The 56003-nt window shown below is 55.3% G+C and carries 57 protein-coding genes and 2 tRNA genes (2 of these 59 only partly in view); 25 read left to right on the top strand and 34 right to left on the bottom strand.

Translation table 11 applies throughout. The features are described from left to right. The 9 genes from agaW to ACQG0T_RS20260 form a co-directional block, all read left to right on the top strand. Nucleotides 1-621, top strand: the 3' portion of a protein-coding gene (agaW, locus tag ACQG0T_RS20220) for a PTS N-acetylgalactosamine transporter subunit IIC (RefSeq protein ID WP_003861730.1). The gene continues 159 nt to the left of window position 1, outside the view; only the last 621 of its 780 coding nucleotides appear in the window; the start codon falls outside the window, past its left edge; its stop codon occupies nucleotides 619-621. Next, nucleotides 611-1489: a PTS N-acetylgalactosamine transporter subunit IID gene (agaE, locus tag ACQG0T_RS20225; RefSeq protein ID WP_252052023.1), complete on the top strand. Its 879-nt coding sequence runs from the start codon at nucleotides 611-613 to the stop codon at nucleotides 1487-1489. Before agaW ends, agaE begins: the two co-directional genes overlap by 11 nt. A 17-nt stretch (nucleotides 1490-1506) precedes the next feature. Continuing rightward, nucleotides 1507-1941 (top strand): PTS galactosamine/N-acetylgalactosamine transporter subunit IIA, encoded by a 435-nt coding sequence (gene agaF, locus ACQG0T_RS20230; RefSeq protein ID WP_032104425.1) that lies wholly within the window; start codon nucleotides 1507-1509, stop codon nucleotides 1939-1941. Then, nucleotides 1938-3071, top strand: coding sequence for an N-acetylglucosamine-6-phosphate deacetylase (gene nagA / locus ACQG0T_RS20235; RefSeq protein ID WP_426723864.1), 1134 nt, complete (start codon nucleotides 1938-1940; stop codon nucleotides 3069-3071). The genes agaF and nagA overlap by 4 nt, the downstream gene beginning before the upstream one ends. Nucleotides 3072-3317: 246 nt before the next feature. Then, the gene (locus ACQG0T_RS20240) at nucleotides 3318-4463 is read left to right on the top strand and encodes an SIS domain-containing protein (RefSeq protein WP_015571960.1); all 1146 of its coding nucleotides are present in this window, start codon (nucleotides 3318-3320) and stop codon (nucleotides 4461-4463) included. Between the two features lie 12 nt (nucleotides 4464-4475). Then, nucleotides 4476-5348 (top strand): tagatose-bisphosphate aldolase subunit KbaY, encoded by an 873-nt coding sequence (kbaY, locus tag ACQG0T_RS20245; RefSeq protein ID WP_032104419.1) that lies wholly within the window; start codon nucleotides 4476-4478, stop codon nucleotides 5346-5348. Between the two features lie 117 nt (nucleotides 5349-5465). After that, entirely contained in the window at nucleotides 5466-7037 is a 1572-nt protein-coding gene (gene malX, locus ACQG0T_RS20250; RefSeq protein WP_017382443.1) for a maltose/glucose-specific PTS transporter subunit IIBC, read from the top strand. Between the two features lie 12 nt (nucleotides 7038-7049). Then, entirely contained in the window at nucleotides 7050-8222 is a 1173-nt protein-coding gene (locus tag ACQG0T_RS20255; RefSeq protein WP_271040468.1) for a MalY/PatB family protein, read from the top strand. 16 nt (nucleotides 8223-8238) lie between these two features. Continuing rightward, nucleotides 8239-10128, top strand: a complete 1890-nt coding sequence (locus ACQG0T_RS20260) for an enterotoxin (RefSeq protein WP_252052019.1) — start codon at nucleotides 8239-8241, stop codon at nucleotides 10126-10128. A 67-nt stretch (nucleotides 10129-10195) separates the two neighbouring features. Here the strand turns inward: ACQG0T_RS20260 and rsmI are convergent, their stop codons facing one another. After that, nucleotides 10196-11059 (bottom strand): 16S rRNA (cytidine(1402)-2'-O)-methyltransferase, encoded by an 864-nt coding sequence (rsmI, locus tag ACQG0T_RS20265; RefSeq protein WP_000809144.1) that lies wholly within the window; start codon nucleotides 11057-11059, stop codon nucleotides 10196-10198. Nucleotides 11060-11120: 61 nt separating this feature from the next. Here rsmI and ACQG0T_RS20270 point away from each other — a divergent pair, with 61 nt between their 5' ends. From ACQG0T_RS20270 to dolP, 4 genes are read left to right on the top strand one after another with little or no spacing between them, the layout of a single operon-like run. Continuing rightward, nucleotides 11121-13244: a penicillin-binding protein activator gene (locus ACQG0T_RS20270; protein ID WP_426723865.1), complete on the top strand. Its 2124-nt coding sequence runs from the start codon at nucleotides 11121-11123 to the stop codon at nucleotides 13242-13244. Further along, complete coding sequence (locus ACQG0T_RS20275; protein ID WP_426723866.1) at nucleotides 13202-13597, top strand: YraN family protein; 396 nt, start codon at nucleotides 13202-13204, stop codon at nucleotides 13595-13597. The genes ACQG0T_RS20270 and ACQG0T_RS20275 overlap by 43 nt, the downstream gene beginning before the upstream one ends. A 21-nt stretch (nucleotides 13598-13618) precedes the next feature. After that, nucleotides 13619-14209: a DnaA initiator-associating protein DiaA gene (gene diaA / locus ACQG0T_RS20280; protein ID WP_003861754.1), complete on the top strand. Its 591-nt coding sequence runs from the start codon at nucleotides 13619-13621 to the stop codon at nucleotides 14207-14209. A 9-nt stretch (nucleotides 14210-14218) separates the two neighbouring features. Then, on the top strand, nucleotides 14219-14794 hold the full coding sequence (dolP, locus tag ACQG0T_RS20285; protein ID WP_006812102.1) for a division/outer membrane stress-associated lipid-binding lipoprotein: 576 nt from the start codon (nucleotides 14219-14221) through the stop codon (nucleotides 14792-14794). Nucleotides 14795-14843: 49 nt separating this feature from the next. Here dolP and ACQG0T_RS20290 read toward each other — a convergent pair whose 3' ends face one another. Both ACQG0T_RS20290 and ACQG0T_RS20295 read right to left on the bottom strand, forming a co-directional pair. Next, complete coding sequence (locus ACQG0T_RS20290; RefSeq protein WP_023295492.1) at nucleotides 14844-15881, bottom strand: permease; 1038 nt, start codon at nucleotides 15879-15881, stop codon at nucleotides 14844-14846. Between the two features lie 40 nt (nucleotides 15882-15921). Continuing rightward, nucleotides 15922-16566, bottom strand: a complete 645-nt coding sequence (locus tag ACQG0T_RS20295; RefSeq protein ID WP_271040469.1) for an NAD(P)H-binding protein — start codon at nucleotides 16564-16566, stop codon at nucleotides 15922-15924. 128 nt (nucleotides 16567-16694) lie between these two features. Here ACQG0T_RS20295 and ACQG0T_RS20300 point away from each other — a divergent pair, with 128 nt between their 5' ends. After that, nucleotides 16695-17213: a type 1 glutamine amidotransferase domain-containing protein gene (locus ACQG0T_RS20300; RefSeq protein ID WP_015571965.1), complete on the top strand. Its 519-nt coding sequence runs from the start codon at nucleotides 16695-16697 to the stop codon at nucleotides 17211-17213. Here the strand turns inward: ACQG0T_RS20300 and ACQG0T_RS20305 are convergent. Then, nucleotides 17193-17627: a YhbP family protein gene (locus ACQG0T_RS20305; RefSeq protein WP_015571966.1), complete on the bottom strand. Its 435-nt coding sequence runs from the start codon at nucleotides 17625-17627 to the stop codon at nucleotides 17193-17195. The genes ACQG0T_RS20300 and ACQG0T_RS20305 overlap by 21 nt on opposite strands. Nucleotides 17628-17641: 14 nt before the next feature. Between ACQG0T_RS20305 and ACQG0T_RS20310 the strand changes: the two genes are divergently transcribed. After that, nucleotides 17642-17971, top strand: coding sequence for a GIY-YIG nuclease family protein (locus ACQG0T_RS20310; protein ID WP_003861768.1), 330 nt, complete (start codon nucleotides 17642-17644; stop codon nucleotides 17969-17971). On the opposite strand, the gene ACQG0T_RS20315 is transcribed toward ACQG0T_RS20310, so the two are convergent. Both ACQG0T_RS20315 and ubiT read right to left on the bottom strand, forming a co-directional pair. Continuing rightward, complete coding sequence (locus ACQG0T_RS20315; protein WP_058685896.1) at nucleotides 17958-18461, bottom strand: GNAT family N-acetyltransferase; 504 nt, start codon at nucleotides 18459-18461, stop codon at nucleotides 17958-17960. The genes ACQG0T_RS20310 and ACQG0T_RS20315 overlap by 14 nt on opposite strands. Then, nucleotides 18455-18979, bottom strand: a complete 525-nt coding sequence (gene ubiT, locus ACQG0T_RS20320; protein ID WP_003861771.1) for a ubiquinone anaerobic biosynthesis accessory factor UbiT — start codon at nucleotides 18977-18979, stop codon at nucleotides 18455-18457. Before ubiT ends, ACQG0T_RS20315 begins: the two co-directional genes overlap by 7 nt. Before the next feature lie 221 nt (nucleotides 18980-19200). Between ubiT and ubiU the strand changes: the two genes are divergently transcribed. From ubiU to ACQG0T_RS20335, 3 genes are all read left to right on the top strand, one after another. Then, nucleotides 19201-20196 (top strand): ubiquinone anaerobic biosynthesis protein UbiU, encoded by a 996-nt coding sequence (ubiU, locus tag ACQG0T_RS20325; RefSeq protein WP_003861773.1) that lies wholly within the window; start codon nucleotides 19201-19203, stop codon nucleotides 20194-20196. A gap of 7 nt (nucleotides 20197-20203) precedes the next feature. Further along, nucleotides 20204-21082 (top strand): U32 family peptidase, encoded by an 879-nt coding sequence (locus tag ACQG0T_RS20330; RefSeq protein WP_023295495.1) that lies wholly within the window; start codon nucleotides 20204-20206, stop codon nucleotides 21080-21082. 78 nt (nucleotides 21083-21160) lie between these two features. Then, the gene (locus tag ACQG0T_RS20335) at nucleotides 21161-22168 is read left to right on the top strand and encodes a luciferase-like monooxygenase (RefSeq protein WP_006812112.1); all 1008 of its coding nucleotides are present in this window, start codon (nucleotides 21161-21163) and stop codon (nucleotides 22166-22168) included. An 80-nt stretch (nucleotides 22169-22248) separates the two neighbouring features. On the opposite strand, the gene ACQG0T_RS20340 is transcribed toward ACQG0T_RS20335, so the two are convergent. From ACQG0T_RS20340 to ACQG0T_RS20400, 13 genes are all read right to left on the bottom strand, one after another. Next, nucleotides 22249-23406, bottom strand: a complete 1158-nt coding sequence (locus tag ACQG0T_RS20340) for a DDE-type integrase/transposase/recombinase (RefSeq protein WP_271040396.1) — start codon at nucleotides 23404-23406, stop codon at nucleotides 22249-22251. Nucleotides 23407-23555: 149 nt separating this feature from the next. Next, nucleotides 23556-24800 (bottom strand): tryptophan permease, encoded by a 1245-nt coding sequence (gene mtr, locus ACQG0T_RS20345; protein WP_271040470.1) that lies wholly within the window; start codon nucleotides 24798-24800, stop codon nucleotides 23556-23558. Nucleotides 24801-24942: 142 nt separating this feature from the next. Beyond that, a complete protein-coding gene (locus ACQG0T_RS20350; RefSeq protein WP_003861780.1) occupies nucleotides 24943-26838 on the bottom strand; it encodes a DEAD/DEAH family ATP-dependent RNA helicase in 1896 nt (631 codons plus the stop codon). Next, nucleotides 26831-26911: a protein YrbN gene (yrbN, locus tag ACQG0T_RS20355; protein ID WP_097397692.1), complete on the bottom strand. Its 81-nt coding sequence runs from the start codon at nucleotides 26909-26911 to the stop codon at nucleotides 26831-26833. Before yrbN ends, ACQG0T_RS20350 begins: the two co-directional genes overlap by 8 nt. A 107-nt stretch (nucleotides 26912-27018) precedes the next feature. Next, nucleotides 27019-27903 (bottom strand): lipoprotein NlpI, encoded by an 885-nt coding sequence (gene nlpI, locus ACQG0T_RS20360; protein WP_017693920.1) that lies wholly within the window; start codon nucleotides 27901-27903, stop codon nucleotides 27019-27021. 109 nt (nucleotides 27904-28012) lie between these two features. Continuing rightward, nucleotides 28013-30151 carry a polyribonucleotide nucleotidyltransferase gene (gene pnp, locus ACQG0T_RS20365; RefSeq protein WP_017693919.1) on the bottom strand — a complete coding sequence of 713 codons (2139 nt, stop codon included), beginning with the start codon at nucleotides 30149-30151 and terminating at the stop codon, nucleotides 28013-28015. Between the two features lie 242 nt (nucleotides 30152-30393). Next, nucleotides 30394-30663: a 30S ribosomal protein S15 gene (gene rpsO / locus ACQG0T_RS20370; protein WP_003861789.1), complete on the bottom strand. Its 270-nt coding sequence runs from the start codon at nucleotides 30661-30663 to the stop codon at nucleotides 30394-30396. A 154-nt stretch (nucleotides 30664-30817) separates the two neighbouring features. After that, the gene (gene truB, locus ACQG0T_RS20375) at nucleotides 30818-31768 is read right to left on the bottom strand and encodes a tRNA pseudouridine(55) synthase TruB (protein ID WP_047726737.1); all 951 of its coding nucleotides are present in this window, start codon (nucleotides 31766-31768) and stop codon (nucleotides 30818-30820) included. Continuing rightward, entirely contained in the window at nucleotides 31768-32172 is a 405-nt protein-coding gene (gene rbfA, locus ACQG0T_RS20380; RefSeq protein WP_003861793.1) for a 30S ribosome-binding factor RbfA, read from the bottom strand. The genes truB and rbfA overlap by 1 nt, the downstream gene beginning before the upstream one ends. 106 nt (nucleotides 32173-32278) lie before the next feature. Next, nucleotides 32279-34966: a translation initiation factor IF-2 gene (gene infB, locus ACQG0T_RS20385; RefSeq protein WP_032649657.1), complete on the bottom strand. Its 2688-nt coding sequence runs from the start codon at nucleotides 34964-34966 to the stop codon at nucleotides 32279-32281. 24 nt (nucleotides 34967-34990) lie between these two features. Then, a complete protein-coding gene (gene nusA / locus ACQG0T_RS20390) occupies nucleotides 34991-36493 on the bottom strand; it encodes a transcription termination factor NusA (protein WP_003861798.1) in 1503 nt (500 codons plus the stop codon). A gap of 28 nt (nucleotides 36494-36521) precedes the next feature. Next, entirely contained in the window at nucleotides 36522-36974 is a 453-nt protein-coding gene (gene rimP, locus ACQG0T_RS20395; protein WP_014833432.1) for a ribosome maturation factor RimP, read from the bottom strand. Nucleotides 36975-37181: 207 nt separating this feature from the next. Further along, nucleotides 37182-37258, bottom strand: a tRNA-Met gene (locus ACQG0T_RS20400). Nucleotides 37259-37544: 286 nt separating this feature from the next. Here ACQG0T_RS20400 and argG point away from each other — a divergent pair. Continuing rightward, nucleotides 37545-38891: an argininosuccinate synthase gene (argG, locus tag ACQG0T_RS20405; protein WP_015571974.1), complete on the top strand. Its 1347-nt coding sequence runs from the start codon at nucleotides 37545-37547 to the stop codon at nucleotides 38889-38891. A gap of 187 nt (nucleotides 38892-39078) precedes the next feature. Here argG and ACQG0T_RS20410 read toward each other — a convergent pair. The 6 genes from ACQG0T_RS20410 to rlmE all read right to left on the bottom strand — a co-directional run bounded on the left by ACQG0T_RS20410 (nucleotide 39079) and on the right by rlmE (nucleotide 44670). Further along, nucleotides 39079-39165: transfer RNA gene (locus ACQG0T_RS20410), tRNA-Leu, on the bottom strand. A gap of 9 nt (nucleotides 39166-39174) precedes the next feature. After that, the gene (gene secG, locus ACQG0T_RS20415) at nucleotides 39175-39507 is read right to left on the bottom strand and encodes a preprotein translocase subunit SecG (protein ID WP_003861803.1); all 333 of its coding nucleotides are present in this window, start codon (nucleotides 39505-39507) and stop codon (nucleotides 39175-39177) included. A gap of 222 nt (nucleotides 39508-39729) precedes the next feature. Then, entirely contained in the window at nucleotides 39730-41067 is a 1338-nt protein-coding gene (gene glmM / locus ACQG0T_RS20420) for a phosphoglucosamine mutase (protein ID WP_017693917.1), read from the bottom strand. Beyond that, nucleotides 41060-41908: a dihydropteroate synthase gene (folP, locus tag ACQG0T_RS20425; protein WP_003861807.1), complete on the bottom strand. Its 849-nt coding sequence runs from the start codon at nucleotides 41906-41908 to the stop codon at nucleotides 41060-41062. The genes glmM and folP overlap by 8 nt, the downstream gene beginning before the upstream one ends. A 98-nt stretch (nucleotides 41909-42006) precedes the next feature. Further along, nucleotides 42007-43941 (bottom strand): ATP-dependent zinc metalloprotease FtsH, encoded by a 1935-nt coding sequence (ftsH, locus tag ACQG0T_RS20430; RefSeq protein WP_003861810.1) that lies wholly within the window; start codon nucleotides 43939-43941, stop codon nucleotides 42007-42009. A 102-nt stretch (nucleotides 43942-44043) separates the two neighbouring features. After that, nucleotides 44044-44670, bottom strand: coding sequence for a 23S rRNA (uridine(2552)-2'-O)-methyltransferase RlmE (gene rlmE / locus ACQG0T_RS20435; protein WP_003861812.1), 627 nt, complete (start codon nucleotides 44668-44670; stop codon nucleotides 44044-44046). Nucleotides 44671-44797: 127 nt separating this feature from the next. On the opposite strand from rlmE, the gene yhbY reads away from it, so the two are divergent. After that, entirely contained in the window at nucleotides 44798-45091 is a 294-nt protein-coding gene (yhbY, locus tag ACQG0T_RS20440; RefSeq protein ID WP_003861814.1) for a ribosome assembly RNA-binding protein YhbY, read from the top strand. A 151-nt stretch (nucleotides 45092-45242) separates the two neighbouring features. Here yhbY and greA read toward each other — a convergent pair whose 3' ends face one another. Beyond that, nucleotides 45243-45719: a transcription elongation factor GreA gene (gene greA, locus ACQG0T_RS20445; RefSeq protein WP_006812122.1), complete on the bottom strand. Its 477-nt coding sequence runs from the start codon at nucleotides 45717-45719 to the stop codon at nucleotides 45243-45245. A gap of 228 nt (nucleotides 45720-45947) precedes the next feature. Here greA and dacB point away from each other — a divergent pair, with 228 nt between their 5' ends. Genes dacB through pmrB form a run of 3 tightly spaced genes read left to right on the top strand, consistent with a single transcriptional unit; the run spans nucleotide 45948 to nucleotide 49086 of the window. Next, nucleotides 45948-47381 (top strand): serine-type D-Ala-D-Ala carboxypeptidase, encoded by a 1434-nt coding sequence (dacB, locus tag ACQG0T_RS20450; protein ID WP_015571976.1) that lies wholly within the window; start codon nucleotides 45948-45950, stop codon nucleotides 47379-47381. 2 nt (nucleotides 47382-47383) lie between these two features. Continuing rightward, the gene (pmrA, locus tag ACQG0T_RS20455) at nucleotides 47384-48046 is read left to right on the top strand and encodes a two-component system response regulator PmrA (RefSeq protein WP_015571977.1); all 663 of its coding nucleotides are present in this window, start codon (nucleotides 47384-47386) and stop codon (nucleotides 48044-48046) included. Continuing rightward, nucleotides 48043-49086, top strand: a complete 1044-nt coding sequence (gene pmrB, locus ACQG0T_RS20460) for a two-component system sensor histidine kinase PmrB (RefSeq protein WP_426723867.1) — start codon at nucleotides 48043-48045, stop codon at nucleotides 49084-49086. The genes pmrA and pmrB overlap by 4 nt, the downstream gene beginning before the upstream one ends. A 33-nt stretch (nucleotides 49087-49119) precedes the next feature. Here pmrB and cgtA read toward each other — a convergent pair whose 3' ends face one another. The 4 genes from cgtA to rplU form a co-directional block, all read right to left on the bottom strand. Beyond that, complete coding sequence (gene cgtA / locus ACQG0T_RS20465; protein WP_006812124.1) at nucleotides 49120-50295, bottom strand: Obg family GTPase CgtA; 1176 nt, start codon at nucleotides 50293-50295, stop codon at nucleotides 49120-49122. 15 nt (nucleotides 50296-50310) lie between these two features. Continuing rightward, a complete protein-coding gene (locus ACQG0T_RS20470) occupies nucleotides 50311-51276 on the bottom strand; it encodes a DMT family transporter (RefSeq protein WP_015571979.1) in 966 nt (321 codons plus the stop codon). A 95-nt stretch (nucleotides 51277-51371) separates the two neighbouring features. Continuing rightward, nucleotides 51372-51629, bottom strand: coding sequence for a 50S ribosomal protein L27 (rpmA, locus tag ACQG0T_RS20475; protein WP_003861831.1), 258 nt, complete (start codon nucleotides 51627-51629; stop codon nucleotides 51372-51374). Nucleotides 51630-51648: 19 nt separating this feature from the next. Further along, nucleotides 51649-51960, bottom strand: coding sequence for a 50S ribosomal protein L21 (gene rplU / locus ACQG0T_RS20480; RefSeq protein WP_003025032.1), 312 nt, complete (start codon nucleotides 51958-51960; stop codon nucleotides 51649-51651). 257 nt (nucleotides 51961-52217) lie between these two features. Here rplU and ispB point away from each other — a divergent pair, with 257 nt between their 5' ends. Both ispB and sfsB read left to right on the top strand, forming a co-directional pair. Further along, a complete protein-coding gene (gene ispB / locus ACQG0T_RS20485) occupies nucleotides 52218-53189 on the top strand; it encodes an octaprenyl diphosphate synthase (RefSeq protein ID WP_006812126.1) in 972 nt (323 codons plus the stop codon). Between the two features lie 229 nt (nucleotides 53190-53418). Continuing rightward, nucleotides 53419-53706: a DNA-binding transcriptional regulator SfsB gene (gene sfsB / locus ACQG0T_RS20490; RefSeq protein ID WP_020480545.1), complete on the top strand. Its 288-nt coding sequence runs from the start codon at nucleotides 53419-53421 to the stop codon at nucleotides 53704-53706. A gap of 63 nt (nucleotides 53707-53769) precedes the next feature. Here the strand turns inward: sfsB and murA are convergent, their stop codons facing one another. The 4 genes from murA to mlaC all read right to left on the bottom strand — a co-directional run. Then, entirely contained in the window at nucleotides 53770-55029 is a 1260-nt protein-coding gene (gene murA / locus ACQG0T_RS20495) for a UDP-N-acetylglucosamine 1-carboxyvinyltransferase (protein WP_006812128.1), read from the bottom strand. A 50-nt stretch (nucleotides 55030-55079) separates the two neighbouring features. Then, the gene (gene ibaG, locus ACQG0T_RS20500) at nucleotides 55080-55334 is read right to left on the bottom strand and encodes a BolA family iron metabolism protein IbaG (RefSeq protein ID WP_003861840.1); all 255 of its coding nucleotides are present in this window, start codon (nucleotides 55332-55334) and stop codon (nucleotides 55080-55082) included. Between the two features lie 126 nt (nucleotides 55335-55460). After that, nucleotides 55461-55754: a lipid asymmetry maintenance protein MlaB gene (gene mlaB, locus ACQG0T_RS20505; RefSeq protein WP_003861843.1), complete on the bottom strand. Its 294-nt coding sequence runs from the start codon at nucleotides 55752-55754 to the stop codon at nucleotides 55461-55463. Beyond that, a protein-coding gene (gene mlaC, locus ACQG0T_RS20510; protein WP_003861845.1) for a phospholipid-binding protein MlaC crosses the window boundary here: on the bottom strand, nucleotides 55754-56003 show its 3' portion. It continues 386 nt past the right edge of the window; the window shows 250 of its 636 coding nt (coding positions 387-636); its start codon lies off the right edge, out of view; it ends in the stop codon at nucleotides 55754-55756. The genes mlaB and mlaC overlap by 1 nt, the downstream gene beginning before the upstream one ends.

Raw genomic sequence — 56003 nt, forward strand, 5'->3', positions numbered from 1 at the left:
GGTACGTTAGAACTGGTCTGGATGGGACTCGCGCCGCTGGCGGGCGCGCAGCCGCCAAACGTGATTATCGGCACCATCGTTGGCACCACATTTGCCATTACTACAGGCGTGAAGCCGGATGTCGCCGTTGGGGTCGCCGTGCCGTTTGCCGTGGCGGTTCAGATGGGGATCACTTTCCTCTTCTCGGTGATGTCCGGCGTGATGTCCCGCTGCGATCGCATGGCGGCTAACGCAGACACCCGTGGTATTGAACGGGTCAACTATCTGGCACTGCTGGCGCTCGGCGTCTTCTACTTCCTGTGCGCGTTTCTGCCCATCTACTTCGGGGCTGAACATGCGAAAACCGCCATTGACGTGCTGCCGGAACGTCTGATCGACGGTCTCGGCGTCGCGGGCGGCATCATGCCAGCGATCGGCTTCGCCGTGCTGCTGAAGATCATGATGAAAAACGTTTACATCCCTTACTTCATTATCGGCTTTGTCGCCGCGGCCTGGCTGAAACTCCCGGTGCTGGCGATTGCCGCGGCTGCGCTGGCGATGGCGCTGATCGACCTGCTGCGCAAATCGCCTGAACCCACGGCGCCTGCGGCCCAGAAAGAGGAATTTGAAGATGGCATCTAATCACACCACCCTGCCGGGCGTGTCTGAAAGTGAAGAGACACTGCTGACCGGCGTGAATGAAAACGTCTACGAAGACCAGAGTATTGGCGCTGAGCTAACGAAAAAGGATATTAACCGTGTCGCCTGGCGTTCCATGCTGCTACAGGCCTCGTTTAACTACGAGCGTATGCAGGCCTCCGGCTGGCTGTATGGGCTACTGCCCGCGCTGAAAAAGATCCACACCAATAAGCGGGACCTGGCGCGCGCCATGAAAGGCCATATGGGCTTCTTCAACACCCACCCGTTCCTGGTGACCTTCGTCATCGGCATTATTCTGGCAATGGAGCGTTCCAAGCAGGATGTGAACAGCATCCAGAGCACTAAAATTGCCGTCGGCGCACCGCTCGGTGGCATTGGTGACGCCATGTTCTGGCTGACCCTGCTGCCCATCTGCGGGGGGATTGGCGCCAGCCTGGCGCTACAGGGATCCATTCTTGGCGCGGTGGTCTTTATCGTGCTGTTTAACGTGGTGCATCTCGGCCTGCGTTTTGGTCTGGCGCACTATGCCTATCGAATGGGTGTCGCCGCGATCCCGCTGATCAAGGCCAACACCAAAAAGGTTGGTCATGCTGCGTCCATTGTCGGGATGACAGTGATTGGTGCGCTGGTGGCAACCTATGTGCGCCTGAATACCACACTCGAGATTAAAGCCGGGGATGCGGTCGTCAAACTGCAAACCGATGTGATCGACAAACTGATGCCCGCCTTTCTGCCGCTGGTCTACACCCTGACCATGTTCTGGCTGGTACGCTGTGGCTGGAGCCCGCTGCGCCTGATTGGTATCACCGTGGTGCTGGGCGTTGTCGGTAAATTCTGTCACTTCCTGTAAAAAGCAAAGAGGTTGCGATGTTAGGCATTATTTTGACGGGTCACGGCGGTTTTGCCAGCGGGCTGGAACAGGCGATGAAGCAAATCCTCGGCGAACAGCCGCAGTTTATCGCCATCGATTTTCCGGAAAGCTCCACCACTGCGCGGCTGACCGGGCAGCTTGAGCAGGCAGTGAATGAACTGGATGCAGAGCACGATATTGTGTTTCTCACCGATCTTCTCGGCGGTACGCCGTTTCGTGTGGCCTCTACCCTCGCGATGCAGCGCCCCGGCAGCGAAGTGATCACTGGCACCAATCTCCAGCTTTTGCTGGAGATGGTTCTGGAGCGCGACGGATTAAGCAGTGAAGCCTTTCGTTTGCAGGCGCTGGAGTGCGGCCATCGCGGCCTGACCAGCCTTGTGGATGAACTTGCACGCTGTCGCGAGGAAGCGCCCGCCGAGGAAGGGATATGAGCCAGCTGCTGCGCGCGCGTCGTCTGCTTACCGGGCAGGGCTGGCTGGATGACCATCAGCTGCGTATGGATAGAGGCGTCATCACCGCCATCGAGCCGATTCCGGCAGGGGTTAATACCCGCGAGGCAGACCTGCTTTGCCCGGCATACATTGATATCCACGTCCATGGCGGCGCGGGTGTGGATGTAATGGATGATGCGCCCGACGTGCTGGACCGGTTAGCCATGCACAAGGCGCGTGAAGGCGTGGGGGCGTTTCTGCCTACCACCGTCACCGCTCCGCTGGAGGCGATCCATGGCGCGTTACGGCGCATTGCCCGACGCTGTCATGCCGGTGGCCCCGGCGCGCAGATCCTGGGCAGCTATCTGGAAGGCCCGTACTTTACGCCGCAGAACAAAGGGGCGCACCCGCCAGAACTGTTTCGCGAACTGGATCTCACGGAACTTGATGAGCTGATTGCGGTTTCGCAGAACACGCTGCGGGTGGTGGCGCTTGCTCCGGAAAAAGTGGACGCCCTGAAGGCGATCCATCACCTCAAGCAAAAAGGGATACGCGTCATGCTGGGCCACAGCGCCGCTACATACGCGCAAACCCTCGCCGCATTTGATGCAGGCGCAGCCGGGCTGGTGCACTGCTACAACGGCATGACGGGGTTACACCACCGGGAGCCGGGCATGGTTGGCGCCGGGCTTACGGACCCACGCGCGTGGCTGGAGCTTATTGCCGACGGGCATCACGTTCATCCTGGAGCCATGCGGCTGTGTTGTTGCTGCGCGAAGGATCGTACGGTGCTGATTACCGATGCCATGCAGGCAGCGGGTATGCCTGATGGACGCTATACGTTGTGTGGTGAAAATGTCGGAATGCAGGGCGGCGTTGTCCGCACGGCCTCAGGCGGGCTGGCGGGCAGCACGCTCGCGCTGGATGCCGCCGTGCGAAATATGGTGGAGCATGCGGGGGTCGCCCCAGAAAACGCTATCCATATGGCCTCGCTGCATCCTGCCCGTCTGCTCGGGATGGATCACCTGCTGGGAACGTTAGCGCCAGGCAAACGCGCCAATGTTCTTGCGCTGGATGCGGGTTTACATCTCCGGCAGATCTGGATCCAGGGTCAGGCTCTTTCCCTGTAGCCCCTTCACAGTGTGCCCTGTTGGCCTTACGGAAGACGATCGTAAGGCCTTTCTTTTCCTTTCCTTGATTTTCGCCTTTCCTTTCGCGATCACACTTTTCGTTTTATTTCTTTTTCGCCATTGAACTTTCGATTTCTTTTCTATAAATTTTCCTTAACTGCTAAAGTGAACAAGTGAAACGAAACGAAAGATAGCGACACATTTGCCAGCGTCTGATGTGGAATTCACACGACTAAGGACTGAGTTATGCCACAAACCACTATCGCCACCACCGGCACCTGGACCGAAAAAGAGATCCGCCAGCAGCCAGCCAGCTGGCTTCGCTCGCTCAACAATATTGATAATCTGCGCGCGTCGATCGACAGTTTTCTGACGCCACTGTTGCGCAAGCCCGATCTGCGGATCGTTCTGACCGGCGCGGGTACGTCTGCTTTTATCGGCGACATCATTGCGCCATGGCTTGCCAGCCACACGGGGAAAAACATCACCGCGATACCTACGACCGATCTGGTCACCAACCCGATGGATTATTTCAGCCCTTCGCACCCGCTGCTGCTGGTCTCTTTCGCCCGTTCTGGCAATAGCCCGGAGAGCGTCGCCGCCGTTGAGCTGGCGAATCAGTTTGTACCGGAGTGCTACCACCTGTCGATCACCTGTAATGAAGCAGGCAGCCTGTACCAGAATGCCGTCGACAGCGATAACGCCTGCGCTCTGCTCATGCCAGCCGAAACGCACGATCGCGGGTTCGCGATGACAAGCAGCATCACCACCATGATGGCGAGCTGCCTGGCGGTATTCGCACCGGAAACGATCAACAGCAAAACGTTCCGCGACGTGTCCGATCGCTGTCAGGCGATCCTCACATCGCTTGGCGATTTCAGTCCCGGCGTCTTTGGTAACGAACCGTGGAAACGCATTGTTTATCTGGGCAGCGGTGGATTACAGGGCGCCGCACGGGAGTCTGCGCTGAAGGTGCTGGAGCTGACCGCCGGCAAGCTGGCGGCATTCTACGATTCGCCAACGGGTTTCCGTCACGGGCCTAAGTCGCTGGTAGACAACGAAACGCTGGTCGTCGTGTTTGTCTCCAGCCATCCGTATACGCGTCAGTACGATCGGGATCTGCTCGCCGAGCTGCGACGCGATCGTCAGGCTATGCGCGTGGTAGCCATTGCAGCCGAAACGGATCCGGTCATTGAAGCTGGCCCGCATATCCTGCTGCCGCCTTCCCGTTCATTTAACGATATGGAGCAGGCGTTCTGCTTCCTGATGTACGCCCAGGTCTTCGCACTGACCCAGTCTCTGCACGTTGGCAATACGCCGGATACGCCATCCGCCAGCGGTACGGTTAACCGTGTGGTCCAGGGCGTCGTTATTCATCCGTGGCAGGCTTAAGAGGACAGGCTCATGAGTATTATTTCTACCAAATATCTTTTGCAGGACGCACAGGCGAAGGGCTATGCCGTTCCGGCCTTTAACATCCATAACGCCGAGACGATCCAGGCGATCCTCGAAGTCTGTAGCGAAATGCGATCGCCGGTGATCCTCGCGGGTACGCCGGGGACGTTTAAACATATTGCGCTGGAAGAGATCTACGCCTTGTGCAGCGCATATTCCCTTACTTATGACATGCCGCTGGCGCTACACCTCGATCACCACGAATCGCTGGACGACATTCGCCGCAAAGTCCATGCCGGCGTACGTAGCGCAATGATCGACGGTAGCCATTACCCCTTCGAACAAAACGTCAAGCTGGTGAAATCGGTCGTCGATTTCTGCCACCTCAACGACTGTAGCGTCGAGGCCGAACTGGGCCGACTGGGCGGAGTGGAAGATGACATGAGCGTCGACGCCGAAAGCGCGTTCCTGACCGACCCGCAGGAAGCAAAACGCTTTGTCGAAATGACAGGCGTGGACAGCCTCGCCGTTGCCATCGGTACCGCGCACGGTCTTTATACCAAACGCCCAAAAATCGACTTCCAGCGGCTGGCCGAGATCCGCGAGGTAGTGACAGTGCCGCTGGTGCTGCACGGTGCGAGTGATGTGCCGGATGAGGATGTGCGCCGCACCATTGAGCTGGGCGTCTGCAAAGTTAACGTCGCAACAGAGCTGAAAATCGCCTTCTCTGACGCAGTCAAAGCCTGGTTTGCCGAGAACCCACAGGGCAACGATCCGCGCTTCTACATGCGCGTCGGCATGGATGCCATGAAAGAGGTGGTCAGAAGCAAAATCACCGTTTGCGGCTCGGCGAACCGGCTGCTGCTTGCGGCTGAAGCCTGAACCCATCGCGCATAACGTTAGTACCTAAAAAAATAACTATAAGCCTCGCAAATATGAAGGCGCGTCCTTAAGCCGGACAGCGCCTTCCATTATCCTAAAAATCCGAGGAGTCCCTACATGACACAGGAAAAGTCGTTTAAATCGAAAGCGTGGGAGTTTTTCCAGAGCCTGGGAAAGACGTTTATGTTCCCGGTCTCACTGTTGGCCTTTATGGGGTTGTTGTTAGGTATCGGTAGTTCTGTCACCAGCCCTTCCACCATCAAAAGTTTTCCCTTTCTGGGCGGCGAGTTAACGCAGCTCACCTTTGGTTTTATCGCCATGGTCGGCGGCTTTGCTTTTACCTATCTGCCGCTGATGTTTGCCATGGCGATCCCGATGGGCCTTGCCAGACGTAATAAAGCGGTGGGCGCTTTTGCCGGATTCGTTGGCTACATGCTGATGAACATGAGCATCAACTACTACCTGACCGCCACCCACCAGCTTGCGGATGCCGCCACCATGAGACAGGTGGGACAATCCATTGTGCTTGGCATTCAAACGCTGGAGATGGGCGTGCTCGGCGGCATTGTGGTAGGGGTGATCACCTACTTCCTGCACGAACGTTTCCAGGACACGGTGCTGCACGACGCGTTTGCCTTCTTTAGCGGCATTCGTTTTGTGCCCATCATTACCGCCCTCACCCTGTCGCTGGTCGGCTTGTTTATCCCCCTGCTGTGGGAATATGTGGCAATGGGCATTGCTGGGATTGGTCATATCATCCAGAGCACCAGCGTCTTTGGGCCGTTCCTGTATGGCGTGGGCGTACTGCTGCTCAAACCTTTTGGCCTGCACCACATCCTGCTGGCGATGGTGCGCTTCACCCCGGCGGGCGGCATTGAGATGGTTAACGGCCAGGAAGTGGCCGGTGCGCTGAACATTTTCTACGCCGAGCTGAAAGCTGGCCTGCCCTTTAGCCCGCACGTTACGGCATTTTTATCGCAAGGGTTTATGCCGACATTTATCTTCGGCCTGCCTGCCGTGGCTTACGCTATCTACCGCACCGCGCGCCCGGAAAACCGTCCGGTGATTAAAGGGCTGCTGCTTTCAGGCGTGCTGGTTTCAGTTGTCACGGGTATTTCAGAGCCGATTGAGTTCCTGTTCCTGTTTATTGCCCCTGTGCTTTACGCGTTTCATATCGTTATGTCTGGCCTGGCGCTGATGGTGATGGCGCTGCTCGGCGTCACCATCGGCAACACCGACGGCGGCATTCTGGATCTGCTGATCTTCGGCGTCATGCAGGGGATGTCGACCAAATGGTATCTGCTGTTCCCGGTGGGTATTGCCTGGTTTGCTATCTACTTCTTCGTCTTCCGCTGGTACATCCTCAGGCACGATATTAAAACGCCGGGCCGTGAGGTTGACGCGCAGGGTGCGCTCCAGGCGGTGGAAGCCAATACCCGGGCACGTGGAAAATCGAAATACGATCATGGGCTTATTCTTCGCGCGCTTGGCGGTAAAGAGAATATTGAGTCGCTCGACAACTGCATTACCCGCTTACGTCTGGTGGTAAAAGATATGGGGCTTATCGACCAGCAGGCGCTGAAGGCCGCGGGCGCCTTGTCAGTAGTGGTGCTTGATGCCCACAGCGTTCAGGTGATCATCGGTCCGCAGGTGCAGAGCGTCAAATCCGGCATTGAAGCCTTAATTTAACAGGGGGTCGTTGTGTTTGATTTCGACAGAATCATTGAGCGTAAAAGCGATAAATGCCGTAAATGGGATCATACGTATGTTTGCTCGCGTTTCGGTGATGTCCCGGAGGGATTTATCCCGCTGTGGATAGCAGACATGGATTTCACCTCGCCACCCGCTGTGATTGAAGGCTTCCAGCGCATCGTGGAGCATGGCACCTTCGGTTACACCTGGTGCTTCGACGAATTCTACGATGCGGTCATCGCCTTCCAGCGTAGCCGTCATCAGGTTGAGGTGCATAAGTCATGGATCACCCTGACCTACGGCACCGTTTCCACGCTGCACTATACGGTTCAGGCGTTCTGCAAACCCGGCGACTGCGTGATGATGAACACCCCGGTGTATGACCCGTTTGCGATGGCGACACAGCGACAGGGAGTGCAAGTACTTGCTAACCCGCTAAGTGTGGAAAATAACCGTTATCAACTTGATTTTAATCGGGTGGAAGAGCAGCTACGAACACACCGCCCCACCCTGTGGTTCTTCTGCTCGCCGCATAACCCCTCGGGCCGAATCTGGCGCGCGGATGAGATACGTCAGGTGTCCGATCTCTGTAAGCGCTACGGCACGATTCTGGTGGTTGATGAGGTTCACGCCGAGCACATTCTGGACGGTACATTCGTCAGTTGTCTGACTTCGGGCTGTGCCGCCCAGGACAACCTGATTGTGCTGACCTCCCCCAATAAAGCCTTCAACCTTGGCGGGCTAAAAACATCCTACTCAATGATTCCAGACGATTCGCTGCGCCAGCGTTTCCGCCAGCAGCTGGAGAAGAACTCCATTACCTCGCCCAATATCTTCGGCGTGTGGGGAATTATTCTGGCTTATCAGCAAGGTCTGCCATGGCTCGACGCGCTGAATGGTTATCTGCGCGGCAATGCCCGCTACCTTGGGGATGCCATCCAGACCCATTTCCCTGCATGGAAGATGATGAACCCGGAGTCGTCGTATCTCGCCTGGATAGACGTCAGTGCGGACGATCGCAGTGCGACGGCGCTAACTCAACATTTCGCAAAACAGGCTGGCGTGGTCATTGAAGATGGCAGCCACTACGTACAAAACGGCGAAAACTACCTGCGTATTAACTTCGGCACCCAGCGCTACTGGCTGGAACAGTCCATCAACCGAATGCTGAAGCATTACTGATAAGGATCTTACCCCGATGAAAAAAATGCTCACTCTCTCGCTGCTGACTCTCTGTGTTTCTCATGGCGCGGCGGCAGCAAACTACGCGCTCAGTAACGACAATATTGCCCTTTCGTTTGATGATGCAAACGCAACGGTAGTGGTAACGGACAGCAAAGCTAACCATCCGATCACGCCCCAGGAGTTGTTCTTTCTGACGCTACCGGATGAAACAAAAATCCACACCGCTGATTTCAAAATCAAGCACGTCGAAAAGCAGGACAATGCGATAGTCATCGACTTTACGAATCCGGATTTTATCGTAACGGTGAAACTGAACCTGGTGAAGGGAAAATACGCCAGCATTGGCTACACCATCGCCGCCGTCGGGCAGCCGCGGGACGTAGCGAAAATTACCTTCTTCCCGACGAAGAAGCAGTCTCAGGCACCTTACGTTGACGGGGCGATTAACAGCTCGCCAATCGTGGCCGACTCGTTCTTCATCCTGCCAGACAAACCGATTGTGAATACTTACGCTTATGAAGCCACCACGAACCTCAACGTGGAGCTGAAAACGCCAATTCTGCCTGAGACACCGGTTAGTTTTACCACCTGGTTCGGCACTTTCCCGGAAACTAATCAGCTGCGCCGCAGCGTAAACCAGTTTATCGATGCCGTGCGTCCGCGGCCTTATAAGCCTTACCTGCACTACAACAGCTGGATGGACATCGGCTTCTTTACCCCTTACTCCGAGCAGGATGTCATTGGGCGGATGGACGAATGGAATAAAGAATTTATTGCCGGACGCGGGGTGGCGCTGGACGCGTTCCTGCTGGACGATGGCTGGGACGATCGCACCGGACGCTGGCTGTTTGGCCCGGCATTCAGCAACGGTTTTGGCAAAGTCAGGGAAAAAGCCGACAGCCTGCATAGCTCGGTTGGGCTGTGGCTTTCTCCGTGGGGCGGATACAACAAGCCGCGCGATATTCGCGTCTCGCATGCAAAAGAGTATGGTTTCGAAACCGTAGACGGCAAGCTGGCGCTGTCGGGGCCGAACTATTTTAAAAACTTTAACGATCAGATCATCAAGCTGATCAAAAACGAGCATATTACCTCGTTCAAGCTCGACGGAATGGGTAACGCCAATTCGCATATCAAGGGCAGCCCATTTGCATCGGATTTTGACGCGTCCATTGCCCTGCTGCACAACATGCGCAGCGCAAATCCGAACCTGTTTATCAACCTGACCACCGGCACCGACGCCAGCCCGTCCTGGCTGTTCTATGCTGATTCAATCTGGCGTCAGGGCGATGATATCAACCTATACGGCCCCGGCACGCCAGTGCAGCAGTGGATGACCTACCGCGATGCCGAAACCTGGCGATCCATCGTGCGTAAAGGTCCGCTGTTCCCGCTTAACTCACTGATGTACCACGGGATCGTCAGCGCAGAGAACGCTTACTATGGACTCGAGAAAGTGCAAACAGACAGCGATTTTGCCGATCAGGTCTGGAGCTACTTTGCAACCGGAACTCAGCTTCAGGAGCTGTACATTACGCCGTCCATGCTGAATAAGGCGAAGTGGGATACCCTGGCGCAGGCGGCGAAATGGTCGCGTGAGAATGCCAGCGTGCTGGTGGATACTCACTGGATTGGCGGTGACCCAACTTCGCTTGAGGTTTACGGCTGGGCCTCATGGAGTAAAGACAAAGCGATTTTTGGCTTACGAAACCCGTCGGATAAACCGCAACGTTACTTCCTGGATTTAACCAAAGATTTTGAGATCCCGGCAGGAGAGCGTTCCCAGTTTACCCTGAAAGCCGTGTACGGCAGTAATTCGACCGTACCAGAGGAGTATAAAAACGCTGTGGTGATTACGCTGCAACCGCTGGAAACGCTGGTGTTTGAGGCGATGCCGGAGAAATAGTGAGGCTTTGACACGGTGTAGGCCGGGTAAGGCGAAGCCGCCACCCGGCAAAACAGGCGGCAGGGTCTTACTCCCCCTGCTGCTCCAGCGCATATTTATACAGCGCATTTTTCTTCACGCCGTGGATCTCCGCCGCCAGCGCCGCCGCTTTTTTCAGAGGAAGTTCAGCCTGTAGCAGGGCCAGCGTACGCAGCGCATCGGCAGGCAGAGCGTCTTCCTGCGCTTTGTGGCCTTCGACAATCAGCACCATTTCGCCCTTGCGGCGGTTTTCGTCTTCTTTCACCCACGCCAGCAGTTCGCCGACCGGCGCACCGTGAATGGTTTCCCACGTTTTGGTCAGCTCGCGCGCCAGCACCACGTAGCGCCCTTCGCCCCAGACGGTCACCATATCCTCCAGGCTTTCCAGCAGACGGTGAGTGGATTCGTAGAAGATCAACGTACGCGGTTCGGCTTCCAGATCCTTTAATACATCGCGGCGACCTTTGGATTTAGCTGGCAGGAAACCTTCGTAGCAGAAACGATCGGACGGCAGACCCGCAGCGCTTAACGCCGCAATCGCCGCGCACGGCCCCGGCAGCGGCACAACGCGGATGCCAGCTTCCCGGCAGGTGCGTACCAGATGGTAGCCCGGATCGTTGATCAGCGGCGTTCCCGCATCGGAGACCAGCGCGATGTTCTGCCCTTCTTTAAGCTTCGCCACCAGCGTTTCGGCTTTTTGTTGCTCATTGTGATCGTGCAGGGCAAACAAACGGGCGTTGATGGCAAAGTGTTGTAGCAGTAAACCGGTATGACGGGTGTCTTCAGCCGCAATTAAATCAACAGCTTGCAATACGGTGAGCGCACGTTGGGTAATATCAGACAAATTCCCGATAGGAGTAGGTACAATATAAAGCTGGCCTTGAGAATTATCTGCCGTTTCGTGTTGTTTCATTGTTTCGTCCGTATTGCCGATTTAATATTGAGCATTGCGTAAAAAAATCACTGGATACAGTATGGTACCGTTAACGTTTCTTCGAAAAAAAGCCGCGCACAGCGTGCCCCTCCTGCTGGCAGCCCTGATCTTTACCGGCTGCGGCACCCAGGCACCTGACCAGAGCACTGCTCATATGCAGGGATCCGCTCAGGCTGATTCCGGCTTTTATCTGCAACAAATGTCGCAGAGTACAAATGATACCAGGATCAACTGGCAATTACTCGCCATTCGTGCACTGCTGAAAGAAGGGAAAACCCAGCAGGCCGCCGAGCTGTTCAGCCAGCTGCCGCAGGATCTTAACGACACTCAGCGCCATGAGCAGACGCTGCTGTCGGCAGAACTGAAGGTCGCGCAAAAAGATTACGACGGCGCGAAGAAGATCCTCGGCACCATCGATCTCAGCACGCTGCATAAAAACCAGCAGGCCCGTTTCTGGCAGGCCGGTATCACCGCTGAGCAGGGTCGCCCTTCCCTGACGCTACTCCGCGCGCTGATTGCCCAGGAGCCTCTGCTCGCGGGTGCGGACAAGCAAAAAAATATTGACGCAACCTGGCAGGCGCTCGCCTCCATGACCCAGGATCAGGCCAAGGCGCTGGTAATCAACGCCGATGAAAATGTCCTGCAAGGCTGGCTGGATCTGCAACAGATGTGGTTCAACAACCGAAGCGATCCGAACATGCTGAAAGCCGGCATTACCGACTGGCAAAAGCGTTACCCGCAAAACCCGGGAGCGAAAATGCTGCCAACGCAGCTGGTGAACGTGCAAAACTTTAAGCCCGCCTCCACCAGCAAAATCGCCCTGCTGCTGCCGTTAAACGGTCAGGCTGCGGTGTTTGGTCGCGCCATTCAGCAAGGTTTTGAAGCCGCGAAAAACGGCACCACCGCCGTCAACGGCGGCGCGGTTCCGGCGCAGGCTGCACAGGCGGCGAATGTGAATGACGTTGTCAGCCCGTCCGCCGCCGAAACCAGCGACCTGACCACCGCGCAAACCCCTGCGCAGGGCACCATGCAGAATCCGGTTACCGCCCCAACGACGCAGCCTGCCACCCCAGCGCCTGCGGCAACACAGGCCCCGGCTGAAACATCGGCGCCCGCGACGGCAGAACAACCTCAGCCGCAAACCGAGCAGCCGGAACAGCCGCAGGCTGTGGCCACCACCAGCGCTAATCCTGGTGCAGAGTTGAAAATCTACGACACCAGCGCCCAGCCGCTTGACCAGGTGCTGGCGCAGGTTCAGCAGGACGGGGCCAGCATCGTTGTCGGCCCGCTGTTGAAAAACAACGTGGAAGCGCTGATGAAGAGCAACACCACGCTGAACGTGCTGGCGCTTAACCAGCCTGAGCAGGTTCAGAACCGCGCCAATATCTGTTACTTCGCCCTCTCTCCGGAGGATGAAGCCCGCGATGCGGCCCGCCATATTCACGAGCAGGGCAAGCAGGCGCCGCTGCTGCTGATCCCACGCAGCACGCTGGGCGATCGCGTTGCCAACGCGTTTGCGCAAGAGTGGCAGACCCTTGGCGGTGGCGTGGTGTTGCAGCAGAAATTTGGCTCAGCTTCCGAACTGAGAGCGGGCGTGAACGGCGGGGCAGGTATTGCCCTCAACGGTAGCCCGGTATCCGCCAGCCTGCCGCAGCAGCAGAGCGTCACCATCGGCGGTCTGACGATCCCGGCACCACCTACCGACGCGCAAATCAGCGGCGGCGGTAAAGTGGATTCGGCGTACATCGTCGCTACGCCGGAAGAGATCGCCTTTATCAAACCGATGATCGCCATGCGTAACGGCAGCCAGAGCGGTGCAACGCTCTACGCCAGCTCACGCAGCGCACAGGGTACCGCAGGCCCGGATTTCCGTCTGGAAATGGAAGGACTGCAATACAGCGAGATCCCCATGCTGGCAGGCAGCAACCCGCAGTTGATGCAGCAGGCGCTGGGCGCGGTGCGCAATGACTATTCCCTGGCGCGTCTGTACGCGATGGGCGTCGATGCCTGGGCGCTGGCAAACCACTTCACCCAGATGCGTCAGGTACCGGGCTTCGAGCTTAACGGGAATACCGGCGATCTGACCGCCGATCAGGATTGTGTGATTAACAGGAAGTTATCATGGCTCCAATACCAGCAGGGGCAGATTGTCCCGGCCAGTTAAGCCGTAAACAGACCGGCGACGCGTGGGAGTTAAAGGCGCGTCGCTGGCTTGAAGGCAAAGGACTGCGCTTTGTCGCCGCCAACGTTCGCGGGCGCGGCGGCGAGATTGACCTGATCATGAAAGACGGTCAGACCATCGTGTTTGTTGAAGTTCGCTTCCGACAGTCGTCCCGTTTTGGCGGTGCTGCCGCCAGCGTGACGCTCGCCAAACAACAAAAATTATTACAGACTGCCCACTTGTGGCTTGCCCGCCATAATGGGAGTTTTGATACTGTGGATTGCCGTTTCGATGTGGTAGCCTTCACCGGAAATGCGATCGACTGGCTTAAAAACGCGTTTGGCGAAGACGCATAAATAAGATTTTAAAGGGATACCGTGCTCGAACGAATTAAAGTGTGCTTCACAGAAAGCATTCAAACGCAGATTGCCGCGGCGGAAGCCCTTCCGGACGCGATCTCGCGTGCAGCGATGACGCTGGTTCAGTCGCTGCTCAACGGCAACAAAATCCTCTGTTGTGGCAATGGCACGTCCGCTGCTAACGCACAGCATTTTGCTGCCAGCATGATCAATCGCTTCGAAACCGAGCGCCCGAGTTTACCTGCCATTGCACTAAACACCGATAACGTGGTCTTAACTGCGATTGCCAACGATCGTCTGCATGACGAAATCTACGCCAAGCAGGTGCGCGCCTTAGGCCATGCCGGAGACGTGCTGCTGGCGATCTCCACGCGCGGTAACAGCCGGGATATCGTTAAAGCGGTTGAAGCGGCAGTGACCCGGGATATGACGATTGTCGCCCTGACCGGTTACGACGGCGGAGAGCTGGCTGGCCTGCTGGGGCCGCAGGATGTGGAGATCCGCATTCCTTCGCACCGTAGCGCCCGCATCCAGGAGATGCATATGCTCACGGTGAACTGCTTATGCGATCTGATCGATAACACGCTTTTCCCTCACCAGGATGATTAAGGAGTTCTCATGAAGGTTTTATCGGCCCTTGCAGTCGTGATGTCTGCATTACTGCTTCAGGGATGCATCGCTGCCGCTGTAGTCGGCACCGCAGCGGTCGGCACCAAAGCAGCGACCGATCCGCGCACCGTTGGGACGCAGGTGGATGACGGTACGCTTGAGCTGCGCGTAAACAGTGCGCTGTCGAAAGACGAGCAGATCAAGAAGGAAGCACGCATCAACGTGACGGCTTATCAGGGCAAAGTGCTGCTGGCAGGCCAGGCGCCAAATCCTGAACTCGCCTCGCGCGCCAAACAGATTGCGATGGGTGTGGAAGGCACGGCGGAAGTGTTTAACGAGATCCGCCAGGGCCAGCCGATTGGTCTCGGCACCGCGTCATCTGATACCTGGATCACCACCAAAGTGCGTTCCCAGCTGCTGGGTACCGACCAGGTGAAATCCTCAAACGTGAAAGTGACCACGGAGAACGGCGAAGTGTTCCTGCTGGGTCTGGTGACGGAACGTGAAGGGAAAGCGGCGGCGGATATCGCCAGCCGGGTGAGCGGCGTGAAACACGTCACCACCGCCTTTACTTACATTAAGTAATTACCACCTGACTACAGGCCCGGTAAGCGCTAGCGCCACCGGGCTTTTTTCACACAAGCGCCATACTCCCCACAATAACTCCGCTCAACGCCACCAGCCCCGCAGTCAGCCACAGCGCTTTCGCCGGGAATGACTTACGCAGCATGATAAGCGACGGCAGGCTCACCGCCGGCAGCGTGATGAGCAGCGCCAGCGCCGGTGCGGTCCCCATACCAGCCATCATCATGGTCTGAATAATCGGGATCTCCGCCGCGGTTGGGATCACAAACAGGCACCCGGCCACCGCCATCGCAATCACCCACATCAGCGTGTTGTCGATAGCGCCATCCGCATGCGGGAACAGCCAGACGCGCGCCGCCCCCAGCACCAGTACGGCCAGGATATAGACCGGAATGGTGCTCCAGAAAAGCTGCCACAGCGCTTTGCCCCAGCGAGCAAAGAAACTGCCCTGCGGCTCGCTGACGTCCAGCTCAACGGAGGCAGGCCCGGCCTCGTTGTCTTTCACCAGGTGCTGCACCAGCGTAGCGACAAGCACCACCGTCAGCAGGCCAGCCGCCAGACGGATAAACGCGAAATGCCAGCCGAGAACGAAGCCCATAAATACCAGCGTTGCAGGGTTCAGCAGGGGGTTACCCATCCAGAAGGCAAGCGCGCCGCCCATCGACACGCGCTGTCGGCGCATACCCGCCGCCACCGGTGCGGCGCAGCAGGAGCACATCATGCCCGGCAGGGAGAAAATCGTCCCCAGCAGCGTACCCTGCAAGCGCGGCTGTCCCAGGGTTTTCACCAGCCAGTTACGCGGGATAAGTACCTGAATCAGCGAGCCCAGCAATACGCCCAATACCGCCGCTTTCCAGACGGCAAGAAAATAGACCATGGCGTAATCCCACGCCGCGCGTAGCGGGCTGGAATCGGCCTGCGCGAGAATCGATTTACCGATGCTGTGGGTGTCGGCGGCGGTGAAGGCTTTACCGTAGTACGGCTGCCATTTCACATACCAGAGGCCAATGATGACCACGAGAAAGAAGAGTGCGGGCTTCCACCACTGAACAGGTGTTGCCGCCTGAGATGAAGACTGACCAGTCATACCATTCCCCGGAAGGTGTTATTTAATAAGCCGGGGAAGTTTACGCCTCGCCCTGCGCGATTTCACGCAGTTTTGCCGAAGGGATAATATTAACCCCCTCCTGCGACGGAGTCAGCGCCTCTTTTAGCATCGCCAGCGCGACATCCCGCGCCTCGATGGACTTCCAGTTACCCGGCAGAATGCGAAACAGCGGAGCGAAAATAGACTCGTTAAAACGACGTTCGTCACGGTGCCCCATCAGCATGGAAGGCCGCGCGATGGTCAGGCGCTCCCATTTCTGCGCGATTAACGCCTCTTCCATTTTGCCCTTCACCTGGTTGTAAAAAAACGGCGAGCCTGCGTTCGCGCCGTGCGCGCTGACCACCAGGAAATGTTTTGCGCCCAGCTTTTTCGCCGTCAGGGCGGTATCCACCACCAGTGTGTAATCCGCATGGACAAAAGCTTCTTTACTGCCCGCTTCCCGTCGGGTGGTGCCAAGGCAGCAAAAGGCGATATCAATGGGATCCTGCACCTGCGCCAGCGCGTTGGTGAGCTGTGGATCGTGCGGGTTATAGACGCCGGTGATATCCAACAGCGGGCGACGCGTCGGGGCGGCGATATAATTGATATGCCGATCCTGGATCAGCAGCCGCAGCAGATGTCCACCCACCAGCCCGGTTGCGCCGGTAATCAGTACCTGACTCATCTTATCCCCTTTACAGAATTGTCCGTTTGCGTTCTGGGCCTGCTCTACCACACTTAAAAGTCTGTTACCGGTAAGTATTTACCACAAACGGGAAAAAAACAGTCTGAAGCGAAAACAACGGAGGAAGCATGGGTAAAAAAATCGCAGTCTTGATTACCGACGAGTTTGAAGATTCAGAATTTACGTCGCCAGCAGAGGCATTCCGCAAGGCGGGCCACGAGGTGGTCACCATCGAGAAAGAAGCGGGTAAAACCGTGAAGGGCCATAAGGGCGAAGCCAGCGTGACCATTGACGAATCCATTGATAACGTCAGCCCGTCGGATTTCGACGCCCTGCTGTTACCGGGCGGTCATTCACCGGATTCCCTGCGCGGAGACGAGCGTTTCGTCACCTTTACCCGTGACTTCGTCGGCACCGGTAAACCGGTATTTGCCATTTGCCACGGTCCGCAGCTGCTGATCAGCGCCGAGGTGGTACGCGGGCGTAAGCTCACCGCGGTGAAGCCGATCGTTATCGATCTGAAAAACGCGGGAGCCGAGTTCTACGATCAGGAAGTGGTGAACGATAACGATCAGCTGATCACCAGCCGTACACCGGACGATCTGCCAGCGTTTAACCGTGAAGCGCTACGCCTGCTCGGCGCGTAACCAGTGCAGCTTCTTGCCAAAGCCCAGGGTGTTGTCGGTAAATTTCAGCTCATCAAGGCGGATTTCCCACACCGGGGCTTTTAGCGCCGCGGCCACCGGGAAGCGGCGCGTATAGCGTTTACGTTGCGCGTCGCTCTCCTCACCTTCCAGGCGACGAATTTCGCCTTTAAACTGGACCCCGCGGATCAGCGCAACGGTTTTAGGCTGACCGTTTACCGTGCCCGCCACTTTTGCCCGCTGGCCCGTCATCTGCGCATGCCGCGTTTTATCTTCGCTCATCACGTAAAAGGCCACGCGCTCGGGATCGTAGTAATAAAAGGCATTTGCGCACCACATCTCCTCGTCTTTACAGACGCACCAGGTCACGACATGCTGCTTTGCCAGCCAGCGGTTAATGGCGGCCAGTGTTTCCATTTTCGCTCTCTCTCATGCTATGGTGCGTTCACCTTAACATACTGAATCTGTTTACCGTGTGCTGGTTTCTCTATCTTGTCCGAACCGCTGATAACGCACTCTACACCGGGATCACTACCGATGTGGCACGGCGTTTTTTACAACATCAAACGGGGAAAGGGGCGAAGGCGCTGCGGGGGAAAGGTGAACTTCAGTTAGCGTTTTCAGCCGCCGTGGGCGACAGATCCCTGGCGCTCAGGCTGGAATACCGCATCAAGCAGCTGACGAAGCGCCAGAAAGAGCGTCTCGTCAACGGGGACGGCTCTTTCGAGGCGCTACGCGAAAGCCTGCTTAAAAACGATTGAAATGATGGTGGTACTCCACCAGACCGGTAACGCCGTCGAGCGCATCATCCGCCAGAGGATGCACCAGGAAAGATGTTTCCGTGCCCGGCCAGTGGCAGCGCAGATCGTATCTGGACGCTGGCTTAAAACCTAAACGTTCGTAGAACGCCGGATCGCCCAGAACGACGACAGCGGCATAGCCAAATTCATTCAGTGAATCCAGCCCTTCATAGACCAGCTGGCGCGCCAGGCCCTGGCCACGGTAGTTTTCATCCACCGCCAGCGGCGCCATGCCGACCCACTGTAACTCTTCACCCTGCACAATCACCGGGCTGAAGGCCACGTAGCCGACCACCTGCCCTTCATCGTCGGTGGCAACCAGGCCCAGCGTAATCAGGCCATCTTCGCGAAGATCGTGAACCAGTTGGGCTTCGGCGTCGCCTGCAAAAGAGCGGCGTAACAACGCATCGATACCCGGCGCATCAATCCCAATTTCGACTCGAATCAGCATGGCTCACCTACTGAAGTGTGTTTACTGTCCGGCGGGGTTTTTAGCCCGGCCTCAACAAAATCTGCCATTTGCATCAACATCATACGCAGCGCTTTCGGCATCTGCTCCAGCTCAATGGCATCCATTAAATTTTTGACGTACAGACCGAGCTCCGTGTCGCCTTCAATCACCAGACGACGCTGGAAGAAGAGGGTGTCCGGATCCTGTTTGCGCGCGGCGATCATCAGCAGATCGCTGGCATCCGCGCTAAAGCTGACATCCGCCTCGGCGGTTTCACGGACGATCAGCCGATCGTTCTCAACGGAAGTAAACCAGCGCAACCCGATATCGCGCACTTCAATCTTTAACCAGCGGCCTTCCAGAAACTCCAGCTCACCGTCCTGTAGCGCCTGGCGGAACTGCCAGCTCAGTACCTGTTCCAGCACCTGGCGTTTAAGCGCGAACGGCGCCAGTTTTACCGGCACGCTCAGCATTGATGGACCAAATTGTACGAGACGTGAACGCAGTTTATCCAGCACGAGCTTTACTCCCTGATAGCTATAGTCCTGCTATTTTGCCATATCCCGACAAGAAGATAGCGGCGTAAATCAACAAACCGTTGTCCGGTATACCTCATTATTGGTGCCATCAATACGCCATTAGCTGCCTTAAATCAAAAATTGTCGCGTATGGGTTAATTAAAATCCCAGCTCGTTAACATTTTTTACGATCCCTGCGATCGACAACATCGGGATAAATTATGGAGCTGCTCTGCCCTGCCGGAAACCTTCCGGCGCTTAAGGCGGCCATCGAAAATGGGGCCGATGCGGTCTATATCGGGCTGAAAGATGATACCAACGCCCGCCATTTTGCGGGTCTTAACTTTACGGAGAAAAAGCTTCAGGAAGCCGTTAACTTCGTTCACCAGCACCGGCGCAAACTGCACATCGCCATCAATACCTTTGCCCATCCTGATGGCTATGCCCGCTGGCAGCGCGCCGTGGATATGGCGGCCCAGCTGGGCGCCGATGCGCTGATCCTGGCCGACCTCGCCATGCTTGAGTATGCGGCAGAACGTTATCCGCATATTGAGCGCCACGTCTCTGTTCAGGCATCGGCCACCAATGAAGAGGCCGTGCGTTTTTATCATCGACACTTTGACGTAGCCCGCGTGGTGCTGCCGCGCGTGCTCTCTATTCATCAGGTTAAGCAACTGGCGCGCGTCACGCCAGTGCCGCTGGAGGTTTTTGCCTTCGGCAGCCTGTGCATCATGGCCGAAGGCCGCTGCTATCTTTCTTCCTATCTCACCGGGGAATCGCCAAATACCGTCGGTGCCTGCTCGCCTGCCCGCTTCGTTCGCTGGCAGCAAACGCCGCAGGGACTGGAGTCACGCCTGAATGACGTGTTAATTGACCGCTATCAGGACGGTGAAAACGCGGGCTACCCGACGCTGTGCAAAGGCCGTTATCTGGTGGACGGCGAGCGCTACCACGCGCTGGAGGAGCCCACCAGCCTCAACACGCTGGAATTGCTGCCGGAACTGCTGGCCGCCAATATTGCCTCGGTGAAAATCGAAGGCCGCCAGCGCAGCCCGGCCTACGTGAGCCAGGTGGCGAAGGTGTGGCGTCAGGCCATCGACCGCTGCATGGCGGACCCGCAAAACTATGCTCCACAAGCGGCCTGGATGGAGACGCTCGGCGCGATGTCTGAAGGCACCCAAACTACGCTCGGCGCGTACCACCGTAAATGGCAGTGAGATAATCATGAAATATTCATTAGGGCCGGTGCTTTACTACTGGCCAAAAGAGACGCTGGAAGATTTTTACCAGCAGGCGGCTAACAGCAGCGCCGATGTGATTTACCTCGGCGAAGCGGTGTGCAGCAAGCGCCGCGCCACCAAAGTGGGCGACTGGCTGGATATGGCGAAAAACCTGGCCGGCAGCGGCAAGCAGGTGGTGCTCTCGACGCTGGCGCTGGTGCAGGCGTCCTCTGAACTGGGCGAGCTGAAGCGCTACGTCGAAAACGGTGAGTTCCTGCTGGAGGCGAGCGACCTGGGCGTGGTAAACCTGTGCGCCGAGCGTAAGCTGCCGTTTGTCGCCGGACATGCGCTGAACTGCTATAACGCCGTGACCCTGCGCCTGTTGCTCAAACAGGGGATGACCCGCTGGTGCATGCCGGTTGAGCTCTCCCGCGACTGGCTGGCCAACCTGCTCACACAGTGCGAAGAGCTGGGCATTCGCAACAAGTTTGAAGTAGAAGTCCTGAGCTATGGGCATCTGCCGCTGGCCTACTCTGCCCGCTGCTTCACCGCACGTTCCGAAGATCGCCCGAAAGACGAGTGCGAAACCTGCTGCATTAAGTACCCGAACGGCCGCAGTATGCTGTCGCAGGAGAACCAGCAGGTGTTTGTCCTCAACGGCATTCAGACCATGAGCGGTTACGTCTATAACCTCGGCAACGAACTGGCGTCAATGCACGGGCTGGTGGATATGGTGCGTCTTTCGCCGCTTGATACCGGTGTTTTCGCGATGCTGGACGCCTTCCGCGCCAACGAAAACGGCGCCTCGCCGCTACCGTTGACCGCAAACAGCGACTGCAACGGTTACTGGCGACGTCTCGCCGGGCTGGAATTGCAGGCGTAAAAAAGGCTCACTTTGTTAACAACGGTTATCATTTTTTAATGCAGTATTAAAGATTGACCGTCGACAAAGTGAGCTGTTATGACTGACAAAACCATTCCGTTTTCGGTGCTGGATCTGGCGCCGATCCCACAAGGCTCCTCGGCCAGAGAAGCCTTCACGCACTCTCTCGATCTTGCTCAGCTTGCCGAAAAGCGCGGCTATCACCGCTACTGGCTGGCGGAGCACCACAATATGGTGGGCATCGCCAGCGCCGCCACCTCGGTGCTGATTGGCTATCTGGCGGCGAATACCACCACTCTGCACCTGGGCTCCGGCGGTGTGATGCTGCCGAACCACGCCCCGCTGGTGATTGCCGAGCAGTTCGGGACGCTGAATACCCTTTATCCGGGCCGTATTGATCTAGGGCTTGGCCGCGCGCCGGGCAGCGACCAGCCGACCATGCGCGCCCTGCGTCGCCATATGAGCGGCGATATCGATAACTTCCCGCGCGATGTGGCCGAGCTGGTGGACTGGTTTGACGCGCGGGATCCGAACCCGCACGTGCGTCCTGTGCCGGGGTACGGGGAAAAGATCCCGGTATGGCTGTTAGGCTCAAGCCTGTACAGCGCGCAGCTCGCCGCTCAACTGGGGCTGCCGTTCGCGTTCGCTTCCCACTTCGCACCGGATATGCTGCATCAGGCACTGCATCTTTATCGTACGCACTTCAAACCGTCTGAACGTCTGGAGAAGCCGTATGCGATGGTGTGTATCAATATCATTGCCGCCGACAGCAACCGCGACGCGGAATTCCTGTTTACCTCTATGCAGCAGGCGTTTGTGAAGCTGCGTCGCGGCGAGACGGGCCAGTTGCCGCCGCCGGTAGAGAATATGCATCAGCTGTGGTCGGCCTCCGAGCAGTATGGCGTGCAGCAGGCTCTGAGTATGTCGCTGGTGGGTGATAAGGCGAAAGTGCGTCACGGGCTGGAGGCGGTGCTGCGTGAAACCCAGGCGGATGAGATTATGGTTAACGGCCAGATTTTCGATCACCAGGCGCGTCTGCATTCGTTTGATTTGGCGATGCAGGTGAAAGAGGAGTTGGTGGGGTAGTTTTTTGCTTTGCCCGGTGGCGCTTCTGTATGACCGGATACATAGGTGACAGATCAGACCGGGAACATAGGTAACACTTTTCAGTCTATCCGGAGCACACTCTGGGTTTTTCGGTCGTAGTACGCAAGCGTTATTCCGTTAAAGATGATGGCCTCAAGGCCATCATCCTGTTCTTCCAGCATGATGTACTCATCAGTCAGCGCTTCACTCAGGAACACCGTCCCCTTTTTCCCCATATAGAGTGTCCCCCTTGATTTCACCCTGTAGACCGTACCTCCTTCCGGATAAGCATATTCAGGAACCCTGCCATCCCAGTGTCGGCCTGAGGGCTGCCAGACCGTTCCGGGCGTTGCACCCGCCAGGGCTTCATGCGGCCTTTCGTAGTTAAACTCTTCCCGGTAGTCACTGAACCACCGCTGTTGTTCTTCCATCGTCATAAAGGTGTTGCCCTGTTTTACTGCACTTTTCAGCGAACGGTGCATTCTCTCATGACGGCCGTTTTCTTCCGGATGCCCCTTTCTGATACGTTCCGGTCTGATGCCCAGCTTTATCAGCCAGACTGCAAGGCGACTTAACCCGGCGATACCTGTTCCTGCGAAAGGCTGTCCATTATCCGTTCTCAGGACTTCCGGCAGACCGTACTCCAGGAACGCATCCGTCAGGCACTGCCTGACGAAGGGCTCGCTCTCCCGGTCCGTTCCCCGGCAGCTCAGAAGATACCGGCTGTGATTGTCGGTCAGGGTGAAGGGATGACAGTATTTCCGGCTCAGCAGCCTGAACTTGCCTTTAAAATCAGCGCTCCAGACCTGATTGTTCTCACTGATGATGGTCAGGGGCTGGCGATTGCCCGGGGTTCTGCGTTTTCGCTTTTTATCCGGAACCAGGCCTTCACGCTTGAGGATATCGCCGATAGTGCTGGCAGCGGGGACGGTAAAATCGACGTGATGATTGAGCAGCCACATCCGCAGTTTTTTGGGGCCCCAGTCAGGGTGTTTCTGCCTCAGGGCCGTAAGCTGCCCGGCGATATCATCAGGAACTGTACGGGAGTGGGAGTGCGGAGCACGCGACCGGTCAGAGAGAGATGACAGGTCAGAGGGGTCAAAACGATGAAGCCATTTGTAACCGGTTTTTCGGCTGATGCCGAAGAGACGGCAGAGGGCTGAAAAAGAATCCGTACCTGCATGGCAGGCACGGATAAAATCAAGGCGTTGCATAGGTCGGGTCTCAGTCCAGGGCATAGCGAGTCTCCTCTTCTATGCCAGTTATAACTGTTACCCATGTATCCGGTCTAAAGTGTTACCCATGTTTCCGGTTCATACCCTTCGCTTACCGGGCCTACGGGATCGCGTAGGCCGGATAAGGCGTAGCCGCCATCCGGCACAAAAACTTACTGATATACCGGCAACAGATTAAAACTCGACAGCACGTGGACCACCGCGTTGCCGATACCAAATACCAGAATCAGCGCAATCATCGGTTTTCCGCCCCAGACGCGGAATTTCGGGCTGCCGAAGCGCTTACGTGATTTGCGCGCCAGCAGCGCCGGTACAATCGCCGCCCAGATGGTGGCCGCCAGTCCCGCATAGCCGATGGCGTACAGGAAACCGTTCGGCCACAGCAGGCCGCCCACAATCGGCGGCAGGAAGGTCAACAGCGCGGTTTTGAAGCGCCCCATAGCAGAGTCATCAAAACCAAACAGATCCGCCAGGTAGTCAAACAGGCCCAGCGTCACGCCGAGGAATGAGCTCGCCACCGCAAAGTTCGAGAAGACCACCAGAAGCAGATCCAGACTGCGGCTGTTCAGCACGCCGCTCAGCGCCTGTACCAGCACATCAGTGTTACCGCCCTTCTGCGCAATGCCGATAAATTCCGGACGCGGGATGTTACCCATCGTCCCCAGCAGCCAGATCACATACAGCCCCAGCGCCAGCAGCGTGCCGTAAACCAGGCATTTCACGATGGTGCGCGGATCCTTGCCGTAGTATTTCATCAGGCTCGGTACGTTGCCGTGGTAGCCGAACGACGCCAGACAGAATGGCAGCGTCATCAGCAGGTACGGCGTGTAGGAGGTGTTCACTTCCGCAACGTTAAACAGCGTGGCCGGCGTGACGTGCCCCAGCAGGCTGCCGAAGGTCAGAAAGAAGGTGATGACCTTTGCGCCCAGCACGATCGCCGTCATGCGGCTGACCGCTTTGGTGCTCATCCAGACGATAAACGCCACGCCCAGCGCGAAGCAGAGACCCGCCAGACGCGCCGGAACGTTCAGCGACATCTCTGAGAAGGTGTGATGCAGAATCGACCCGCTCGCTGAAATGTACGCGTAGGTCAGGATATAGAGTACAAACGCGATGGACAGCCCGTTCACCAGGTTCCAGCCTTTGCCCAACAGATCCCGGGTGATGGTGTCGAAGCTGGAGCCAATGCGGTAGTTCAGGTTTGCTTCAAGGATCATCAGCCCGGAATGGAGCATGCAGAACCAGGTGAAAACCAGCGCCGCCAGCGACCAGAAGAACCACGCACCGGACATGACCACAGGCAGGGAAAACATCCCGGCACCAATGATGGTTCCGCCGATGATCACCACGCCGCCAAGCAGCGAAGGTGACGTTTGGGTGGTGGTTAGTGTTGCCATGCGGCCTTATCTCCAGTGAAAAATGTGGTTCTGCATTTTAGTGTGTTGCACTGTACCAGTACAAGAGTACAAAAGGAATAAAAAAAGCCCCGATAGCAACTATCGGGGCTGTATATTTTACTTTACGTCAGAAGCGAAAGGCTTACGCGTCACCGAAACGACGACGGCTGGCGCCTTCTTCACGGCGTGGACCACGGTTTTCGCGGCGCTCACCGGAGAAACGACGGCCTTCACCACCGCGACCTTCGCTGCGACCGCCTTCACGACGCTCGCCACCGAAACCGCGACCACCGCCACGACGTTCGCCGCCACGGTCAGGACGTGGCTGTGCATCGCCCAGCAGCTGCATGTTCATCGGCTTGTTCAGGATGCGAGTGCGAGTAAAGTGTTGCAGTACTTCGCCCGGCATGCCTTTTGGCAGCTCGATGGTGGAGTGGGAACCGAACAGCTTAATGTTACCGATGTAACGGCTGCTGATGTCGCCTTCGTTAGCGATCGCGCCAACGATGTGACGAACTTCAACACCATCATCACGGCCCACTTCAATGCGATACAGTTCCATTTCGCCAGCGTCACGACGCTCGCGACGTGGACGGTCTTCACCACCACGCTCTGGACGGTCACCGCGTGGACCACGGTCGTTACGGTCGCCACGACGTTCGAAACGATCGTCACGGTCACGGAACTCACGCTTAGGACGCATCGGCGCATCAGGTGGCACGATCAGGCTACGTTCGCCCTGCGCCATTTTCAGCAGTGCTGCGGCCAGGGTTTCCATGTCCAGCTCTTCGCCTTCAGCGACAGGCTGGATCTGGGACAGCAGCGCACGGTACTGATCCAGATCGCTGCTTTCCAGCTGCTGCTGTACTTTCGCGGCGAATTTTTCCAGACGGCGTTTGCCCAGCAGTTCTGCGTTTGGCAGCTCGGCTTCTGGAATGGTCAGCTTCATGGTGCGTTCAATGTTACGCAGCAGACGACGCTCGCGGTTCTCAACGAACAGCAGCGCACGGCCTGCACGACCCGCACGACCGGTACGGCCGATACGGTGAACGTAAGACTCGGAGTCCATTGGGATATCGTAGTTTACAACCAGGCTGATACGCTCAACGTCCAGGCCACGTGCTGCCACGTCGGTTGCAATCAGGATATCCAGACGACCGTCTTTCAGACGCTCCAGAGTCTGCTCACGCAGGGCCTGGTTCATGTCGCCGTTCAGCGCTGCGCTGTTGTAGCCGCTACGCTCCAGGGCTTCAGCCACTTCCAGGGTCGCGTTTTTGGTACGAACGAAGATGATCGCCGCATCAAAATCTTCTGCTTCCAGGAAACGTACCAGCGCTTCGTTTTTGCGCATGCCGTACACAGACCAGTAGCTCTGGCTGATGTCCGGGCGAGTGGTCACGCTGGACTGAATACGCACTTCCTGCGGCTCTTTCATGAAGCGGCGGGTAATGCGACGGATCGCTTCTGGCATAGTTGCAGAGAACAGAGCGGTCTGATGACCTTCCGGGATCTGCGCCATGATGGTTTCTACGTCTTCGATGAAGCCCATACGCAGCATTTCATCGGCTTCGTCCAGTACCAGACCGCTCAGTTTAGAGAGGTCCAGGGTACCGCGCTTCAGGTGATCCAGCAGACGGCCCGGCGTACCGACAACAATCTGTGGACCCTGGCGCAGGGCGCGTAACTGCACGTCATAACGCTGGCCGCCGTACAGGGCTACCACGTTTACGCCGCGCATATGTTTAGAGAATTCCGTCATAGCTTCAGCAACCTGAACAGCCAGTTCACGGGTTGGAGCCAGGACGAGGATCTGCGGCGCGCGCAGGTCCGGATCAATGTTGTTCAGCAGCGGCAGCGAGAATGCTGCGGTTTTACCGCTACCAGTCTGGGCCATGCCCAGCACGTCACGACCAGAAAGCAGGTGTGGGATACACTCAGCCTGGATCGGAGATGGTTTTTCGTAACCCAGATCGTTAAGGGCTTCAAGGATAGGAGCCTTCAGGCCCAGATCTGCAAAAGTGGTTTCGAATTCAGCCATGTAGTACAAGTGCCTCGATATTAATGGCGGCCAGTCTACTTAGCTCATCGTGAAAATGATTAGCAATTTTCATTGAAAAGTGTGAACCGGCTCAAATTAGGTGTATTGACGAACAACAACGCCCTCACCAGTGAAGGTGATGGCAATCAAAAGATTACGGGCTGATGTTTATGTCGTCAGCTATTGCTGGTCCGATTCTGCCAGGTCGTCTTGCTCCTGGCCCAAGAGCGATAATTCCAACAATGCATAACGGTGCTCAACGAAGTTATGTACGTTGTTAGCAACCGCTAATTTGAACAGTGCCGTAGCGCTGTCCATATCCCCCAGACTTAGGTAGTACTTACCTAAATAGAAGTTGGTTTCACTGAGATGCTCAGCGAGCGAGGTGTTATCCGTTGCGTCCGCCTTGAGGCGTTCCATCAGCGTTGCTTCGCTAATGTTGCCCAGGTAGAACTCGACAATGTTCCATCCCCACTGTTCCTTGTCCGATTTATCGAAGCGCTGTTTCAGTGCTTCTTTGGCCTGCTTCTCATCGAGCTTCTGCTCAACGATGTAAAGCCACAGGCTGCGGAAAGGATCATTAGGATCGTCTTGATAAAACGCCAGCAGATCATCTTGCGCTAACTTATCACGACCGCCGTAATACAATGCGATACCGCGATTCAAGTGCGCGTAGTTGTAAGTTGGATCAAGCTCAAGTACAGAATCAAACGCTTCATAGGCAGCATCAAAATTGCCTGCCTGCGTTAAATAAATGCCTAAGTAATTGAATACTTCAGGCATATCAGGTCGAATCGCCAGCGCTTGTGAAAAATCATTTCGCGCTAGTGCCCTCAGACCGAGACTATCATACAACACTCCGCGCTCATATAAAAGCTGTGCGCGTTCGTCATCGGTTAAAGCCCGACTGGCAAGTATTTGTTCCATGCGTGCCAGAATGACTTCCTGCTGCAAAGTCGGTTGCAATGGCACTGCGAGGACTTCGCTCTTACGCCAGGCAGAGTTGCTGCATCCTGCCAGCGTTAAAGCTGTCGCAACGAAACACCAGCGCAAAAAAGGCTTCATTTCCCACTCCCGAAGACAACTATTGATGAACGTCCTGTCCCCCGGCGGCTTAACAAGGCGTCCTGCCTGATAATAAGCCCTCCGCCTGCGCGGAGGGCAAATGGCAACCTTACTCGCCTTGCTGTTCAGCAGCCGGGGCTTCCGGTGCCGCAGCAGGCTGAGACTGCTCGGTTGCTTCTTTAATGCTCAGACGGATACGGCCCTGACGGTCAACTTCCAGAACTTTCACCGGTACTTCCTGACCCATTTGCAGGTAATCGGTCACTTTCTCAACGCGCTTGTCAGCGATCTGAGAGATGTGTACCAGACCTTCTTTACCGCCACCGATGGCAACGAATGCGCCAAAGTCAACGATACGGGTCACTTTACCATTGTAGATACGGCCCACTTCGATTTCTGCCGTGATCTCTTCGATACGACGGATAGCGTATTTCGCTTTCTCGCCGTCGGTTGCTGCGATTTTCACAGTACCGTCATCTTCGATTTCGATGGTGGTGCCCGTTTCTTCGGTCAGTGCACGGATAACAGAACCGCCCTTACCGATAACATCTTTGATCTTGTCTGGATTGATCTTGATGGTGTGGATACGTGGGGCGAACTGAGAAATGTCGCCACGCGGCGCATTAATCGCCTGTTCCATCACGCCCAGGATGTGCAGACGCGCACCTTTAGCCTGGTTCAGAGCAACCTGCATGATCTCTTTGGTGATACCTTCAATTTTGATATCCATCTGCAAGGCAGAGATACCGTCACGGGAACCCGCTACTTTGAAGTCCATATCGCCCAGGTGGTCTTCGTCGCCCAGAATGTCAGACAGAACAACGTAGTTGTCGCCCTCTTTCACCAGACCCATTGCGATACCCGCAACGGCGGCTTTAATTGGCACGCCTGCATCCATCAGCGCCAGAGAGGCACCACACACGGAAGCCATAGAAGAGGAACCGTTGGATTCGGTGATTTCAGACACCACACGTACGGTGTACGGGAATTTGTCTGCTTCTGGCATCACTGCCAGCACGCCGCGCTTCGCCAGACGACCGTGACCAATTTCACGACGCTTCGGTGAGCCAACCATACCGGTTTCGCCCACAGAGTACGGAGGGAAGTTGTAGTGGAACAGGAAGCTGTCAGTACGCTCGCCCATCAGTTCGTCGATGATCTGTGCGTCACGTGCGGTACCCAGGGTCGCGGTTACCAGCGCCTGCGTTTCACCACGGGTGAACAGCGCAGAACCGTGAGTACGTGGCAGTACGCCAGTACGCACGTCCAGACCACGGATCATGTCTTTTTCACGGCCATCGATACGCGGCTCGCCTGCCAGGACGCGGCTACGAACAACGTTTTTCTCGATGGCGTGCAGGATTTCGCCAATCTCGTTAGCGTCCAGCGTTTCGTCTTCGGCAACCAGGGTCGCGGTCACTTCAGATTTGATCACATCAACCTGAGCATAGCGCTCCTGTTTGTCGGTGATGCGGTATGCGTCGCTCAGACGAGATTCTGCCAGTGCAGCAACGCGTGCGTTCAGCGCCTCGTTCACCGCTTCTGGCTGCCAGTCCCAACGTGGTTTACCGGCTTCTTTCACCAGGTCGTTGATGTTCTGAATAACGATCTGCTGCTGCTCGTGGCCAAATACCACAGCGCCCAGCATCTGATCTTCGCTCAGCAGTTCAGCTTCGGATTCAACCATCAGAACCGCTGCTTCAGTACCGGCAACAACCAGGTCCAGCTTACTCTCTTTCAGCTCTTCCTGAGTTGGGTTCAGTACGTACTGGTCGTTGATGTAGCCAACGCGCGCGGAACCGATTGGGCCATTGAATGGAATACCAGACAGTGACAGGGCCGCAGATGCGCCGATCATAGCAACGATGTCCGGGTTAACCTGTGGGTTAACGGAAACAACGGTCGCAATAACCTGAACTTCGTTTACGAAGCCTTCCGGGAACAGCGGACGAACCGGGCGGTCAATCAGACGCGCGATCAGGGTTTCGCCTTCGCTTGGACGGCCTTCACGACGGAAGAAGCCACCCGGGATTTTACCGGCAGCGTAGGTACGCTCCTGGTAGTTAACGGTCAGAGGGAAGAAGTCCTGGCCTGGTTTAGCTTTTTTCTGGCCAACTACGGTAACGAATACAGCGGTGTCATCCATGCTTACCATAACGGCAGCAGTAGCCTGACGCGCCATCATGCCGGTTTCCAGCGTGACGGTATGCTGACCATACTGGAATTTACGAACGATCGGATTCAGCAAAATTCTGTCCTTTCTTAAATGTTTGAAAGCACACCTCAGGTGTGCTGACGATTTAACCCGACCTTCTTCGCATCCTCGCGACTAATGACAACCGACACCCTCATGGGTGAAGCCTCTCATTAGCCGCGCGAACCTCTGCAATGAAGATCATTTATAGCAACAATACAATAGTTTCCATTGAATTGCTGCCGTCTGGTTGAAAAAAGGGGCCATCAGGCCCCCTTTTCTGAAACTCGCAAGAATTAGCGACGCAGGCCCAGACGCTCGATCAGCGCGGTGTAGCGTGCAACATCTTTACGCTTCAGGTAGTCGAGCAGTTTACGACGCTGAGAAACCATACGCAGCAGACCACGACGGCTGTGGTGATCTTTTTTGTGCTCTGCAAAGTGACCTTGCAGGTGGTTAATCTGTGCAGTCAGCAGTGCAACCTGAACTTCGGTAGAACCGCTGTCGTTAGTACCACGACCAAACTCAGAAACGATTTTAGCTTTAGCTTCAACGCTTAGAGACATTTTCAAACTCCAAAGTATAAAGAATGTAAGGATGCCGATCTCTAATTCAGCTATCCCATGTACGCCCCGCAGATTGTTAAACAATTTACCAGGCGTTAAGCGGCGATATTCTACTCGTCTCCCCTGCTTATCGCAAGGTGAGGCGTTATCACCGTCACGCTTCGACCGGATATTCGACGACCAGACGACGCGGCGCCACACGCCCTTCGCCGTCCATTTCGCCCATACCGATGAATTTCCCTTCGTCACCTTCCGTCACGCGTACCAGGCCCTCAAGCGGCGCCACCGATGTGCGAACCGGGTTTCCGTTCTTAAAGTAAACGGACGATGTTAAAGGAAGATTAACAACCGGGAAGTCCACTGCCGGACTGTCCATTGGCATCAGCAGCGGGTCCAGCAGATCGGCTGGCGCAACGCCCTGCGCTTGCGCCTGCTCAACCAGGGCGTGCAGATGCTCAAGCGTCACCATGCGTTCGACCGGATATTTGCTGACCGCCAGACGACGCAGATAAATCACATGCGCGCCGCAGCCCAGCTTTTCACCGAGGTCATCAATGATGGTGCGGATATAGGTCCCTTTCGAACAGTGTACTTCCAGCTCGAGTTCATCACCTTCGTGGCGAATGAACAGCAGCTCATACACGGTAATCGGACGAGCTTCACGCGGAACCTCAATGCCCTGACGCGCATATTCGTAGAGCTTTTTGCCCTGATATTTCAGCGCCGAATACATCGACGGCACCTGTAGCGTATCACCACGGAAGCTGTCCAGCGCCGCATCAAGTTGCTCCGCGCTGAAGGTCACCGGGCGCTCTTCCACCACCAGGCCATCTGCATCGGAGGTATCCGTGCGCTGGCCCAGTTTGGCAATCACGCGGTAGCGCTTATCCGAATCCAGCAGGTACTGGGAAAACTTTGTCGCTTCCCCCAGGCAGATCGGCAGCATGCCAGTTGCCAGCGGATCCAGCGCGCCAGTGTGCCCTGCACGGTTGGCGTTATAAATACGCTTCACTTTTTGCAGCACGTCGTTGCTGGATGCGCCCTGTGGTTTATCCAGCAACAGCACGCCATGCACGTCACGACCGCGACGACGAGGACGACTCATCAGTCCTCCTTGCTGTCGTCCGCCGGGTTAACACGACGCTCATCGTCATGTTTCACCACGCTGGTCACCAGGTTGGACATACGCATACCTTCAACCAGCGAGTTGTCGTAGAAGAAGGTCAGCTCTGGCACGATACGCAGGCGCATTGCTTTGCCAAGCAGAGAGCGGATGAAACCAGAGGCTTCCTGCAACGCTTTAATGCCGTTCTTCACGGCGTCTTCATCCTGGTCATTCAGGAAAGTAACAAACACTTTGGCGTACGCCAGGTCGCGGGACATTTCCACGCCAGACACGGTGGTCATCATACCCACGCGTGGATCTTTGATTTCACGTTGCAGAATGAGAGCGATCTCTTTCTGCATCTCCTGCGCGACGCGCTGTGGGCGACCAAATTCTTTCGCCATAATAAATTCTCCAGACAAAAAAGGGGCTTAAGCCCCTTTTTAAAATTACTGCCGGGTGGCGCTTCGCTTACCCGGCCTACGCTAATTAATCTTCAGTTGACGAAGATTACGCGATGGTACGCTGAATTTCGATGATCTCGAACACTTCGATCATATCGCCAACGCGAACGTCGTTGTAGTTCTTCACGCCGATACCACATTCCATGCCGTTACGGACTTCGTTAACGTCATCTTTGAAGCGGCGCAGGGATTCCAGCTCACCTTCGTAGATAACCACGTTGTCACGCAGTACGCGGATTGGGTTGTGACGCTTGATGATCCCTTCGGTAACCATACAGCCCGCGATCGCACCGAATTTCGGTGATTTGAACACGTCACGTACTTCAGCCAGACCGATGATCTGCTGTTTCAGCTCAGGAGACAGCATGCCGCTCATCGCTGCTTTCACTTCGTCAATCAGGTTATAGATGACGGAGTAGTAACGCAGATCCAGGCTTTCAGCATCAATCACTTTACGCGCAGATGCGTCAGCACGAACGTTGAAGCCAACCAGGATCGCGTTGGACGCTGCTGCCAGGGTTGCGTCAGTTTCGGTGATACCACCTACGCCAGAACCGATGATCTTCACTTTCACTTCGTCGGTAGACAGTTTCAGCAAGGAGTCGGAGATCGCTTCCACAGAACCCTGAACGTCCGCTTTCAGAACGATGTTCACTTCGTGAACTTCGCCTTCGGTCATGTTGGCAAACATGTTCTCGAGTTTAGATTTCTGCTGACGAGCCAGCTTCACTTCACGGAATTTACCCTGACGATACAGAGCGACTTCACGCGCTTTCTTCTCGTCACGTACCACGGTGACTTCGTCACCGGCAGCCGGAACACCGGACAGGCCGAGAATTTCCACTGGAATGGACGGACCCGCTTCCAGCACTTCCTGACCCAGTTCGTTACGCATCGCACGAACGCGACCGTATTCGAAACCACACAGAACGATGTCGCCCTTGTGCAGAGTACCTTCGCGAACCAGAACGGTTGCAACCGGACCACGACCTTTATCCAGGAAGGATTCGATTACCGCGCCGCTCGCCATACCTTTACGAACCGCTTTCAGCTCCAGAACTTCAGCCTGAAGCAGGATAGCGTTCAGCAGGTCGTCGATACCGGTACCTGCTTTTGCAGATACAGGGATGAACTGCGCTTCACCGCCCCACTCTTCCGGCATAACGCCGTACTGGGACAGTTCGTTCTTCACGCGATCCATATCGGCTTCTGGCTTATCGATTTTGTTAACTGCGACAACCAGAGGCACCTGCGCCGCTTTCGCGTGCTGGATAGCTTCAATGGTCTGTGGCATCACGCCATCGTCGGCAGCAACGACCAGAACAACGATATCCGTTGCCTGAGCACCACGAGCACGCATTGAGGTAAACGCTGCGTGGCCTGGGGTATCCAGGAAGGTGATCATGCCGTTTTCGGTTTCTACGTGGTAAGCACCGATGTGCTGGGTAATACCACCCGCTTCGCCGGAGGCAACCTTAGTAGAACGAATGTAGTCAAGCAGAGAGGTTTTACCGTGGTCAACGTGACCCATGATGGTCACGACCGGTGCGCGCGGTTCAGCCGCTGCGCCCGTATCACGGTCGCTCATTACTGCTTCTTCCAGCTCGTTTTCACGACGCAGGATAACTTTGTGGCCCATCTCTTCGGCAACCAGCTGTGCGGTTTCCTGGTCGATGACCTGGTTAATGGTGGCCATTGCGCCCAGTTTCATCATCGCTTTGATGACCTGAGAGCCTTTCACCGCCATCTTGTTAGCCAGTTCGCCAACGGTGATGGTTTCGCCGATCACAACGTCACGGTTAACGGCCTGAGCAGGCTTCTGGAAGCCCTGCTGGAGAGCGGAACCTTTACGCTTGCCGCCTTTACCGCCGCGAACCGCTGCACGCGCTTCTTCACGGTCAGCTTTTGATTCGGCGTGTTTGTTACCTTTTTTCGCAGGACGCGCAGCTTTTGCACTGCGAGTACGGCCACGACCACCTTCAACTTCGCGGTCGTTGTCGTCTTCTGCCTGACGCGCATGCTGAGACGTGGTGACGTGATAATCGCTGGTATCTTCAGTTGGTTCAGCGGTATTCACACCGTTCTTCTCGTTTTCTTCTGCCATGCGACGCGCTTCTTCGGCGACGCGGCGAGCTTCTTCTTCAAGCTTGCGGCGGGCTTCTTCTTCCGCTTTACGCTTCAGCTCGGCAGCTTCATTTTCACGGCGGGCTTTTTCAGCCTGGGCAGTTTTGGTCATTTCGTCGGTCTGTTGATTGCTCACTTTGTCTTTTTCCGCAGCGTCACGCTTCGCTTTTTCACCGGCGTCGCGTTTCGCTTTTTCTGCGGCCTCACGTTCAGCTTTTAATTCTGCTTCACGTTTGGCAGTGGCTTCTGCCTCACGCTGAGCTTGTTCTTCCGCTTCACGCTGTGCCTGCTCTTCCGCGGCAAGGCGTTCTGCCTCTTGCGGATCACGTTTTACAAAGGTGCGCGTCTTGCGGACTTCAATTTGTACCGACTTGCTTTTGCCACCGGTACCAGGGATGTTCAACGTGCTACGCGTTTTACGCTGTAGCGTTAACTTGTCAGGCGTAGAGCCGTGTTCACGGTTCAGGTGCGCTAACAAGGTTTGTTTTTCTTGCGCGGTCACCGAGTCATCAGCGGACTTCGGGATCCCTGCATCAGCAAATTGCTGTACCAGGCGGTCCACGGAGGTCTGAATCTCAGCAGCCAGCGATTTTACAGTTACATCAGTCATGCTGTTCCTTCCTGCTACAGTTTATTACGCTTCGTCGCCGAACCAGCAAATATTACGTGCGGCCATGATGAGTTCGCCGGCTTTCTCGTCGGTTAAACCTTCGATATCGGCCAGGTCATCAACGCCTTGCTCAGCGAGATCTTCCAGCGTACAAACACCACGGGCAGCCAGCTTGAACGCAATCGCACGATCAAGACCTTCCAGATTCAGCAGGTCATCAGCCGGCTTCTTATCGCCAAGGCTTTCTTCCTGAGCCAGCGCCAGGGTGGTCAGTGCGTTTTTAGCGCGTTCACGCAGGGCTTCAACGGTTGGTTCATCCAGACCGTCAATTTCCAGCAGCTCTTTCATTGGCACGTAGGCCAGTTCTTCCAGCGTAGAGAAACCTTCTTCAACCAGCACAGTGGCGAAGTCTTCGTCAATGTCCAGGTATTTGGTGAAGGTATCGATCGCCGCGTGGGCTTCAGCCTGATGCTTGGCCTGAAGGTCATCAACGGTCATCACGTTGAGTTCCCAGCCGCTCAGCTGTGACGCCAGACGTACGTTCTGACCGTTACGGCCAATCGCCTGCGCCAGGTTGCCCGCTTCTACAGCGATATCCATGGTGTGTTTGTCTTCGTCAACAACGATAGACGCCACATCAGCCGGTGCCATTGCGTTGATCACGAACTGCGCCGGGTTATCGTCCCACAGAACGATATCAATGCGCTCGCCGCCCAGTTCGGTAGAAACCGCCTGAACACGTGCGCCACGCATACCGACGCAAGCACCGACCGGGTCGATACGCTTGTCGTTGGTTTTCACCGCAATTTTCGCACGGGAACCCGGATCGCGGGCCGCCGCTTTGATCTCGATAACTTCTTCGCCGATTTCCGGCACTTCGATACGGAACAGTTCAACCAGCATTTCTGGTTTAGAACGCGTCACGAACAGCTGTGCACCACGCGCTTCAGGACGTACGGCATACAGCACACCACGAATACGGTCGCCTGGGCGGAAGTTTTCACGCGGCAGCATGTCTTCACGCAGGATCACGGCTTCAGCGTTACCCGGCAGCCCTTCGGATTTGATCTCCAGAGAGATGTTGTCGCGGTTCACTTTCTTCACCACACCAGTGATGATTTCGCCTTCCTGATCGCGGAACTGATCGACAACCAGCGCGCGCTCGGCTTCGCGCACTTTCTGCACAATAACCTGCTTCGCGGTCTGGGTGGTGATACGGTCGAAGGTAACAGATTCAATCTGATCTTCAACGTAGTCACCCACGTTCAGACTTTCGTCTTCAAAACGTGCCGCTTCCAGCGTGATCTCTTTGGTCGGTTGGGTCACTTCTTCAACGATTACCCAACGACGGAATGTATCGAAGTCACCGCTTTTACGATCGATTTCTACGCGAACATCGATCTCTTGTTCGTATTTTTTCTTGGTTGCTGTAGCCAGTGCACTTTCCAGCGCTTCGAAAATCTTCTCACGCGGCAGTGATTTCTCGTTGGAGACGGCTTCAACAACAGCCAAAATTTCTTTGTTCATCGCGGGCTTTTCACCTCAATCCAGACTGTTAAAAGTGGGGAACCAGGTTCGCCTTCTGGATATTACTCAGCGCGAACACTTCATCTTTGCCTTCGACTGTCACCGTGATCATTTCACCATCAACGGCTTTGATAATTCCCTGCCATTTACGGCGGTTCTGTACGGCCATACGCAGAACGAGAGCCACTTCTTCACCGGTAAAGCGCACGTAGTGCTCGGCCGTGAACATCGGACGATCGAGGCCAGGTGAGGAAACTTCCAGGTTGTACGCAACGGTAATCGGATCTTCAACATCAAGAACCGCACTCACCTGGTGGCTGACATCAGCACAATCATCAACATTGATGCCATCTTCACTATCAATATAGATGCGCAGTGTGGATGTACGGCCGCGAACGAATTCGATGCCGACCAGTTCGTAGCCCAGTGCTTCGACCGGCGCAGTAATCATCTCTGTTAATTTTTGCTCTAATGTGGACAAGCCCACCCCCAAGACATAAAAAAAGGGCGTAAAGCCCAGTTATTCTGTAGTCAGATAACAAAAAACCCCGATAAATCGGGGCTTTAGATAACTGAACCCTATAGCCACAACTGTGGCCTGGAGCACTCTCCGAAAGCATTTTTTCAAATCCAGCTACGAAGGCTCTAAGTCTTCACAGTATATTTGAAAAAGAACTTTATAGGAAAGTGGTTGCGGGGGCCGGATTTGAACCGACGACCTTCGGGTTATGAGCCCGACGAGCTACCAGGCTGCTCCACCCCGCGCCTGAAACGTGGCAAATTCTACGCGTTTTGGACAGAATTTGCAAATAATGCTGGGATTTGGTACCGAAGACGGGACGTAAAATCGGCGTTCAGTATATTGATAGTTGACCCCACCTGTCAACCCAACTTCAGGCAGGGCAATAAAAGGGAAATTTTTACAAAAAACGCACACGTCTCTTTCGGTCGTCGATAAAAGATGATTAAATGAATACTCACTTATTTTGCATAAACATGCATCGAGAGCGAAAGCGGTCTCTAATCAGTCAATCAAGCAGGGTTTTATTATATGACGACGATTCTCAAGCATCTCCCGGTAGGACAACGTATTGGCATCGCTTTTTCTGGCGGCCTGGATACCAGCGCTGCACTGCTGTGGATGCGCCAGAAGGGAGCGGTTCCTTATGCATATACTGCGAACCTGGGTCAGCCGGACGAGGAAGATTATGACGCGATCCCTCGTCGTGCCATGGAATATGGCGCAGAGAACGCACGTCTGATCGACTGCCGTAAGCAGCTGGTTGCCGAAGGGATTGCCGCGATCCAATGCGGTGCTTTCCATAATACGACCGGCGGCCTGACCTATTTCAATACCACCCCGCTGGGTCGTGCCGTCACCGGCACTATGCTGGTTGCCGCCATGAAAGAAGATGGCGTGAACATCTGGGGGGACGGTAGCACCTATAAAGGCAACGATATTGAACGTTTCTATCGTTATGGCCTGCTGACCAACGCCGAGTTGCAGATCTACAAACCGTGGCTGGATACCGACTTCATCGACGAGCTGGGTGGCCGTCATGAAATGTCTGAGTTTATGATTGCCTGCGGCTTTGACTACAAGATGTCCGTTGAGAAAGCCTACTCAACCGACTCCAACATGCTGGGTGCGACGCACGAAGCGAAAGACCTGGAATTCCTGAACTCCAGCGTAAAAATTGTTAACCCGATCATGGGCGTGAAGTTCTGGGATGAGAACGTGAAGATCCCGGCGGAAGAAGTGACCGTGCGTTTCGAACGTGGTCATCCGGTTGCCCTGAACGGTAAAACCTTCTCCGACGATGTTGAACTGATGCTGGAAGCAAACCGCATCGGCGGTCGTCACGGTCTGGGTATGAGCGATCAGATCGAAAACCGTATCATTGAAGCGAAAAGCCGTGGCATTTACGAAGCGCCGGGGATGGCGCTGCTGCACATCGCTTACGAACGTCTGCTGACCGGTATTCACAACGAAGACACCATCGAGCAGTATCACTCTCATGGCCGTCAGCTGGGCAAACTGCTGTATCAGGGTCGCTGGTTTGATCCACAGGCGCTGATGCTGCGTGACGCCCTGCAACGTTGGGTGGCAAGCGCAATCACCGGCGAAGTGACGCTGGAACTGCGTCGCGGCAATGATTACTCCATCCTCAATACCGTGTCTGACAACCTGACCTATAAAGCAGAGCGTCTGACCATGGAGAAAGGTGAGTCAGTGTTCTCTCCGGACGATCGTATTGGTCAGCTGACCATGCGTAACCTGGACATCACCGATACCCGTGAGAAGCTGTTCAACTATGTTGAGAATGGCCTACTCTCCGCCAGTTCCGGTAATGGCCTCCCTCAGGTTGAGAACCTGGAACACAGCGATAAGAAATAATCGACAGCAAGTCATGCAAAAGGCGCCCATTGGGCGCCTTTTTTGTGGTCTTCGTAGGCCCGGTAAGCGCAGCGCCACCGGGCAAAACGGCGGGTGGCGCTGCGCTTACCCGCCCTACAAAAGATCGGATACACAGAATGTACAGACGAAAAAAAAGACGTCTTGCGACGTCTTTCTTCTGGAATATTGGTACCGAGGATGGGACTCGAACCCACAAGCCCGTTAGGGCACTACCACCTCAAGGTAGCGTGTCTACCAATTCCACCACCTCGGTACGGAATACTTACTGCGGGATATCGCTGGTTGGCTTAGCCGGTGCAGCTGGCTGAGTTTGCTCAGTTTTTGCTGGCGCGCTCAGATTTTCCCACTCGCTTCCTTTACTGGTCTTGTTGCTGTTGATATTGCCCAGCACCAGACTGATGATGAAGAACAGCGTAGCCAGAATCGCCGTCGTACGGGTCATGAAGTTCGCAGAACCACTTGAACCGAACAGCGTACCGGAAGCGCCTGCTCCGAAGGAGGCTCCCATATCAGCGCCTTTACCTTGCTGTAGCATAATCAGCGCTACAAGAGCGATGGCTACAATAAGGAAAATAACTAAAAGAGCTTCGTACATAATCAACCTGTTCCTTGCGGATTTGCCGCATACCAATGCTTCGACCAATTAGCAGGATTTTGTTTCCCACTGAAGCGGGTGTGAATACTAACCAAAGCGAATCACCTTCGCAAGGGCATTTTCGAGGCATTGTATCAACTGCGGAAAAAAACAGCAAAAAGCCATTCATTGCTTAAAACAAAGGCGGCAAACGCCGCCTTTTTAAACACTTATTCTGAAAGATTATGCAGCTTTGACTGCATCCGCAATGCGGTGCGCAAATTCGGTTACCTGCGCTTCGTCTTCGCCTTCCACCATCACGCGGATCAGCGGCTCGGTACCCGACTTACGCAGCAGGACGCGCCCACGGCTGCCAAGAGTCGCTTCCACGTCTGCCATCACCGCTTTCACGTTATCATTTTCCAGCGGGTCGCCTTTACCCGCGGTGAAACGCACATTGACCAGAATCTGCGGGAACATTTTCATGCCGCTGCACAGATCGTGCAGGCTCATATGGTTACGCGCCATCGCGGCAACAACCTGAAGCGCCGCCACAATACCGTCACCGGTGGTGGTTTTATCGAGCAGGATCACGTGGCCGGAGTTTTCCGCGCCAATACGCCAGCCTTTCTCCTGGAGTTTTTCCAGCACGTAGCGGTCACCCACTTTCGCACGAACAAACGGAATACCGAGCTGTTTCAACGCCAGTTCCAGGCCCATATTGCTCATCAGCGTGCCCACCGCGCCACCGCGCAGTTGCCCCTGACGCAGGCCTTCACGGGCAATGATGTAGAGGATCTGATCGCCATCGACCTTGTTACCTTCGTGGTCAACCATGATCACACGGTCACCATCGCCATCCAGGGCAATACCCAGATCGGCCTTTTCAGCCAGCACACGCGCCTGCAAGGCACGCACGTCTGTCGCGCCGACTTCTTCGTTGATGTTCAGACCGTCCGGCTCGCAGCCGATAGTGATCACTTTGGCACCCAGCTCGCGGAACACATTTGGCGCAATGTGGTAAGTCGCACCGTTGGCACAGTCCACCACAATTTTGAGGTGTGCCAGGCTCAGCTCATTCGGGAAAGTGCCTTTGCAGAATTCAATGTAGCGGCCTGCGGCATCGACAATACGGTTTGCTTTACCCAGCTCAGCGGAGTCAACACAGGTGATCTCTTTTTCCATTTCCGCTTCAATCGCCTCTTCCACGTCATCCGGCAGTTTGGTGCCGTCGATGGAGAAGAATTTGATACCGTTGTCATAGAACGGATTATGGGAAGCTGAAATGACGATGCCCGCTTCCGCACGGAAGGTGCGGGTCAGATAGGCAACAGCAGGGGTCGGCATTGGCCCCGTAAAGGAAGCTGAAAGCCCCGCCGCCGCCAGCCCGGCTTCCAGCGCGGATTCCAGCATATAACCCGAAATACGGGTATCTTTCCCAATAATGATCTTACGGGAGCCATGACGCGCCAGCACTTTCCCCGCTGCCCAGCCCAGCTTCAGGACAAAGTCAGGGGTAATTGGCGCATCGCCTACGCGCCCACGGATGCCATCGGTACCAAAATATTTACGATTACTCATAGCGTTTGTTTTCCTTCGCTGCCAGTGTGGCTTCCACCACACGCATGGCTTCTACTGTTTCTTTTACGTCATGGACGCGAATGATGTGTGCACCTTGCATCGCGGCAATCACCGCGCAGGCCAGACTGCCGCTCAGACGTTCGCTCGGCCCGACATTCAACAACTGACCAATCATCGATTTTCTCGACATTCCCACCAGCAGTGGCAGGCCGAACTGATGAAACTCTGATAAGCGCGCAAGCAACGCGTAATTGTGTGAGAGATTTTTACCGAAACCGAAGCCCGGGTCGAGCAGCAATTTCTCTTTTGCGATACCCGCACGTTCACAGCGTTCGATATGCTCAATAAAGAAGCGGGTGACGTCGGCAAACACATCTTCATATTTTGGCGCCTCCTGCATTGTCTTAGGCTGACCCTGCATATGCATCAGACACACCGGTAGCCCGGTTTCTGCGGCGGCTTCAATCGCGCCCGGCTCGGTCAGCGAGCGGATATCATTGATAATGTGAGCGCCCACTCTCGCCACTTCACGGATCACTTCGGGTTTGGAGGTATCAACGGAGATCCACACTTCAAAGCGCCGGGCGATAGCCTCCACCACCGGCACCACGCGCGCCAGCTCTTCTTCCACCGAAACCTCCGCCGCGCCAGGCCGCGTTGACTCCCCTCCAACGTCAATGATGGTGGCACCCGCGTTAATCATTAAATTCGCGTGTTTAACCGCGTCGATAAGCGAATTATGCGTGCCGCCGTCAGAGAAGGAATCAGGCGTGACATTCAGGATCCCCATCACATGGGGATGTGAAAGGTCGAGATGCGAGTCCTGGGCGAATAGTTTCATGGTGAAGTCCCTGGGATTAATGTGGTTAAACAGATAAGAAAAACCCCGGAGCAAGCTCCAGGGTTTGAGATACAGACAAACGCTTCAACAGCAGTGACTTACTTGTCGCCCAACTGCTCTGACATGGTGTTGCCCGGGTTTGGCGTACGCGGTTCATCGACCGGACGCGGCGCACGCGGGGTGCCATTGTTGTCAGAATTGTTAGACGCGCCTGGGTCTTCCCAGCCTGCCGGCGGACGCACTTCGCGGCGCGCCATCAGGTCGTCAATCTGCGGTGCATCGATGGTCTCATATTTCATGAGCGCATCTTTCATCGAATGCAGGATGTCCATATTGTCGTTCAGGATCTGACGGGCGCGAGCGTAGTTACGTTCAATCAGCGCTTTCACTTCCTGGTCGATGATACGTGCCGTTTCATCGGACATATGTTTCGCTTTTGCCACAGAGCGGCCCAGGAATACTTCGCCCTCTTCCTCTGCATACAGCAGCGGACCGAGTTTGTCGGAGAAGCCCCACTGAGTCACCATGTTACGCGCCAGGTTTGTCGCCACTTTAATATCGTTCGACGCACCGGTGGAAACATGTTCCGCACCGTAGATAATCTCTTCAGCCAGACGACCGCCGTACAGGGTTGAAATCTGGCTTTCCAGCTTCTGACGGCTGGCGCTGATCGCGTCGCCTTCAGGCAGGAAGAAGGTCACACCCAGCGCACGACCGCGCGGAATAATCGTCACCTTGTGTACGGGATCGTGTTCCGGCACCAGACGACCGATAATCGCGTGGCCCGCTTCGTGATATGCCGTGGACTCTTTCTGCGCTTCCGTCATCACCATGGAGCGACGTTCCGCACCCATCATGATTTTGTCTTTCGCTTTCTCGAATTCCACCATGGACACCACGCGCTTGTTACCGCGAGCGGCAAACAGTGCAGCTTCGTTGACCAGGTTAGCCAGATCCGCACCGGAGAAGCCTGGAGTACCACGCGCGATGATTGCCGCGTCGATATCTGGCGCCAGCGGTACGCGTCGCATATGCACTTTCAGAATCTGTTCACGACCGCGAACATCCGGCAGACCGACCACAACCTGACGGTCAAAACGGCCTGGACGCAGCAGCGCAGGGTCGAGTACGTCCGGACGGTTAGTTGCCGCGATAACGATGATACCTTCGTTACCTTCGAAGCCGTCCATCTCAACCAGCATCTGGTTCAGCGTCTGCTCACGTTCATCGTGACCACCACCCAGGCCTGCGCCACGCTGGCGGCCTACGGCGTCGATTTCATCGATGAAGATGATGCACGGTGCTGCCTTCTTAGCCTGCTCGAACATGTCACGCACACGAGATGCACCGACACCCACGAACATTTCAACGAAGTCAGAACCTGAAATAGTAAAGAACGGCACCTTCGCTTCACCCGCGATGGCTTTTGCCAGCAGGGTTTTACCGGTACCCGGAGGGCCGACCATCAGGACGCCTTTCGGGATCTTACCGCCCAGTTTCTGGAAACGGCTCGGCTCGCGCAGGTATTCAACCAGTTCACCCACCTCTTCTTTTGCTTCGTCACAACCTGCTACGTCAGCAAACGTGGTCTTGATCTGGTCTTCCGTCAGCATACGCGCCTTGCTCTTACCGAACGACATGGCACCTTTGCCACCACCGCCCTGCATCTGGCGCATAAAGAAGATCCAGACGCCGATAAGAAGCAGCATCGGGAACCAGGAAATGAAGATAGAAGCCAGCAGGCTTGGTTCTTCCGGCGGCTCGCCTACCACTTTGACGTTTTTGGTCAGAAGGTTATCAAGCAGCTTAGGATCGTTCACCGGGATGTAAGTCGTGTAACGGTTACTATCTTTCTTGGTAACGTTGATCTCACGTCCGTTGATACGCGCTTCGCGAACCTGGTCCTGATTGACCTCTTGCAGGAAGGTAGAATAATCCACCTTGCGGCCATTCGACTCGCTGGGCCCAAAGCTCTGGAATACTGACATCAGCACAACGGCAATGACCAGCCAGAGTATTAGGTTTTTCGCCATGTCACTCAAGGGATTAACCTCATATTACAACTGTGTTAAAAACAGCGTCAGGATACTCTATATCCAGTTTCATTCAAACTTTCGCCTGAAATCTACCGGTTATCATTTTCGCCCGGTCGCTACAATATACACTTCACGGGAACGGGCCCGGGAAGAGTCCGGCTTACGAACTTTGACCTTCGCAAACAGGGAGCGAATTTCCTTAAGATACTCCTCGAAACCTTCGCCCTGAAACACCTTCACAACAAAACTACCACCAGGCGCTAGTACATCACGACACATTTCTAACGCTAGTTCCACCAGATACATGGCGCGGGGGATATCCACCGCCGGTGTTCCACACATATTTGGCGCCATATCCGACATGACAACCTGGACCTTACTGTCACCTACACGATCAAGTAGTGCTTTAAGCACTAATTCATCACGAAAGTCGCCCTGAAGGAAGTCGACACCGACGATGGGATCCATTGGTAAAAGATCGCATGCGATGATTCGGCCCGTTCCGCCGATCTGCGTAACCGCATACTGGGACCATCCGCCAGGTGCCGCACCGAGGTCGACCACCGTCATTCCCGGTTTAAAAAGTTTGTCACTTTGCTGTATTTCATCAAGTTTAAACCAGGCGCGGGAACGCAACCCCTTTTTCTGCGCCTGTTGAACATATTTATCGCTAAAGTGTTCCTGAAGCCAGCGGCTGGAGCTGGCAGAACGCTTTTTACCTGTCATTTAACATTTCCGTCCTGGTTCATCGTTGCTTGCCTGTGACGTAAATTTCTACGCAGCTATTTGGCGATATTAGGGAGATGGCGGTAGAATGAACCGTTTTCAATCCCAACGTAAGCAAAAATATACGATGAATCTGAGTACTAAACAAAAACAGCACCTTAAAGGTCTGGCACATCCGCTCAAGCCTGTAGTGATGCTTGGCAACAATGGTTTGACCGAAGGGGTGCTTGCCGAGATTGAACAAGCGCTGGAACACCACGAGCTGATCAAGGTGAAAATCGCCTCTGAAGACAGAGACACTAAAAACCTGATCGTGGAAGCCATCGTGCGCGAAACCGGCGCCTGTAATGTACAGGTCATCGGTAAAACGCTGGTGCTCTATCGCCCATCAAAAGAGCGCAAAATCTCGCTGCCACGTTAAGGATATCCTGAATCGAACACATTTTGTGTGTGAAACGAGGGATTTCTTTCAGCAGGCGAGCAAAATGCCATGCTCCTTGAGTTGATAAAAGGCCGCTATGCGGCCTTTTTCTTTTCTTTACAATGTATCAACATCTTAGTAGAGAAGCGAATTACAGGTATTCAACCTTAATAATTTCGTATTCCACTTCACCACCAGGGGTGCGGATGGTGACCACATCGTCCTGCTCTTTGCCAATCAGGCCACGAGCAATCGGCGAGTTCACCGAAATCAGGTTCTGTTTGAAGTCCGCTTCATCATCACCCACGATGCGATAGGTCTGCTCTTCGTCGTTGTCCAGATTCAGGACGCTGACGGTAGAGCCGAAGATCACACGGCCATTATTTGGCATTTTGGTGATATCGATAACCTGCGCGTTAGACAGTTTCGCCTCGATATCTTTAATGCGCCCCTCACAGAAACCCTGCTGCTCACGCGCCGCGTGGTATTCAGCATTCTCTTTCAGGTCGCCATGCTCACGCGCTTCCGCGATAGCGGCGATGATTTCAGGGCGACGCACGGATTTGAGAAAATCCAGCTCTTCGCGCAGTTTTTCGGCACCACGTAAGGTCATCGGAATAGCTTGCATTTGTTATACCTCTTAAACATTCCTGTTGGGAGCAGTGTTCCCTGCTCCAGCCCACCTGAACAGGCCAGAAGCAAAAAGAAAACCGACCCGGGAGCAACGCCCCAGGTCAGCAGCAATTTTTCAATTTGATACGCATTTTACCGCGAAGTTCACTATGGGTCATCGTTTACTTTACAGTGCCATGCACCGTAGTATGACGGTTTGTTTTCGGGTTGTTAGCGCGAGATTATGCGATTTTCCAGTTTTATCATCGGATTGACTACCAGTATAACGTTCACCGTTCAGGCCGCGAATGTTGATGAGTACATTAATCAACTGCCCGCCGGCGCGAACCTTGCCCTGATGGTGCAGAAGGTTGGCGCGCAGGCTCCCGAGATTGATTATCACAGTCAACAGATGGCGCTGCCTGCCAGTACCCAGAAGGTGATCACTGCCCTCGCCGCCCTGCTCCAGCTCGGGCCTGACTTCCGTTTTACTACCACCCTTGAAACCAGAGGTAACGTTGAGGGTGGCGAACTGAAAGGCGATCTTATCGCCCGTTTTGGTGGCGATCCCACCTTTAAGCGCCAGGATGTCCGCAATATGGTGGCGGTACTGAAAAAATCCGGCGTAACAAAAATTGATGGCAACGTGCTGATCGACACCTCCATTTTCGCCAGCCACGATAAAGCGCCTGGCTGGCCGTGGAACGACATGACGCAGTGCTTTAGCGCCCCGCCAGCCGCCGCCATCGTTGACCGTAACTGCTTCTCCGTATCGCTTTACAGCGCGCCAAAACCAAATGACTTAGCTTTTATCCGCGTGGCCTCATACTACCCGGTCACGATGTTCAGCCAGGTGCGGACGCTGGCGAAAGGCTCCCCGGAGGCGCAGTATTGCGAGCTGGACGTGGTACCGGGCGATCTCAATCGCTATACGCTCACCGGCTGCCTGACCCAGCGGTCCGATCCCCTCCCGCTGGCCTTCGCCATTCAGGATGGCGCGGGCTATGCCGGTGCCATTTTTAAAGATGAACTGAAGCAGGCGGGCATAACCTACACCGGAACGCTGCTGCGCCAGACGCAGGTGAATGAGCCAGGCACGGTGATCGCCAGCAAACAGTCCGCGCCACTGCATGATTTGCTTAAGATTATGCTGAAAAAGTCGGATAACATGATTGCCGACACGGTGTTCCGCATGATTGGGCACGCGCGATTTGGTGTGCCGGGCACCTGGCGGGCCGGTTCTGATGCCGTACGTCAGATCCTGCGCCAGCAGGCGGGTATCGATCTGGGCAATACGATCGCCGTTGATGGTTCCGGTTTATCGCGTCATAACCTGATCTCGCCGGCCACCATGATGCAGGTGTTGCAGTACATTGCTCAGCATGACGCTGAGCTAAACTTTATTACGATGCTGCCGCTTGCCGGACACGACGGCTCTCTTCAGTACCGCGCGGGCCTTCACGCTGCGGGCGTGGATGGCAAAGTGTCAGCCAAAACGGGTTCCCTGCAAGGCGTTTACAACCTTGCCGGTTTTATCACTACCGCCAGCGGACAACGCATGGCATTTGTGCAGTATCTTTCCGGCTATGCCGTCGAACCGGCTGACCAGCGCAATCGCCGTATTCCACTGGTGCGTTTCGAAAGCAGGCTCTATAAGGACATCTACCAGAATAACTAGCGATGAAACTACTGATAGTTGAAGACGATCTGTTATTGCAGGAAGGGTTAGCGCTGGCGCTGGGGAATGAAGGCTACGCCCTGGATTGTGCCACCACGGCCGCTGAAGCAGATGCCCTGATCCAGAGCGGTGAATACAGCCTCGTGATCCTGGATTTAGGGCTGCCGGATAAAGACGGCGCGACGCTGCTCTGCCAGTGGCGTCGTCGCGGGGTTGAGAATCCCGTCTTGATTCTCACCGCCCGCGATGCCATTGAAGACAGAATTAACGGGCTGGATTCTGGCGCTGACGATTATCTGGTAAAACCCTTCGCCCTTGCCGAGCTACAGGCTCGCGTACGGGCGTTGATCCGCCGCTATCAGGGCCACAGCGACAACCTGCTGACGGACGGAGATATCACCCTCAATCTGCAAACTCAGCAGGTGTTGCGCCAGTCTCAGCCTGTGGAAGTGACGCCAAAAGAGTTCGCTCTGCTGACGCGCCTGATCATGCGCAGCGGGCAGACCGTGCACCGTGAAACGCTGCAACAGGACATCTACTCCTGGCAGGACGATCCGGGATCAAACACGCTTGAAGTTCACATTCATAATCTGCGGCGCAAGCTCGGTAAAGATCGCATCAAAACCGTACGCGGCGTGGGTTACCGTCTGGAGAGCCAGAAATGAACAGTATGCGCCGGCGATTAATGGTGTTGCTGGCGGTTATTCTGCTATTTTTTCAACTCATTAGCGTAGTCTGGCTGTGGCATGAGAGCCGCGAGCAGATCGGTTTTCTGGTGAACGAAACGTTGTCCGCCAAAGCGCGCAACAACCATGTCGAAAAAGAGATCCGCGAAGCCATTGCCTCCCTGCTGGTCCCTTCTCTGGTGATGGTCGGTTTTACCTTGCTCTTCTCATTCTGGGCAGTCACCTGGATCACCCGACCACTCAACAAACTTCGCGCCAGCCTTGCGAACCGTTCGGCGGATAATCTGACTCCCCTGCCGATGTATTCCGATATGGAAGAGATAGGCGCTGTGACCACGTCGCTCAATCAACTCCTCGCCCGGCTGGACCACACTATTCAACAGGAACGCCTGTTTACCGCCGATGCGGCACACGAGTTACGTACGCCGCTTGCGGGGATCAGGCTCCATCTGGAACTGATGGCTCAGTCCGGTTCCCCGCAGGCCACGCCACTGATAAGCCGTATCGATCAGTTGATGCACACGGTGGAACAGCTGCTGATGCTGGCGCGTGCCGGGCAGGCGATGGCCAGCGGCCATTACGATACCGTGAACTGGACGGAGACGATCATTGCTCCGCTCAGCCTGGAGCATGAAGCCAAAGAGCATACGGTAATATGGCCGGCCCACAGCGTACTGACGGTTCAGGGGGACGCCGTCCTGTTACGTCTGATGCTAAGGAACCTTCTGGAGAATGCCGCCCGCTACAGCCCGGCAGGCACAACCATTGAAGTGGCATTAACAGCGACGGAGGGCGGTACCCGGGTAAGCGTTACCGATCAGGGGCCGGGTATTGATGAGGCGCACCGCCAGTCGATCACCGAACCTTTCCAACGTCTCGACCAGCGCTACGGCGGCAGCGGCCTTGGGCTGAGCATCGTACAGCGTATCGTACAGCTCCATCATGGCCATTTAACGCTGGAGAACGGCGCTGGGGGCGGCCTCATCGCCAGCTGTTGGTTACCGGCGAAAATAGGATAAAAAAAAGCCCCGTTAAGGGGCTTTATACAGGGGTTAGTGCTTGTAGATGAACTCGACGCCTTCTTCGTCGTCTTCATCCCAGTCATCGTCCCAGTCTTCATCATCTTCTTCCGCTTCCAGCTCTTCGAGCTGCTGGCGGTGGTAGTCATCCCACATGAATTCGACTTTTTCAGGCTGTTTCGCCTCTTCTGCCTGAACAACCGGATTCTCGATGATAAAGGTCATCACATCCCAGCAGAGATCTTTCACGCCAACCTGGCTGGCGGCAGAGATCAGATAGTACTTATCTTCCCAACCCATCGCGTCGGCAATCGCTTTAGCTTTCGCTTCAGCTTCCGCTTTATCCATCAGGTCGATCTTGTTAAATACCAGCCAGCGCGGTTTTTGCGCCAGTTTTTCACTGTATTTCTCCAGCTCGCCGATAATAATACGGGCGTTTTCAACCGGATCGGAACCGTCGATTGGATCGATGTCGATGAGGTGCAACAGTACGCGACAACGCTCAAGGTGCTTCAGGAAGCGAATACCCAGACCGGCGCCTTCTGCTGCCCCTTCAATCAGACCCGGGATGTCAGCGACCACAAAGCTCTTCTCGTTATCCATACGGACAACGCCCAGGCTCGGCACCAGCGTCGTAAACGGATAATCCGCTACTTTGGGTTTCGCCGCAGAGACCGCACGGATAAACGTCGATTTACCGGCGTTTGGCATACCCAGCATCCCCACATCCGCCAGCAGCATCAGTTCCAGTTGCAGGTCGCGCTTATCACCCGGGGTACCCATGGTTTTCTGACGCGGGGTACGGTTAACGGAAGATTTGAAACGGCTGTTACCCAGACCATGCCAGCCGCCTTTCGCCACCATCAGGCGCTGACCGTGTTTGGTCATATCACCCATGGTTTCGCCCGTGCCCTGATCGATGACACGCGTACCCACCGGCACTTTGATCGTCACGTCTTTACCGCGTTTACCGGTACAGTCGCGGCTCTGGCCGTTCTGGCCACGCTCGGCGCGGAAAGATTTTTCGAAACGGTAGTCGATCAGCGTGTTGAGGTTTTCATCCGCCTCCAGCCACACGTCGCCACCGTCCCCACCGTCACCGCCGTCAGGACCGCCACGAGGAATATATTTTTCACGGCGGAAGCTTACACAACCGTTACCGCCATCACCTGCCACGACCAGAATCGTCGCTTCATCAACAAACTTCATTTTACTCTCCGTAACTCATTCGCCTGAGCGGGGGACTATTACAACCGCTTCATTTTTGCGCCAACGCCCCCAAAGACGATGACCAATGGCGGAATACATCGCGCCCGCAACCACGACAAACGCACCGAGATAACCCAACAGGTTGAGCATCGGCTTGACGAAGACATCGGGCCAGGCCATTGATAACAAATCTGAAAATAACAGCGTAAACAGCGGGGTAAGCGTGATTAAGGCGCTCACCTGTGCTGCCTGCCAGCGCGCCATGGCTTCAGCCAGAGCGCCATAACCGACCAGCGTATTCAGCCCACAAAAAATGAGGCACGCCAGTTGCCAGTCGCTGAGCTGGGTAATTACACCCGGCTTCGCTAAAGGCAATAATGCCAGTGTACACAAAGTGTACAGCAAAAAGAGGATCTGCTGTGAGGCAAGACGGCGCAATAACACCTTTTGCGCGACGCCATAACTCACCCAGACCGTTGCTGCACCCACCCCAAAAATGACACCCCAGGTGTAATCCGTCAGGCGGGTAAAAATCTCAATCAGGCTGGTGTTAAAGAACATCACCAGCCCGCAAAGCAGCATGCTTGCCCCGATGATCTGCGTGCCGCGCATCTTCTCCTTGAGGATGAATACGCTGGCGACCATCATGCCGACCGGTGAAAGCTGACCAATCACCTGCGACGCTGTAGGGCTAAGATATTGCAGGGAAGAGCTGAACAGAATGAAGTTACCGAACAGACCGCCCGTCGCGATAGCCAGTAACACCAGCCAACGCGGTTTTCGGAAGATGCGCAGCGGTGGCAGCTTACCTTTGACGGCCAGAATGGCGCCCAGGCCTATGCTTGCCATCAGGAAGCGATAAAACACCACCGTCGGTGGCTCCATGACTTCCAGTACCTGCTTCATTGCAATTGGCAGCGCACCCCAGCACATTGCGGTAGTGAGCGCCAAAAGAATACCCATGCCGGCCTGCTGCTTCATGCCCGTTTTCCCTACAGAAAATTTTCCGGGTTTCCAATGTAAAAAGCCCCGCAACACGTTGCGGGGCTTTAATCCGTTACCGGACCGAGAAAACCTTACTCAGCAACGATGCTGATGTATTTACGGTTGTTCGGGCCTTTAACTTCAAATTTCACTTTACCGTCTGCTTTAGCAAACAGAGTGTGGTCACGACCGCAACCTACGTTGGTACCCGCGTGGAACTTGGTGCCACGCTGACGAACGATGATGCTACCCGCCAGAACGGATTCGCCACCGAAACGCTTAACGCCCAGGCGTTTAGCTTCTGAATCGCGACCGTTACGTGTGGAGCCGCCAGCCTTTTTATGTGCCATTTAAATCTCTCCTCAGGTCTTAGGCGCTGATGCCAGTAATTTTCACATCAGTGAACCACTGACGGTGGCCCTGCTGCTTACGATAGTGTTTACGACGACGAAACTTAACGATTTTAACTTTCTCGCCACGACCGTGAGCAACAACTTCAGCTTTGATAACGCCGCCATCAACGAAAGGAACGCCGATTTTGACTTCTTCACCGTTTGCGATCATCAGAACTTCAGCGAACTCAACAGATTCGCCAGTTGCGATGTCCAGCTTTTCCAGGCGAACGGTCTGACCTTCGCTTACTCGGTGTTGTTTACCACCACTTTGGAAAACCGCGTACATATAAACTCCGCTTCCGCGCACATCCTCGTATGATTCAGAGTGCGCTATAAATATTCACAATAGGGCGCGAATATTACGCAAAACGCGAGCCTTTGACAAGTGCTACCATCAATACATGAAGAAAAAAAACACAACACGTACGGTAACGTTTATCTGAGCCGTTTTTTCAGTACAATCAGCAATACTATTTATAAACCGAAACCCTTTGTGTACCCATCTCGTGTGGGATAAACAGGATAAAAAGCCCGGCTTTTGCGATGAATTTAGAAAAAATCAATGAGTTAACCGCGCAAGATATGGCGGGTGTGAATGCAGCAATCCTGGAGCAACTCAACTCTGACGTTCAGCTGATCAATCAGTTGGGCTATTACATCGTCAGCGGCGGCGGTAAACGTATTCGTCCGATGATTGCCATTCTGGCCGCACGCGCGGTTGGCTATCAGGGAAATGCCCACGTCACGATCGCGGCGCTGATCGAATTTATCCACACCGCCACCCTGCTTCACGACGATGTTGTGGATGAATCAGACATGCGTCGTGGAAAAGCCACCGCCAACGCCGCGTTTGGTAATGCGGCAAGCGTTCTGGTAGGCGATTTTATCTATACCCGCGCCTTCCAGATGATGACCAGCCTTGGCTCGCTGAAGGTGCTGGAAGTGATGTCAGAAGCCGTGAACGTTATCGCTGAAGGTGAAGTCCTACAGCTGATGAACGTCAACGACCCGGACATCACCGAAGAAAACTATATGCGGGTGATTTACAGCAAGACCGCACGTCTGTTCGAAGCCGCCGCGCAATGCTCCGGCATTCTGGCAGGCTGTAGCGAAGCTCAGGAAAAGGGCCTTCAGGACTATGGCCGTTATCTCGGCACCGCGTTCCAGCTGATTGATGATTTGCTGGACTACAGCGCGGATGGCGAAACGCTCGGTAAAAACGTCGGCGATGACCTGAACGAAGGCAAGCCAACGCTGCCGCTGCTCCACGCGATGCGCAATGGCACACCAGAGCAGGCGAAAATGATCCGGGAGGCTATCGAGCAGGGAAATGGACGCCATCTTCTGGAACCGGTACTGGAAACAATGGCTATCTGCGGCTCCCTGGAATGGACGCGTCAGCGCGCTGAAGAAGAAGCGGACAAAGCCATCGCCGCCATTCAGGTCATTCCCGACAGCCCATGGCGTGATGCGCTAATCGGCCTCGCGCACATCGCCGTCCAGCGCGACCGATAATCCCCTCCTCATCTCCCTGCGCCCACGCAGGGAGATTCCAGTACACACCAATAAATTACATTTCCGCGTAAGCCCATCGGGTTACAGGCCGCATGTATAAAGCCGTGCCTTATTCTGAATATTGCTTCTCGTAACATGAACTTTTTAGAACACATGTTCGAAGTGAGTATAGTAATGCTGTCTTTTCACACGAAACGACGTGGACGATAACGAACACAAGGACAGCATTATGGATACAAAATTCATCGACTGGCATTCTGCTGACATTATTGCGGCACTGCGTAAAAAAGGAACATCGCTGGCTGCCGAATCACGTCGTCATGGGCTAAGCTCGTCGACGCTGGCAAACGCCCTGACCCGCCCATGGCCGAAGGGGGAACTGATTATCGCGACGGCGCTGGATACGCATCCGTGGGTGATATGGCCGTCACGCTACCACGATCCTATTACCCATGAATTTATCGACAGAACGCGCATGATGCGCCAGGGCAAAACGAAGAAAGCACATCAGGACTGATGCACCAGGATTGACAGGAACAGCAATCCCCCGGCCTGTTATGGCAGGGGGGTGCCGGAACGATTACTCGCCCTTCACACGCTCGATATTTGCACCCAGCGCGCGCAGTTTGTCCTCAATACGCTCGTAACCACGATCGATGTGGTAGATACGATCGACAACGGTAGTCCCTTCCGCAATACAACCTGCCAGCACGAGGCTCGCAGACGCGCGCAGATCGGTCGCCATCACCTGCGCACCGGACAGTTTTTCAACGCCGTGGCAAATTACCGTGTTGCTTTCAATCTCAGCATGCGCACCCATACGGATCAGTTCCGGTACGTGCATGAAACGGTTTTCGAAGATAGTTTCCGTGATGAAGCCCGTGCCTTCGGCCACCAGGTTCAACAGCGTGAACTGTGCCTGCATATCCGTCGGGAATGCCGGATGTGGCGCAGTACGCACGTTAACGGCTTTAGGACGCTGCCCGTGCATATCGAGGCTGATCCAGTCTTCACCGATTTCGATATCCGCACCCGCATCGCGCAGTTTCGCCAGCACCGCATCCAGGGTATCTGGCTGGGCGTTACGGCAGACAATCTTACCGCCAGAAATGGCCGCGGCCACCAGGAAAGTACCGGTTTCGATACGATCTGGCAGTACGCGATACACACCACCACCCAGACGTTCAACGCCTTCGATGGTGATACGGTCTGTGCCCTGCCCGCTGATCTTCGCCCCCAGCGCGACCAGGAAGTTCGCGGTATCCACGATCTCCGGCTCACGGGCGGCGTTTTCGATGATGGTAGTGCCTTCTGCCAGCGTAGCAGCCGACATGATGGTGACCGTTGCGCCCACGCTCACTTTGTCCATGACAATGTGCGCGCCTTTCAGACGACCATTGACGGACGCTTTAACGTAACCCTCTTCCAACTTGATCTCCGCGCCGAGTTTTTCCAGGCCGAAGATATGCAGGTCAACGGGACGCGCGCCGATAGCGCATCCGCCCGGCAGTGAAACCTGTCCCTGACCGAAACGCGCCACCAGCGGACCAAGCGCCCAGATGGAAGCACGCATGGTTTTCACCAGCTCATACGGCGCTGAGAAGTTGTTCACGTTGCTGGCATCGATCCAGACGGAACCGTTACGCTCCACTTTGGTACCCAACTGGCCGAGCAACTTCATGGTCGTGTCGATATCTTTCAGCTTCGGTACGTTCTGGATCTCTACCGGCTCTTCTGCGAGCAGCGCAGCGAAAAGAATGGGCAGCGCGGCGTTTTTAGCGCCAGAAATTGTGACTTCGCCCTGGAGACGCGTGGGTCCCTGTACACGAAATTTATCCATCGTTTGCTCTCTTATAAATTCAACCGTGCTGCGGGCGTTCCGCCCTCAGCTCAAAAACCGTTTAGTTTGCGATCGCGTGCCCACTCCTGTGGGGTGAACGCTTTAATCGACAGGGCGTGGATGCGGTTATCCGCAATGTATTCCATCAGCGGCGCGTACACAGCCTGCTGTTTCTTCACGCGACTCATTCCGTCGAACATCTCACCCACAGCAATAACCTGGAAGTGACTGCCATCGCCAGAGACGTGGGCTTCCTGAAGGGAGAGTGCATTCATCAGCACAGTCTGGATTTCATTATTTTCCATGGGGTCTACATCATCTGATAGTGAAAACAAGCTCAACATCTTAGAGCAAAGTGGCGCGGTCTTAAACAAGCAAAAAGCCCCGACGCGTAAACTGTCGGGGCTTTCAGAAGTAACGTACTGAAAAAATTAGCGAGGTAATACGTCTTCGGGCAAATTGTAAAGCTGTGCAAGGGTAATCACGTTATCGCTTACCCCCGTCAGGGTAACGCTGCTCCCCTGCTTTTTGCCCGTGGCCACCAGGTGCGCCAGCAGGGCGATACCGGCGGTATCTACCCGCGTAACGCCATGGAGATCAATCAGCGTCACGCCCTGCATCGCGTTATGGCGAGCGTCCCACAGCGGGTTAAGCAGATCCTGATCCAGCTCTCCCGTCAGCGTCAACGTCTCGCCGTCACGCGCCCAGCTAAGCTGCTGTGACATTACTTCTTCTCGTCCAGGGTAATTTTCTGACGAGAGATGGACTGAAGCTGAGCCGTCAGGCCATCGATGCCTTTAGTGCGCAGCAGATCGCTCCACTCGTTCTGTTTAGTGGTGATCATGCTGACGCCTTCAGCAATCATGTCGTACGCCTGCCAGTTTCCGGTCTGGCTGTTTTTACGCCACTGGAAGTCCAGACGAACCGGTGGACGACCGTTTGGATCGATAATCGTCACGCGAATAGGAATGATA

The organism is Enterobacter cloacae complex sp. 302F9 (genome assembly GCF_050030335.1).
Taxonomy (GTDB): Bacteria; Pseudomonadota; Gammaproteobacteria; order Enterobacterales; family Enterobacteriaceae; genus Enterobacter; species Enterobacter hormaechei_C.

What these genes read in the sequence shown, in the direction of transcription:
- ACQG0T_RS20470 (WP_015571979.1), bottom strand. Translation starts at nt 51,276, where the DNA reads ATGAAGCAGCAGGCCGGCATGGGTATTCTTTTGGCGCTCACTACCGCA.
- folP (WP_003861807.1), bottom strand. Translation starts at nt 41,908, where the DNA reads ATGAAACTATTCGCCCAGGACTCGCATCTCGACCTTTCACATCCCCAT.
- sfsB (WP_020480545.1), top strand. Translation starts at nt 53,419, where the DNA reads ATGGATACAAAATTCATCGACTGGCATTCTGCTGACATTATTGCGGCA.
- truB (WP_047726737.1), bottom strand. Translation starts at nt 31,768, where the DNA reads ATGAGTCGTCCTCGTCGTCGCGGTCGTGACGTGCATGGCGTGCTGTTG.
- argG (WP_015571974.1), top strand. Translation starts at nt 37,545, where the DNA reads ATGACGACGATTCTCAAGCATCTCCCGGTAGGACAACGTATTGGCATC.
- nlpI (WP_017693920.1), bottom strand. Translation starts at nt 27,903, where the DNA reads ATGAAGCCTTTTTTGCGCTGGTGTTTCGTTGCGACAGCTTTAACGCTG.
- rpmA (WP_003861831.1), bottom strand. Translation starts at nt 51,629, where the DNA reads ATGGCACATAAAAAGGCTGGCGGCTCCACACGTAACGGTCGCGATTCA.
- rpsO (WP_003861789.1), bottom strand. Translation starts at nt 30,663, where the DNA reads ATGTCTCTAAGCGTTGAAGCTAAAGCTAAAATCGTTTCTGAGTTTGGT.
- ACQG0T_RS20335 (WP_006812112.1), top strand. Translation starts at nt 21,161, where the DNA reads ATGACTGACAAAACCATTCCGTTTTCGGTGCTGGATCTGGCGCCGATC.
- ACQG0T_RS20295 (WP_271040469.1), bottom strand. Translation starts at nt 16,566, where the DNA reads ATGAGTCAGGTACTGATTACCGGCGCAACCGGGCTGGTGGGTGGACAT.
- infB (WP_032649657.1), bottom strand. Translation starts at nt 34,966, where the DNA reads ATGACTGATGTAACTGTAAAATCGCTGGCTGCTGAGATTCAGACCTCC.
- rlmE (WP_003861812.1), bottom strand. Translation starts at nt 44,670, where the DNA reads ATGACAGGTAAAAAGCGTTCTGCCAGCTCCAGCCGCTGGCTTCAGGAA.
- kbaY (WP_032104419.1), top strand. Translation starts at nt 4,476, where the DNA reads ATGAGTATTATTTCTACCAAATATCTTTTGCAGGACGCACAGGCGAAG.
- cgtA (WP_006812124.1), bottom strand. Translation starts at nt 50,295, where the DNA reads ATGAAGTTTGTTGATGAAGCGACGATTCTGGTCGTGGCAGGTGATGGC.
- greA (WP_006812122.1), bottom strand. Translation starts at nt 45,719, where the DNA reads ATGCAAGCTATTCCGATGACCTTACGTGGTGCCGAAAAACTGCGCGAA.
- mtr (WP_271040470.1), bottom strand. Translation starts at nt 24,800, where the DNA reads ATGGCAACACTAACCACCACCCAAACGTCACCTTCGCTGCTTGGCGGC.
- agaE (WP_252052023.1), top strand. Translation starts at nt 611, where the DNA reads ATGGCATCTAATCACACCACCCTGCCGGGCGTGTCTGAAAGTGAAGAG.
- ACQG0T_RS20290 (WP_023295492.1), bottom strand. Translation starts at nt 15,881, where the DNA reads ATGACTGGTCAGTCTTCATCTCAGGCGGCAACACCTGTTCAGTGGTGG.
- ACQG0T_RS20330 (WP_023295495.1), top strand. Translation starts at nt 20,204, where the DNA reads ATGAAATATTCATTAGGGCCGGTGCTTTACTACTGGCCAAAAGAGACG.
- yhbY (WP_003861814.1), top strand. Translation starts at nt 44,798, where the DNA reads ATGAATCTGAGTACTAAACAAAAACAGCACCTTAAAGGTCTGGCACAT.
- ACQG0T_RS20350 (WP_003861780.1), bottom strand. Translation starts at nt 26,838, where the DNA reads ATGGCTGAATTCGAAACCACTTTTGCAGATCTGGGCCTGAAGGCTCCT.
- agaF (WP_032104425.1), top strand. Translation starts at nt 1,507, where the DNA reads ATGTTAGGCATTATTTTGACGGGTCACGGCGGTTTTGCCAGCGGGCTG.
- ACQG0T_RS20300 (WP_015571965.1), top strand. Translation starts at nt 16,695, where the DNA reads ATGGGTAAAAAAATCGCAGTCTTGATTACCGACGAGTTTGAAGATTCA.
- dolP (WP_006812102.1), top strand. Translation starts at nt 14,219, where the DNA reads ATGAAGGTTTTATCGGCCCTTGCAGTCGTGATGTCTGCATTACTGCTT.
- murA (WP_006812128.1), bottom strand. Translation starts at nt 55,029, where the DNA reads ATGGATAAATTTCGTGTACAGGGACCCACGCGTCTCCAGGGCGAAGTC.
- glmM (WP_017693917.1), bottom strand. Translation starts at nt 41,067, where the DNA reads ATGAGTAATCGTAAATATTTTGGTACCGATGGCATCCGTGGGCGCGTA.
- pmrB (WP_426723867.1), top strand. Translation starts at nt 48,043, where the DNA reads ATGAACAGTATGCGCCGGCGATTAATGGTGTTGCTGGCGGTTATTCTG.
- malX (WP_017382443.1), top strand. Translation starts at nt 5,466, where the DNA reads ATGACACAGGAAAAGTCGTTTAAATCGAAAGCGTGGGAGTTTTTCCAG.
- secG (WP_003861803.1), bottom strand. Translation starts at nt 39,507, where the DNA reads ATGTACGAAGCTCTTTTAGTTATTTTCCTTATTGTAGCCATCGCTCTT.
- ACQG0T_RS20340 (WP_271040396.1), bottom strand. Translation starts at nt 23,406, where the DNA reads ATGCCCTGGACTGAGACCCGACCTATGCAACGCCTTGATTTTATCCGT.
- rplU (WP_003025032.1), bottom strand. Translation starts at nt 51,960, where the DNA reads ATGTACGCGGTTTTCCAAAGTGGTGGTAAACAACACCGAGTAAGCGAA.
- rbfA (WP_003861793.1), bottom strand. Translation starts at nt 32,172, where the DNA reads ATGGCGAAAGAATTTGGTCGCCCACAGCGCGTCGCGCAGGAGATGCAG.
- pmrA (WP_015571977.1), top strand. Translation starts at nt 47,384, where the DNA reads ATGAAACTACTGATAGTTGAAGACGATCTGTTATTGCAGGAAGGGTTA.
- ACQG0T_RS20315 (WP_058685896.1), bottom strand. Translation starts at nt 18,461, where the DNA reads ATGCTGATTCGAGTCGAAATTGGGATTGATGCGCCGGGTATCGATGCG.
- nusA (WP_003861798.1), bottom strand. Translation starts at nt 36,493, where the DNA reads ATGAACAAAGAAATTTTGGCTGTTGTTGAAGCCGTCTCCAACGAGAAA.
- yrbN (WP_097397692.1), bottom strand. Translation starts at nt 26,911, where the DNA reads ATGAAAATTGCTAATCATTTTCACGATGAGCTAAGTAGACTGGCCGCC.
- ACQG0T_RS20270 (WP_426723865.1), top strand. Translation starts at nt 11,121, where the DNA reads ATGGTACCGTTAACGTTTCTTCGAAAAAAAGCCGCGCACAGCGTGCCC.
- ACQG0T_RS20310 (WP_003861768.1), top strand. Translation starts at nt 17,642, where the DNA reads ATGCTATGGTGCGTTCACCTTAACATACTGAATCTGTTTACCGTGTGC.
- ibaG (WP_003861840.1), bottom strand. Translation starts at nt 55,334, where the DNA reads ATGGAAAATAATGAAATCCAGACTGTGCTGATGAATGCACTCTCCCTT.
- ispB (WP_006812126.1), top strand. Translation starts at nt 52,218, where the DNA reads ATGAATTTAGAAAAAATCAATGAGTTAACCGCGCAAGATATGGCGGGT.
- ACQG0T_RS20240 (WP_015571960.1), top strand. Translation starts at nt 3,318, where the DNA reads ATGCCACAAACCACTATCGCCACCACCGGCACCTGGACCGAAAAAGAG.
- mlaB (WP_003861843.1), bottom strand. Translation starts at nt 55,754, where the DNA reads ATGTCACAGCAGCTTAGCTGGGCGCGTGACGGCGAGACGTTGACGCTG.
- ACQG0T_RS20275 (WP_426723866.1), top strand. Translation starts at nt 13,202, where the DNA reads ATGGCTCCAATACCAGCAGGGGCAGATTGTCCCGGCCAGTTAAGCCGT.
- dacB (WP_015571976.1), top strand. Translation starts at nt 45,948, where the DNA reads ATGCGATTTTCCAGTTTTATCATCGGATTGACTACCAGTATAACGTTC.
- ftsH (WP_003861810.1), bottom strand. Translation starts at nt 43,941, where the DNA reads ATGGCGAAAAACCTAATACTCTGGCTGGTCATTGCCGTTGTGCTGATG.
- ACQG0T_RS20260 (WP_252052019.1), top strand. Translation starts at nt 8,239, where the DNA reads ATGAAAAAAATGCTCACTCTCTCGCTGCTGACTCTCTGTGTTTCTCAT.
- ACQG0T_RS20305 (WP_015571966.1), bottom strand. Translation starts at nt 17,627, where the DNA reads ATGGAAACACTGGCCGCCATTAACCGCTGGCTGGCAAAGCAGCATGTC.
- nagA (WP_426723864.1), top strand. Translation starts at nt 1,938, where the DNA reads ATGAGCCAGCTGCTGCGCGCGCGTCGTCTGCTTACCGGGCAGGGCTGG.
- ubiU (WP_003861773.1), top strand. Translation starts at nt 19,201, where the DNA reads ATGGAGCTGCTCTGCCCTGCCGGAAACCTTCCGGCGCTTAAGGCGGCC.
- rsmI (WP_000809144.1), bottom strand. Translation starts at nt 11,059, where the DNA reads ATGAAACAACACGAAACGGCAGATAATTCTCAAGGCCAGCTTTATATT.